The organism is Streptomyces sp. NPDC104371 (assembly GCF_055583785.1).
The window spans coordinates 460,607-518,277 of sequence record NZ_JBVJNF010000005.1; the positions used below are offsets into that span (position 1 = coordinate 460,607).

Annotated in this window: 41 protein-coding genes (2 of these 41 running past the window's edge); 25 read left to right on the forward strand and 16 right to left on the reverse strand. The window is 70.7% G+C overall.

What is annotated here, in order from left to right; all coding sequences use genetic code 11:
• Positions 1–12, reverse strand: the 5' portion of a protein-coding gene (locus tag ACZ60T_RS19060) for a hypothetical protein (protein ID WP_365623197.1). The gene continues 597 nt to the left of window position 1, outside the view; 12 of the gene's 609 nt are visible here — the first part of the coding sequence; it begins with the start codon at positions 10–12; the stop codon falls past the left edge of the window.
• Between the two features lie 782 nt (positions 13–794).
• Between ACZ60T_RS19060 and pcaDC the strand changes: the two genes are divergently transcribed.
• From pcaDC to ACZ60T_RS19080, 4 genes are all read left to right on the forward strand, one after another.
• Complete coding sequence (gene pcaDC, locus ACZ60T_RS19065) at positions 795–2,093, forward strand: bifunctional 3-oxoadipate enol-lactonase/4-carboxymuconolactone decarboxylase PcaDC (protein ID WP_469666931.1); 1,299 nt, start codon at positions 795–797, stop codon at positions 2,091–2,093.
• Positions 2,094–2,164: 71 nt separating this feature from the next.
• Positions 2,165–2,800, forward strand: a complete 636-nt coding sequence (locus ACZ60T_RS19070; RefSeq protein WP_365623193.1) for an MBL fold metallo-hydrolase — start codon at positions 2,165–2,167, stop codon at positions 2,798–2,800.
• Positions 2,801–2,868: 68 nt separating this feature from the next.
• Entirely contained in the window at positions 2,869–3,648 is a 780-nt protein-coding gene (locus ACZ60T_RS19075) for an exodeoxyribonuclease III (RefSeq protein ID WP_469666932.1), read from the forward strand.
• Positions 3,649–3,708: 60 nt separating this feature from the next.
• Positions 3,709–4,149: a DUF6278 family protein gene (locus ACZ60T_RS19080; protein WP_469666933.1), complete on the forward strand. Its 441-nt coding sequence runs from the start codon at positions 3,709–3,711 to the stop codon at positions 4,147–4,149.
• A gap of 425 nt (positions 4,150–4,574) precedes the next feature.
• Here ACZ60T_RS19080 and ACZ60T_RS19085 read toward each other — a convergent pair whose 3' ends face one another.
• On the reverse strand, positions 4,575–5,330 hold the full coding sequence (locus ACZ60T_RS19085; protein ID WP_469666934.1) for a hypothetical protein: 756 nt from the start codon (positions 5,328–5,330) through the stop codon (positions 4,575–4,577).
• 106 nt (positions 5,331–5,436) lie between these two features.
• Between ACZ60T_RS19085 and ggt the strand changes: the two genes are divergently transcribed.
• Positions 5,437–7,245, forward strand: coding sequence for a gamma-glutamyltransferase (gene ggt, locus ACZ60T_RS19090; protein WP_469666935.1), 1,809 nt, complete (start codon positions 5,437–5,439; stop codon positions 7,243–7,245).
• Between the two features lie 379 nt (positions 7,246–7,624).
• Here ggt and galE read toward each other — a convergent pair whose 3' ends face one another.
• Both galE and ACZ60T_RS19100 read right to left on the reverse strand, forming a co-directional pair.
• On the reverse strand, positions 7,625–8,620 hold the full coding sequence (galE, locus tag ACZ60T_RS19095; protein ID WP_469666936.1) for a UDP-glucose 4-epimerase GalE: 996 nt from the start codon (positions 8,618–8,620) through the stop codon (positions 7,625–7,627).
• 64 nt (positions 8,621–8,684) lie between these two features.
• Positions 8,685–9,734, reverse strand: coding sequence for a hypothetical protein (locus ACZ60T_RS19100; protein WP_469666938.1), 1,050 nt, complete (start codon positions 9,732–9,734; stop codon positions 8,685–8,687).
• A 155-nt stretch (positions 9,735–9,889) separates the two neighbouring features.
• Here ACZ60T_RS19100 and ACZ60T_RS19105 point away from each other — a divergent pair, with 155 nt between their 5' ends.
• Entirely contained in the window at positions 9,890–10,486 is a 597-nt protein-coding gene (locus ACZ60T_RS19105; RefSeq protein WP_365623179.1) for a TetR/AcrR family transcriptional regulator, read from the forward strand.
• A gap of 198 nt (positions 10,487–10,684) precedes the next feature.
• Positions 10,685–11,101 (forward strand): cupin domain-containing protein, encoded by a 417-nt coding sequence (locus tag ACZ60T_RS19110; RefSeq protein WP_365623177.1) that lies wholly within the window; start codon positions 10,685–10,687, stop codon positions 11,099–11,101.
• Here the strand turns inward: ACZ60T_RS19110 and ACZ60T_RS19115 are convergent.
• Positions 11,032–13,629 (reverse strand): ATP-dependent Clp protease ATP-binding subunit, encoded by a 2,598-nt coding sequence (locus tag ACZ60T_RS19115; RefSeq protein ID WP_469666939.1) that lies wholly within the window; start codon positions 13,627–13,629, stop codon positions 11,032–11,034. The two genes, ACZ60T_RS19110 and ACZ60T_RS19115, sit on opposite strands and share 70 nt — an antisense overlap.
• Positions 13,630–13,902: 273 nt before the next feature.
• Here ACZ60T_RS19115 and ACZ60T_RS19120 point away from each other — a divergent pair, with 273 nt between their 5' ends.
• Positions 13,903–14,418 (forward strand): hypothetical protein, encoded by a 516-nt coding sequence (locus tag ACZ60T_RS19120; protein WP_469666941.1) that lies wholly within the window; start codon positions 13,903–13,905, stop codon positions 14,416–14,418.
• 63 nt (positions 14,419–14,481) lie between these two features.
• Here the strand turns inward: ACZ60T_RS19120 and map are convergent, their stop codons facing one another.
• Positions 14,482–15,252, reverse strand: coding sequence for a type I methionyl aminopeptidase (gene map / locus ACZ60T_RS19125; RefSeq protein WP_469666942.1), 771 nt, complete (start codon positions 15,250–15,252; stop codon positions 14,482–14,484).
• 74 nt (positions 15,253–15,326) lie between these two features.
• Here map and ACZ60T_RS19130 point away from each other — a divergent pair, with 74 nt between their 5' ends.
• The 8 genes from ACZ60T_RS19130 to ACZ60T_RS19165 all read left to right on the forward strand — a co-directional run bounded on the left by ACZ60T_RS19130 (position 15,327) and on the right by ACZ60T_RS19165 (position 24,765).
• On the forward strand, positions 15,327–15,587 hold the full coding sequence (locus ACZ60T_RS19130; RefSeq protein ID WP_365623169.1) for a helix-turn-helix domain-containing protein: 261 nt from the start codon (positions 15,327–15,329) through the stop codon (positions 15,585–15,587).
• Between the two features lie 236 nt (positions 15,588–15,823).
• Complete coding sequence (locus tag ACZ60T_RS19135) at positions 15,824–16,666, forward strand: nitrilase-related carbon-nitrogen hydrolase (protein WP_365623167.1); 843 nt, start codon at positions 15,824–15,826, stop codon at positions 16,664–16,666.
• Positions 16,663–17,946: an aspartate aminotransferase family protein gene (locus tag ACZ60T_RS19140; protein ID WP_469666943.1), complete on the forward strand. Its 1,284-nt coding sequence runs from the start codon at positions 16,663–16,665 to the stop codon at positions 17,944–17,946. The genes ACZ60T_RS19135 and ACZ60T_RS19140 overlap by 4 nt, the downstream gene beginning before the upstream one ends.
• A gap of 81 nt (positions 17,947–18,027) precedes the next feature.
• Entirely contained in the window at positions 18,028–19,587 is a 1,560-nt protein-coding gene (locus ACZ60T_RS19145; RefSeq protein WP_469666944.1) for a PucR family transcriptional regulator, read from the forward strand.
• A gap of 101 nt (positions 19,588–19,688) precedes the next feature.
• On the forward strand, positions 19,689–20,531 hold the full coding sequence (locus ACZ60T_RS19150; protein ID WP_365623161.1) for a nitrilase-related carbon-nitrogen hydrolase: 843 nt from the start codon (positions 19,689–19,691) through the stop codon (positions 20,529–20,531).
• A 103-nt stretch (positions 20,532–20,634) separates the two neighbouring features.
• On the forward strand, positions 20,635–22,038 hold the full coding sequence (gene hydA / locus ACZ60T_RS19155; RefSeq protein WP_365623159.1) for a dihydropyrimidinase: 1,404 nt from the start codon (positions 20,635–20,637) through the stop codon (positions 22,036–22,038).
• An 11-nt stretch (positions 22,039–22,049) separates the two neighbouring features.
• The gene (locus ACZ60T_RS19160) at positions 22,050–23,069 is read left to right on the forward strand and encodes a TIGR03842 family LLM class F420-dependent oxidoreductase (protein WP_469666946.1); all 1,020 of its coding nucleotides are present in this window, start codon (positions 22,050–22,052) and stop codon (positions 23,067–23,069) included.
• A gap of 169 nt (positions 23,070–23,238) precedes the next feature.
• Positions 23,239–24,765 (forward strand): NCS1 family nucleobase:cation symporter-1, encoded by a 1,527-nt coding sequence (locus ACZ60T_RS19165; RefSeq protein WP_469666947.1) that lies wholly within the window; start codon positions 23,239–23,241, stop codon positions 24,763–24,765.
• 16 nt (positions 24,766–24,781) lie between these two features.
• On the opposite strand, the gene ACZ60T_RS19170 is transcribed toward ACZ60T_RS19165, so the two are convergent.
• The 4 genes from ACZ60T_RS19170 to ACZ60T_RS19185 form a co-directional block, all read right to left on the reverse strand.
• Positions 24,782–25,465, reverse strand: a complete 684-nt coding sequence (locus ACZ60T_RS19170; protein ID WP_469666948.1) for a hypothetical protein — start codon at positions 25,463–25,465, stop codon at positions 24,782–24,784.
• A gap of 154 nt (positions 25,466–25,619) precedes the next feature.
• Positions 25,620–26,684: a lipoate--protein ligase family protein gene (locus ACZ60T_RS19175; RefSeq protein WP_469666949.1), complete on the reverse strand. Its 1,065-nt coding sequence runs from the start codon at positions 26,682–26,684 to the stop codon at positions 25,620–25,622.
• A 112-nt stretch (positions 26,685–26,796) separates the two neighbouring features.
• Positions 26,797–27,498 carry a response regulator transcription factor gene (locus ACZ60T_RS19180; protein ID WP_365623150.1) on the reverse strand — a complete coding sequence of 234 codons (702 nt, stop codon included), beginning with the start codon at positions 27,496–27,498 and terminating at the stop codon, positions 26,797–26,799.
• A gap of 13 nt (positions 27,499–27,511) precedes the next feature.
• Entirely contained in the window at positions 27,512–28,684 is a 1,173-nt protein-coding gene (locus ACZ60T_RS19185; protein WP_469666950.1) for a sensor histidine kinase, read from the reverse strand.
• A gap of 273 nt (positions 28,685–28,957) precedes the next feature.
• Between ACZ60T_RS19185 and ACZ60T_RS19190 the strand changes: the two genes are divergently transcribed.
• Entirely contained in the window at positions 28,958–31,216 is a 2,259-nt protein-coding gene (locus ACZ60T_RS19190) for an MMPL family transporter (RefSeq protein WP_469666952.1), read from the forward strand.
• A gap of 15 nt (positions 31,217–31,231) precedes the next feature.
• On the opposite strand, the gene ACZ60T_RS19195 is transcribed toward ACZ60T_RS19190, so the two are convergent.
• Positions 31,232–32,119 (reverse strand): LysR family transcriptional regulator, encoded by an 888-nt coding sequence (locus tag ACZ60T_RS19195; RefSeq protein WP_469666954.1) that lies wholly within the window; start codon positions 32,117–32,119, stop codon positions 31,232–31,234.
• A 92-nt stretch (positions 32,120–32,211) separates the two neighbouring features.
• Here ACZ60T_RS19195 and ACZ60T_RS19200 point away from each other — a divergent pair, with 92 nt between their 5' ends.
• Together ACZ60T_RS19200 and ACZ60T_RS19205 are read left to right on the forward strand one after the other, a co-directional pair.
• Positions 32,212–33,645 (forward strand): MFS transporter, encoded by a 1,434-nt coding sequence (locus tag ACZ60T_RS19200; protein ID WP_469666955.1) that lies wholly within the window; start codon positions 32,212–32,214, stop codon positions 33,643–33,645.
• A gap of 158 nt (positions 33,646–33,803) precedes the next feature.
• Positions 33,804–34,721, forward strand: a complete 918-nt coding sequence (locus ACZ60T_RS19205; RefSeq protein ID WP_469666957.1) for an alpha/beta hydrolase — start codon at positions 33,804–33,806, stop codon at positions 34,719–34,721.
• Positions 34,722–34,880: 159 nt separating this feature from the next.
• Here the strand turns inward: ACZ60T_RS19205 and ACZ60T_RS19210 are convergent, their stop codons facing one another.
• The gene (locus ACZ60T_RS19210) at positions 34,881–35,096 is read right to left on the reverse strand and encodes a DUF5988 family protein (protein WP_365623137.1); all 216 of its coding nucleotides are present in this window, start codon (positions 35,094–35,096) and stop codon (positions 34,881–34,883) included.
• Between the two features lie 421 nt (positions 35,097–35,517).
• Here ACZ60T_RS19210 and ACZ60T_RS19215 point away from each other — a divergent pair, with 421 nt between their 5' ends.
• Positions 35,518–36,999 carry an FAD-dependent monooxygenase gene (locus tag ACZ60T_RS19215; protein ID WP_469666958.1) on the forward strand — a complete coding sequence of 494 codons (1,482 nt, stop codon included), beginning with the start codon at positions 35,518–35,520 and terminating at the stop codon, positions 36,997–36,999.
• Between the two features lie 203 nt (positions 37,000–37,202).
• Positions 37,203–49,064 carry an SDR family NAD(P)-dependent oxidoreductase gene (locus ACZ60T_RS19220; RefSeq protein ID WP_469666959.1) on the forward strand — a complete coding sequence of 3,954 codons (11,862 nt, stop codon included), beginning with the start codon at positions 37,203–37,205 and terminating at the stop codon, positions 49,062–49,064.
• Positions 49,065–49,153: 89 nt separating this feature from the next.
• Here ACZ60T_RS19220 and ACZ60T_RS19225 read toward each other — a convergent pair whose 3' ends face one another.
• Both ACZ60T_RS19225 and ACZ60T_RS19230 read right to left on the reverse strand, forming a co-directional pair.
• Positions 49,154–51,871, reverse strand: a complete 2,718-nt coding sequence (locus ACZ60T_RS19225) for an AAA family ATPase (RefSeq protein WP_469666960.1) — start codon at positions 51,869–51,871, stop codon at positions 49,154–49,156.
• A gap of 358 nt (positions 51,872–52,229) precedes the next feature.
• Complete coding sequence (locus ACZ60T_RS19230; protein ID WP_469666961.1) at positions 52,230–52,439, reverse strand: hypothetical protein; 210 nt, start codon at positions 52,437–52,439, stop codon at positions 52,230–52,232.
• A 295-nt stretch (positions 52,440–52,734) separates the two neighbouring features.
• Here ACZ60T_RS19230 and ACZ60T_RS19235 point away from each other — a divergent pair, with 295 nt between their 5' ends.
• From ACZ60T_RS19235 to ACZ60T_RS19250, 4 genes are all read left to right on the forward strand, one after another.
• Complete coding sequence (locus ACZ60T_RS19235; RefSeq protein WP_365623127.1) at positions 52,735–53,502, forward strand: AfsR/SARP family transcriptional regulator; 768 nt, start codon at positions 52,735–52,737, stop codon at positions 53,500–53,502.
• Positions 53,503–53,539: 37 nt separating this feature from the next.
• Positions 53,540–54,325 carry a thioesterase II family protein gene (locus ACZ60T_RS19240; RefSeq protein WP_469666962.1) on the forward strand — a complete coding sequence of 262 codons (786 nt, stop codon included), beginning with the start codon at positions 53,540–53,542 and terminating at the stop codon, positions 54,323–54,325.
• 186 nt (positions 54,326–54,511) lie between these two features.
• The gene (locus ACZ60T_RS19245; RefSeq protein WP_469666963.1) at positions 54,512–55,537 is read left to right on the forward strand and encodes a ketoacyl-ACP synthase III family protein; all 1,026 of its coding nucleotides are present in this window, start codon (positions 54,512–54,514) and stop codon (positions 55,535–55,537) included.
• A complete protein-coding gene (locus ACZ60T_RS19250; RefSeq protein ID WP_365623121.1) occupies positions 55,534–55,785 on the forward strand; it encodes a phosphopantetheine-binding protein in 252 nt (83 codons plus the stop codon). The genes ACZ60T_RS19245 and ACZ60T_RS19250 overlap by 4 nt, the downstream gene beginning before the upstream one ends.
• A gap of 108 nt (positions 55,786–55,893) precedes the next feature.
• Here ACZ60T_RS19250 and ACZ60T_RS19255 read toward each other — a convergent pair whose 3' ends face one another.
• Together ACZ60T_RS19255 and ACZ60T_RS19260 are read right to left on the reverse strand one after the other, a co-directional pair.
• A complete protein-coding gene (locus ACZ60T_RS19255; protein WP_365623119.1) occupies positions 55,894–56,478 on the reverse strand; it encodes a TetR/AcrR family transcriptional regulator in 585 nt (194 codons plus the stop codon).
• 117 nt (positions 56,479–56,595) lie between these two features.
• A protein-coding gene (locus ACZ60T_RS19260) for a DHA2 family efflux MFS transporter permease subunit (protein WP_469666964.1) crosses the window boundary here: on the reverse strand, positions 56,596–57,671 show its 3' portion. Its footprint extends 538 nt past the window's final position; 1,076 of the gene's 1,614 nt are visible here — the last part of the coding sequence; its start codon lies beyond the right edge, outside the window; its stop codon occupies positions 56,596–56,598.

Genomic DNA, 57,671 nt, shown 5'->3' on the forward strand with positions numbered 1-57,671 from the left:
CTCCGTGTTCACGATTTCCCTTTCAGGTTGCACTGTCCCTCTGAACAAGGACGCTATCACGAAACCATGAGGTCAACTGCCCAGTAATCTTTGGGTAGATGGCCTCCGATGACCTGCGTGGGAGCATGTCGAAGCGAGTGTCACTCGGTCGGGAACGCGCATCCGCCGGGTAGTGTCCCTCGCCATGCTGTTGGGGATCAACTGGCGGTTGCATTTCGGTGCGTTGGGTGGCACGGAGGAACTAACAGTTGGTTTGCGGTAGATACCGCCCATATCCCCTTCGGAGAGGCGGCGGCGAGGTAAGGCGGTCCATTCGTCGTGTATCTCGAAGAGCGCGGCGGAAACAAGCCGGATGGTCCGACAACGCAACAACGGAGCCCCCACCGGCACCATCTTGATGGAGCGCGAACCGGAAGTCGCGTACGCGATGCACATCCAGCGGGCTCATCCGGCTACGGCAGGTCTTCCACCGAGGGCGGGCAGCTCTTGTCCAACGTGTGGTGTCCGAGCGGCTGTTGGGCGAGATTCCGGAAGGTTTCCAGTGAGCCACGCCGAGTCTCGTCCATGCCACCATACTCGGTGCTGCAACCCCGACCGCCTGGAAGCAGTGCCCAAGGAGGGAAGCCTTGCTCGTAGAGACCGGGGGAGGGCGCGCGCCTGGAGGATCCCCGTCGACGCGGCCACGCGTACACGTCGGAGGAACACCTGCCGGGCCTGCCGTCGAGAGTGGGACGTGTCTCGCAAGGTTCACCCCAGCGATGTGACATCTCGTGACAGATGAAAGGCTCAGGCGAGTGAGCGAGACACAGACGAACACCCTGCAATACCGCTTTGACGGACCAGAAGACGCCCCGGTCCTGATCCTGGCTCCCTCACTGGGTACCACATGGCACATGTGGGACCGCCAGGTTCCGGAACTCGCCAAGCAGTGGCGCATCTTCCGGTTCGACCTGCCCGGTCACGGCGGCGCCCCCGCGCACCCCGCGCCCTCCGTCGGTGACATCACCGCCCGGCTGCTCGCGACCCTCGACGCCCTGGGCGTGCAGCACTTCGGCTACGCGGGCTGTGCGCTGGGCGGCGCCATCGGGATCGAGCTGGCGCTGCGTCACCCCGAGCGGCTGGCCTCGCTCGCGCTGATCGCGGCCTCGCCCCGCTTCGGCACGGCCGACGAGTTCCGCCAGCGCGGCGTGGTCGTCCGGACCAACGGACTCGACCCGATCGCCCGTACGTCCCCGGAGCGCTGGTTCACCGGAGGGTTCGCCGCCGCCCAGCCCGCGATCACCGAGTGGGCCGTGCAGATGGTCCGCACCACCGACCCCGGCTGCTACATCGCCGCCTGCGAGGCGCTCGCCACCTTCGACGTACGGACCGAACTCGGCCGTATCGGCGTGCCGACCCTCGTCCTCGTGGGGTCGGAGGACCAGGTCACCGGTCCCGCCGAGGCGCGCACCCTGGTCGCCGGGATCCCGGACGCCCGCCTCGCCGTCGTCCCCGGCGCCTCCCATCTGGTCCCCGTCGAGCAGCCCGCCGCCGTCACCGATCTGCTCGTACGCCACTTCTCGACCGCCTGGCAGCCCGCGTTCGACTCGACGACGGGCCAGCTCACGGCGATCGCGGCGGCCTCGGCGAAGCCGGTGCCGACGGCCGCGCCGCTGGTCACGCCCGTGGCCGAGATCGCCCCCGTCGCCCTGCCCCCCGAGCCCGTGGGCAGCCCCGACACCTACGACGCCGGGATCAAGATCCGCCGCGAGGTGCTCGGCGACGCCTGCGTCGACCGGACACTGGCCGCCACGGACGACTTCTCCGCGGACTTCGAGCAGTTCACCACCCGCTACGCCTGGGGCGAGGTCTGGGCACGGCCCGGCCTCGACCGCCGCACCCGTAGCTGCGTCACGCTCACCGCGCTGGTCGCGGGCGGCCACCTGGACGACCTCGCCGCCCACACCCGAGCGGCCCTGCGCAACGGACTCACCCCGAGCGAGATCAGGGAAGTACTGCTCCAGACGGCGGTCTATTGCGGCGTACCGGCCGCGACCAGCGCGTTCAAGGTGGCGCAGCAGATCATCCGGGAGGAGACCACCCCCCAGGGGTGAACGCGCGCCCGATACCACGGGTATCAGGCTGAGCGGGCCCCGGCCGCCCCGGCCGGGGCAGGATGGGAGCCATGAAGCTCACGAAGAAGTTGCATGCCTGCATCCGGCTGGAGAAGGACGGACGCACGCTCGTCATCGACCCCGGCACGTTCAGCGAGGAGGACGCCGCCGTCGGCGTGGACGCCATCCTGGTCACGCACGAGCACATGGACCACTTCAGCGAGGAGCGGCTGCGGACCGGGATGGAGGCCAACCCGGGCGCCGAGATCTGGACCCTCGCCTCCGTCGCGGAGAAGATCTCGGCGGCGTTCCCGGGCCGTGTGCACACCGTCGGCCACGGCGACACCTTCACCGCGGCCGGGTTCGACGTCCAGGTGCACGGCGAACTGCACGCCGTGATCCACCCCGACATCCCGCGCATCACGAACGTCGGCTATCTGATCGACGGCGGCAAGCTCTTCCACCCCGGTGACGCGCTCACCGTCCCCGACCAGCCGGTCGAGACGCTGATGCTCCCCGTCATGGCGCCCTGGAACAAGATCGCGGAAGTGATCGACTACGTCCGCGAGGTCAAGCCGCGGCGCGCGTACGACATCCACGACGCCCTCCTCACGGACCTCGCCCGCCCGATCTACGACCACCAGATCGGCGCGCTGGGCGGAGCCGAGCATCTGAGGCTGACGCCGGGGGCGTCCGCGCAGGTCTGAGGGCCGAGCGCCCCCAGGGCCCGCGCACCGGGGGCGCGCTGTCACACCCGCCCGGTAGGTTGTGGGACATGCGCATCGCGACCTGGAACGTGAACTCGATCACCGCTCGCCTCCCCAGGCTGCTGGCCTGGCTGGAGAGCAGCGGTACGGACGTGCTGTGCCTCCAGGAGGCCAAGATCTCCGAGGAGCAGTTCCCCTACGACGAGCTGCGCGCGCTGGGCTACGAGGCGGCGGTCCACGCCACCGGCCGGTGGAACGGCGTCGCGGTGCTCTCCCGCGCAGGCCTGGCCGACGTGGTCAAGGGCCTGCCCGGCGATCCCGGCTACGAGGGCGTCCAGGAGCCCCGCGCCGTCTCCGCCACCTGCGGCCCGGTCCGCGTCTGGTCGGTGTACGTGCCGAACGGCCGCGAGGTGAACCACCCGCACTACGCGTACAAGCTCCAGTGGTTCGAGGCCCTGAAGGCGGCCGTGGCGGGCGACGCGGGCGGCAGCCGCCCCTTCGCGGTGATGGGTGACTACAACGTGGCGCCGACGGACGACGACGTCTACGACGTAGCGGCGTTCGAGGGCGCCACGCATGTCACCCCGGCCGAGCGCGCCGCCCTGACCTCGCTGCGGGAGACGGGCCTGACGGACGTCGTCCCGCGCCCCCTCAAGTACGACCAGCCGTTCACGTACTGGGACTACCGCCAGCTCGGCTTCCCCAAGAACCGCGGTATGCGCATCGACCTCGTGTACGGCAACCAGCCGTTCGCGAAGGCGGTCAAGGACGCGTACGTGGACCGCGAGGAGCGCAAGGGCAAGGGCGCGTCGGACCATGCGCCCGTGGTGGTGGACCTCGACATATAGGCGGCGCTCCGGGCGGTGTCACGACGGTGCGCGCGAACACACCGATGACACGCTGGAGGCATGAACATCCCTTTCCTGGGCAACCGGCGCAAGAAGCGCGGCGCCGCCTCCGGTATCGCGGTGCTCTCCGACAGTGCTGCCGACGCGGCCGGTGTCACCGGACTCCTCGCCGAATGCGGGCTGTTGCGCTCCCAGGCCGAGCAGTCCGGTGTCGAACTCGACGACACGGCCGCGTCCTTGGCGGCGCTCGACCAACTCCTGCCGCGCTGGCGCGACGACGAGGAGATCCTGCCCTGGCTCGGGAACGACGCGGGCCTCTACCTCGGCACGGTCATCGTGCGCACGGTCCGCGGAGCCGTCTGGCAGATCGTCCCGAGCGGCCACCCCATGGTACGGCTGGCCTCCGGCCGCGAGATCGACGTGGTGGCCGACGGCCACACCTGGGCGGCCACCGGAGCCCCCGAACTGTCGCAGGTCTACGCTGAGGTGGCCGAGGTCTGACGAGGGGCTCCGCCCACTCCGGGAAGCCCATCGTGTCGAACCTCGACTACGATGTGGCGTTCATCCCGGTGATGATGGTGTCTCACCGATCCGCACCGGGATGGGCGTGCTGTTCTCCTGGCTCACCCCTCGGGTGTCCCGGTGAGAGCGGCGCGGTCCCAGGACCGGGGCCGTGGCGACCACCGCGGCCGGACCAGGGACAACTGCTGCCGGTCATGGCCCCAAAGCCGTTGGGGGAGGGAAGCGGCAGCCACAGGGCCAGGCCCGGCCGGCGGCAGCCGGAGATCACTGCTCGCGCAGCGGTACGGACACGTAGGACGCATCGCCCGCCGCCGAGGAGAAGGTCAGCTGCGCGCCGGACGGGTTGTGCTCGACGGGGATCGGCGCGGCCCGTGAGAGGCCGATGCCGTGCGGGGGACGGGACTTCAGGGCGCGCGGTGCGACGTACGGGGAGACGGCGTCGGCAGCGGTGCCTGTGCCGCCCGTGTCACATCCGAGACCAGCTCGACCACATCGGGCCCGTACGCCTGCGAGTTGACGACCTTCAGCAGCAGCACGAAGGAGTTGGCGCCGTACTTGCGGGCCAGCCGCTCGTGGTTGCGGGCGAGATAGCGCGTCGCCGCCTGGTTGGTGATCGCCCGCTGCCCGCAGAAGAGGAACACCGGCCGCGCCTCGCGCCGCTCGCCTGCGGTGAGCCGGGCCAGCATCACGTACTCCGCGACACCGGGCTCCATGCGATAGCGCTCACCGCCGATCTGGAAGGCGTTGCGGTCGGGACCCGGATCCGGGGCGACGTTGACCCGCACACCGGGCAGCATCGCCGCCATATGGGCCAGCATGCGCCGGTTCGAACCGGGCCCGCCCACACAGAACTCGGTGCGCTCCCCGAAGCTCTGCTGGACGTTGTCCTGGGTCACCATCTGCATATGGGCCCCGCAGTCCTTGATCAGCGCGGCCAGTTCCAGCAGGGCGAACACATCGAAGCGGTGCACGGCCGGTTCGTGGGTGGCCGGGTCGCGGTTGACGACGAGCAGGGACTCCGCGTTGTCCGGCAGCCCGAGGAACGCCTGCTGACGGCGGAGCTTGCGGTTCCACAGGTAGGTCCGGGATATCCAGCCCAGCCCGGCGCTGATGCCCGTGGCCACCAGACCCAGGATGATGTTGAGTACGTCGTCGTTCATGGGCGCGCATGGTAGTGCACCGCCGCGCGCCCGCTGCTCGACACAGACTGTCGTGACCCCGGCAATGCGGTTACGCTGCGTGGACGGACGTCGACTGGAGGTACGAATGCGTCACCCTGTCGCACGGAGTCTCGCGGTGCTCGCGGTCACGACCGCCGTGGTGTCGGTGGGAGCGGCGCCGCCGTCGTCCGCCCGGACCCCGGCGAAGGTGCCGGTGGCCGTCGGGTACGGCGGTGCCGTGGCGAGCGTCGACGCGGACGCCACCGCCGCCGGTATCGAGGTCCTGAAGAAGGGCGGCAACGCCGTGGACGCGGCCGTCGCCACGGCCGCCGCGCTCGGCGTGACCGAGCCCTACTCCTCCGGCATCGGCGGGGGCGGCTACTTCGTCTACTACGACGCCAAGTCCCGTACGGTGCGCACCATCGACGGCCGCGAGACCGCGCCGCTGACCGCGGACTCCGGGCTGTTCCTGGAGAACGGCAAGCCCCTCGCCTTCGACGACGCCGTCACCAGCGGACTGAGCGTCGGCACCCCGGGCACGCCCGCCACCTGGCAGAAGGCACTGGACGCGTGGGGCAGCAAGCGGCTGGGCACGGTCCTGAAACCGGCCGAGCGGCTCGCACGCGACGGGTTCACCGTCGACGACACCTTCCGCTCGCAGACCGCCTCCAACGAGACCCGCTTCCGCTCCTTCCCGGACACCGCCAAGCTCTTCCTGCCCCACGGCGCGCTCCCGGTCGTCGGCTCGACCTTCAAGAACCCCGATCTCGCCCGCAGTTACGAGGAGCTGGGCAAGAAGGGCATCGGCGCGATCTACCACGGCGACCTCGGCAAGGACATCGTCGCCACGGTGAACAAGCCGCCGGTGGACCCGCGTTCGGGCTGGAACGCCCGGCCGGGCAAGCTGTCCGCCCGCGACCTCGCGGCCTACCGGGCCAAGCTCCAGGCACCCACGAAGACCTCCTACCGCGGCCTCGACGTCTACTCCATAGCCCCCTCCTCGTCCGGCGGTACGACCGTCGGTGAGGCGCTCAACATCCTGGAGAAGACCGACCTCTCGAAGGCGAGCGAGGCGCAGTACCTGCACCACTTCATCGAGGCCAGCCGTATCGCGTTCGCGGACCGCGGGCGCTGGGTGGGCGACCCGGCCTTCGAGGACGTACCGGCCAAGGAACTGCTGTCCCAGAAGTTCGCCGACTCACGCGCCTGTCTGATCAAGAACGACGCGGTACTGACCAGCCCGCTCGCGCCCGGCGACCCACGCCATCCGACGCGCTGCGGCACCGGGGGCACGGCGGCCCCGACGACGTACGAGGGTGAGAACACCACACACCTCACGGTCGCCGACAAGTGGGGCAACATCGTCTCCTACACGCTCACCATCGAGCAGACCGGTGGCAGCGGCATCACCGTCCCGGGCCGTGGCTTCCTGCTCAACAACGAGCTGACGGACTTCTCCTTCGCCCCCGCGAACCCGGCCGTCCACGACCCGAACCTGCCCGGTCCGGGCAAGCGCCCGCGCTCCTCGATCTCCCCGACGATCGTCCTCGACCGACAGGGCCGCCCGGTCGTCGCGCTCGGTTCGCCCGGCGGCGCGACCATCATCACCACGGTGCTCCAGACCCTGACCGGCTTCCTCGACCGGCACCTGCCCCTGGTCGACGCGATCGCCGCGCCCCGCGCCAGCCAGCGCAACGCGGCCAAGACAGAACTCGAACCCGCCCTCTACGACAGCGCGCTACGCGGCCGACTGGAGGCGATCGGCCACTCCTTCACCCCGAACCCCGAGATCGGCGCGACCACCGGCGTCCAACGCCTCCCGAACGGCAAGTGGCTGGCGGCGGCGGAGACGGCACGCCGCGGGGGAGGCTCGGCGATGGTCGTGAACCCGACGGGCTCGACGGGAGGTCGATGAGGCGGAGCACCGTGGCTCCGCTGGTCGCGCTGGACCGGATCTTCTGAGCAGGGCACGCACGACCGGGCGGTCGGCAGCGTGGTGATCATGCGGCGCCGAAGCCTCGGTTGAAGGTTCGGCCGGAAGGGGTGGGTGTGGAGGCGGTGCCGGAGGTGCGGAAGGAGTCCGGGCTGTGGGGGGTGGGATTTCGGGCGGGGGCACTGCTGGGGATCCCGACAGCCCTGGTCGCGGTCTTCGTCGTCAGCCGGGTATGGGCGTCGTGCGATGTCGGTGTGAACGCCTCGGCCGACCCCCTTATCCCGCACCCATGTGTCCGGGGAATGTCCCGGCCTGGTGGCCGGGGTTCATTCCTACGTGAGCGGGTCCGCGTCGAGGGGCGTCAGTCCTTCAGCATCTCGTCGCGTACCCGGATCCAGTCCAGGGAGGCCCGGATGCCCTCCTCCAGGGAGAACTTCGGGGTCCAGCCGAGGAGTTGGCGGGCCCGGTCGCTCCTCGTGCAGGCGCCGGCGACGTCGCCGGGGCGCGGCTCCGCGTCCACGGTGGTGAGCGGGGTGTCGGCGACCCGGTCGAAGGCCGCGCACAACTCCCGTACGGTGGTGCCCGAGCCCGTGCCCAGGTTGATCGCCAGCGACGGCCGCGCCTCTGTGAGAAGGGCGTCGAAGCGGTCGATCGCCGCGAGATGGGCCGCGGCCAGATCCCAGACGTGCACATAGTCCCGGATGCCCGTGCCGTCGCGCGTCGGGTACTGGGTCCCGGTGACGGGGAAGGCCGTGCCCTCCTGGTACGCCTGGATCATCTTGCCCAACGCGTGGCTCGGCCGCTTGAGTTGCAGCCCCGTACGCATCTTCGGGTCCGCCCCGACGGGGTTGAAGTAGCGCAGCGACAGTACGCGCATCTGCCCGGCCGCGGCGATGTCCGCGAACATCTCCTCGCACATGGCCTTGGTCCGCGCGTACGGGCTCTGCGGTCCCAGGGGTGAGTCCTCGTCCACCGAGGAGCCGTCGTCGGCCCGGTAGATGGAGGCCGAGGAGCTGAAGACGAGGCGATCGCAGCCGTTCCTGCGGAGATGACGGATGAAGTCCAGGCTCTTGCTGACGTTCGCCTCGTAGTAGCCGATCGGGTCCGCGACGGACTCAGGGACCACGATCAGCGCCGCGCAGTGCACCACGGCCGAGATGTCCGGGTGTTCGGAGAAGATCCGGTCGATCAGGGCGCCGTCGCGGATGTCACCCTCGTAGAAGGCCCGTCCCTCGGTGAACTCTCTACGGCCGCTGACGAGGCTGTCGAGGATCACCGGGGTGATCCCCTCGTCCATACAGGCCGAGGCCACGGTACTTCCGATGTAACCGGCTCCACCGGCGATCAGAACAGTCACGATGTATCTCTTCCCGGTATCTCTTCCCGGCCGTTCCGGAACGAGTCGGCATGTGGCGGCAAGGCTAGCGGAGTGCCTGTGGGGCGGGTGTGGTGGACGCCACCGCGCGTACGCGGTGTCGCGCCCATGCGAGCAGGGCCAGAACCATCAGCATCAGGACCGTGTTGGCGCCGTACTTGGCGGTGTAGGACACCTGACCGAGGGGGTCGACCACGAAGGACAGCCCGGCGTTGACCACCAGGGCGGCGCCGCCCACGGCCAGGGTGTGCAGGCGGCTCCACTGCTTCCGGGCCGACCACCACCACAGCAGGCCGCCGAGCGAGATGAGCACGAGTACGTCCATGGCGCTGCCCAGCCAGGTGGACGGCACCAGTTGATGGGCCGCCAGGAGGATGACAGCCGCGACTGCCAGCAGCCAGGGGGAGGGGGCCCGCTTGGTGAGGGGCGAGTGGTGACGCGGTAGCGCGAAGGCGCTCACGGCCAGAGCGAGCACGATCGTCGCCGTGATGCCCAACTGAGTGGGGGACGCCGTGAAGTCGCGGGTCAGTTCGTGGTGGAACACCAGGACCGCCAGCAGATACAGCACGACGACCACGCTCGTACCGACCTTGCCCAGCCATGGCTCGTCCGCCCGGTCCGGAACACACGCCTCGACCACCGCGATCGGCGCGGCGAAGCTCCAGATCACATGGCCCGCGAGGAAGTTCAGTACATGGCCCACACTGATGCCCAGGGACGGGATGAGGGTGGGGGTGCGCTCCTGGGCCCAGGACGGGTCGTCGAAGAAGTCCGGGTTGAACAGGCTCTGATCGACAAGTCCCGCCAGGATCAGGCCGAATGTCGCGCTCAGCAGCAGAAGTGTCGGCCAGCCGCGCCCGGTTCGGCGGGTGATCTCGCGGATCAGCAGCGCGGGTGCGCCGTAGAGCGGGGCGAGTAAGAGCAGACCGGTCAGCAGCTCCCGGGGGTGGCCGATGATCTGGTCGTAGCCGATGAGGTACTCGGCGCAGATCGGGGACAGCACGAACAGGCCCACCACCGGGGCGAGTCTGCGCGGCAGTGAGCGCCTTCGGGTGGGGGTGGGCGCGGGGGCGGCAGCGCTCAGGGCAGAGGGCATGGCGGTTCCTTCCCTACGGGGTGTGGGTGATGACTACGAGCCTAATCATAAACCGAGTGCTCGGTCTAATTATGGTGGTGGTTGGGTAAGGTGATGTCCTCAGGGGCTCGGTCAGACAGGGCCCGGTCCGGCAGGAATCGGTCAGGAAGGACGCCATGAGGACGGTCGACCCGGCCAAGCATCAGGCACGTCGACGGCACATCCTCGGCGTCGCGGCATCCCTGTTCGCCGAGAAGGGCTTCGAGCGCACCACGACCGCCGAGATCTGCAAGGTCGCGGGCATCAGCGCGGGCAACCTCTTCCACTACTTCCCCAACAAGCGGGCCATCTTCTTCGCCGTGTTCGACGACGACGGAGAGGACAAGGCCGAACGTCTGGCGCAGGCGCTGGCCGCCGACGACCCCTGGGACGCGCTGATGGAGCTCGTGGACTTCCTCGCCGCCCCGGCGGCGGAGCCCCTGGCCCCACCGCTGGTGATGGAGGCGATGGTTCAGGCGTACCGCGACGCCGAACTCGACGCACTGCTCAGCCGAGGCAACGCCGACGAGCACGCGGCCATCGCGGCCCTCCTGGCGAAGGCCGCCGACGCCGGTCGGATCGACCCCGGCCTGGACCCGAACGACACCGCGACCTGGGTCCTGGCCCTGATCGCCACGCTCTACACGAGCGCGGCCACGACCCCGGGATTCGACCCGACCGCGCAGTTGGCCACCCTCCACCTCATCCTGCGCCGGTTCCTCCAGGCCACCTAGGGCCTCTCGTTTGGATCATGCCGGGCTCGCGGGGTCTGGCACCGCGCCTCGCCGCGTTGTCGTCGGTTGGCAGGACTCCGCCCTGCCGCCCTCCTCCGCCTTGCGATACACGGCACCAGACCCCGCTCCCTGATCCGGCCTGATCCAAACGAAAGGCCCTAGTCGGCGTCCACCGGGCGGCTGCTAGCGTGCCAGGATGTGAACGACACTGTGTATGTAGGCAACGCGGGCAAGGACGCCGCACTGGACCGGGGCTGGCTGCTCGGTCACTTCAAGGACACCGGCGATCCGCGCCACAGCGAAGCCGTGGAGATCAAGTGGGGTGTCCACCCCGTCGGTGACGAGCGCGCCCAGTGGGTGAGGGGCGAGGAGCGCACCGCCCTCCTGGTCCTCATCAGCGGCCGGTTCCGCGTCGAACTCCCGGGCCGCAGCGTCCTCTTGGAGCAGCAGGGCGACTACGTCGTGTGGGGCAAGGGCGTCGACCACTCCTGGATCGCGGAGGAGGAGTCGGTGGTCCTGACCGTGCGCTGGCCGTCCGTACCCGGCTACGCGGTACCGCCAGGATCGGCCGACGCGGCGGTCTCGTCACCCGCCTCCGCGGCCGCCGACGGCTGAGTACGGAAGGCCAGTTGACCGCCCTTGGCGTCCACCACGATCCGGCTGTGCCGCTCGATCCGGCCGTCCAGCAGCAGCCGGGAGAGCTGGTTGTCGACCTCCCGCTGAATGGTGCGGCGCAGCGGCCGGGCGCCGTACTCCGGCTGGAAGCCGCGCTGCGCCAGCCAGTCGACGGCCTCATCGGTGAACGTGACGTCGATGTTCTGCGCGTGCAGCCGCCGCCGCGTCCGGTCGAGCAACAGATCGGTGATACGCCGTAGTTGGTCGGCGGTCAGTTGCCTGAACACCACGATCTCGTCGATGCGGTTGAGGAACTCGGGCCGGAAGTGCTCGCGCAGCGGACGCAGGATCTGCTCGCGCCGCGCCTCCTCGCCCGCCTCCGCGCCGCCCGGCCCGAACCCGATACCCGCCCCGCGCCGGGCGATCGCCTCGGAGCCGAGGTTGCTCGTCATCACCACGACCGTGCTGGTGAAGTCCACCGTCCGGCCCTGCGAGTCGGTGAGCCGACCGTCGTCGAGGACCTGGAGCAGGATGTTGAAGACATCGGGGTGCGCCTTCTCGACCTCGTCGAGCAGCAGCAGCGAGTACGGATGCCGCCGTACGACCTCGGTGAGCTGACCGGCCTCCTCATGGCCGACGTATCCGGGCGGCGCGCCCACCAGACGGCTGACGGTGTGCCGCTCCTGGTACTCGCTCATGTCGAGCCGGACCATGCGCTCCTCGCTGCCGAACAGCACCTCCGCGAGCGCGCGCGCCAGTTCCGTCTTGCCGACGCCGGTCGGACCGAGGAAGAGGAAGCTGCCGATCGGCCGGTCCGGACTGCCGAGCCCGGCACGCGAGCGCAGTACCGCGTCGGCGACCGCGCTGACCGCCTCCTCCTGTCCGACGACCCGCTGACGCAGATGCTCCTCGAGGGCGAGCAGCCGCTTCTTCTCCTCCTCGGTGAGGCGGCTGACCGGGATGCCGGTGAGCCGGGACACCACCTCGGCGACGGCCTCGGCGGTGACCATCAGATGCTGTCCCTCGTCGGCCTCGGTGTCCCCGGAGGCCTGCTCGATCCGCGTCTTCAGCTCGGTGATGCGGTCCCGCAACTGGGTGGCCTGCTCGTACTGCTCGTCGGTGACCGCCTGGTCCTTGTCCCGGGTGAGCTGCTCGACCTCGCGCTCCATGGCCCGTACGTCCGTGCCCTTCGTCCGCGCCCGCAGCCGTACCCGCGCCCCGGCCTGGTCGATCAGGTCGATCGCCTTGTCCGGCAGATGCCGGTCGGTGAGATAGCGGTCGGACAGCTCCACGGCGGCCACCAGCGCCTCGTCGGTGTAGCGGACCTGGTGGTGGGCCTCGTAGCGGTCGCGCAGTCCGTGCAGGATCTCGACGGCGTCCGGGACCGTCGGTTCGGGCACCAGGATCGGCTGGAAGCGGCGGGCCAGCGCCGCGTCCTTCTCGATACGGCGGTACTCCACCAGCGTGGTCGCGCCCACGATGTGCAGTTCGCCGCGGGCCAGGGCGGGCTTGAGGATGTTGCCCGCGTCCATGGACCCGCCCTCGGTGCCGCCGCCGCCCGCGCCGACGACGGTGTGCAGCTCGTCGATGAAGACGATCAGCTCGTCCGAGTGGGCGCGGATCTCGCCGACGATGTTGTTCATCCGCTCCTCGAAGTCCCCGCGGTACCGGGTCCCGGCGACCACGCCCGTGAGGTCCAGCGCGACGACCCGGCGGTCCAGCAGGATGTCGGGCACGTCGCCGTCGGCGATGCGCTGCGCGAGCCCCTCCACGATGGCGGTCTTGCCGACGCCCGCGTCACCGATCAGGACCGGGTTGTTCTTGCCCCGGCGGGAGAGCACCTCGATGGTCTGCTCGATCTCGTCGTCCCGCCCGATCACCGGGTCGATCCGGCCCTGGCGCGCGAGGTCGGTCAGATCACGGCCGTACTTGTCCAGGGTCGGGGTCGTCGGCGGACGCGCCCGCTCCGGACGCGCCTCCGGGTGAGCCCCCGCCTCGGGCGGCCTCGCGGGCGGCGCGAAGTGGGCCGAGTGCAGGATGTGCCCGGCGGCGGAGTCGGGGTTCGCGGCCAGGGCGGTGAGCACATGCTCGGGGCCGATGTAACCGGTGCCGCTCGCGCGGGCCAGTTCGTGCGCGTCCAGCAGCGCGCGCTTGACCGCGGGTGTCAGCGAGAGCGAGGACGGCTGCGGTGCCTCGCTCGGGTGGTGCGGGGCCTGGGGCGGCCCGGACCGCTCGTCGATCTCCGTCGCCATCGAGTCGGGGTCCGCCCCGGCGCGGCTGAGCAGGCTCCGGGTCGGTTCGGCGGAGAGCGCGGCGCGCAGCAGGTGCTGGGTGTCGAGATCGCGGCTGCCGTGCTCCATGGCGTACCGCGCGGCTCCGGCGACGAGCTGCCGGGCCGGCTCGCTGAGCAGCCGTCCGAGATCGATCTGGCGGGGACCGGGACGGGGCCCGGTGCCGAAGATACGGGAGAAGAACTCTGCGAAGGGGTCCGAGCCGTAGCCCTGCGGACCGTTGAACCCGCTGGTCATGGCAATCCGTTCCGCTGATCGACGTACCGGCGCGACGCGGGCGCAGCCCGGACGGGCCCGGGTACACCTCTCCGCCGGGCAGCTCCGGACAGGCGGCCCTGCGAGCGCGGCGCCCGTAGACCACGATGGCACGATCCCCTGCCCGGGGCACCTCCAGGAGGGACCCGCGGGCGGGCGGTGATCCCGGCTGTGGGTCGCAGGCCGCGCCGGTGAGCGGAGGACGACCGGTCGCCGTCGCGCCGCTCCACCTCCACGCTGTTACCCTGCGTGCCTGTGAGGGGATCCAACGGCCCGGACGCCGCCGAGGAGTTGTCCGCCCGCGTCGAGGCCGCCGCCGCGGGCACGCCGTATCGGACGCGCCGTACGGAGTGGGGACTCGAGCTGACCGTGGACGTCGATGTCCCGCAGTGGCAGGAGCTGTTGACGCGCAGCCGGATCACCCAGGTGCACACCTACCGCGTCGAACTGCGCCCGGAGCAGCGGGTGTTCACGCTGACGGACGTCGTCCGCGCCGTCGAGTACGGGGCGGGCCTCGGCGGGGTGCGGCTGGGCAGGACACTGTCCATGGGCCGGAGCGTGTACACCACGTCGTACCGGACCCTGGGCGGCGGCGAGCAGTACACCTTCTCGTCCGCCGAGGGGCACCGGCTGATCCGGGGCGCGGCCCGGGAGACGGGCTGGCGGGAGGAGCGGCCCACCAGTGTGAAGATCGCCGCGGGCGCCGGCATCTTCGGCGGGCTCGTCGCCCTCGGGGTGCTGGTCGCCCTCGCGGTCGTCTTCTGGCCCTGAGCCGCCTTCTGGCTTTGAAGAAGCCAGGTCAAGGACCTCAGCCCGTGCTCCGGACCAAGTTCCTCAGTGTCGTTCCGTCAGGATGCGCGGCCCCGAGTCCGTGATCGCCACGGTGTGTTCCGTGTGGGCCGCGCGGGAGCCGTCGTTCGTACGGAGGGTCCAGCCGTCGGCGTCCGCGTGGTACTCGTCGGTGCCGCCGCCGATGAGCATGGGCTCGATCGCCAGGACCATGCCGTGGCGCAGCCGGAGGCCGCGTCCGGGGCGGCCCTCGTTCGGGACGGGCGGGTCCTCGTGCATATGGCGGCCCACGCCGTGCCCGCCGAAGTCCTCCATGATGCCGTACCCCGCGGTCCGGCACACCGAGCCGATCGCGTGCGCGATGTCCCCGATGCGGTTGCCGACGACGGCCGCCTCGATGCCCGCCGCGAGCGCCCGCTCCGCGGTCTCGACCAGCCGCAGATCGGCCGCGTCCGGCCGGCCCACGACGAAGCTGATCGCCGAGTCGCCCGCCCAGCCGCCGAGTTGGGCGCCGCAGTCGATGGAGACCAGGTCGCCCTCGCGCAGTCGGTAGCCGTCCGGGATGCCGTGCACGATCGCGTCGTTGACCGAGGCGCAGATGACCGCGGGGAAGGGCGTCGGGGCGAAGCCGGGGCGGTAGCCGAGGAACGGCGACGACGCGCCCGCGTCGCGCAGCACCTGGTGCGCCACCTCGTCCAGTTCACGCAGCGAGACGCCTACGTCCGCACTCTTCCGTACCGCTGTGAGGGCCTGGGCGACCACCTGCCCGGCCGTGTACATCGCATCGATCGACGTGTCCGTCTTGAGTTCCACCATGCCAATTACTATACCGCTCATTCGCCAATTACTATACCGGCTCCCGGTCGGGCGCCCGGTATTAGAATGGGCGCATGGTGCGCACCCCGCTGACCCCCGAAGAGCACGAACGCGGCGAGCGTCTCGGGCGCTTCCTGCGCGAGGCGCGCGGCGCCCGCAGCATGGCCGACGTCGCCGCGAGTGCCGGTATCTCCGCCGAGACGCTCCGCAAGATCGAGACCGGACGCGCGCCCACCCCGGCGTTCTTCACGGTCGCCGCGCTGGCGCGGGCGCTCGGCCTGTCCATGGACGAACTCGCCGGACGGTGCGCCCCGGTCGCGCCGATCGCCGCGTGAGGGCGTGAGCCGAGCCCGTTCCGTCGGGGCCGCTCCCCCCGCGGAGGCGCGGCCCGCCGACAATCGGACCACTCCTCCAGCGGGGTACGAAACATGATCGACTCCGCCGGTTGCCGACGATGGTCTTGGCAAGGCCGCCCCGGGGGCTTACGTTCGTGCCTTCTCTGGCCCGTTTCCATGGGTGCAGAGGCTCTCTGACGTCCCTTGCCAGGGACAGCAGGCAAAGGAGCGGCACCATGGCCCATGTCGTACGCGCCGCGCTGGTCCAGGCGACCTGGACCGGCGACAGTGAATCCATGATCGCCAAGCATGTGGAGCACGCCCGCGAGGCGGCCCGGCAGGGCGCGAGGATCATCGGCTTCCAGGAAGTCTTCAACGCCCCCTACTTCTGTCAGGTCCAGGAGCCCGAGCACTACCGCTGGGCCGAGCCCGTGCCCGACGGCCCCACGGTCACCCGCATGCGGGAACTGGCGCGCGAGACCGGCATGGTGATCGTCGTCCCGGTCTTCGAGGTCGAGCAGTCCGGCTTCTACTACAACACCGCCGCCGTGATCGACGCCGACGGCAGCTACCTCGGCAAGTACCGCAAGCACCACATCCCCCAACTCGAGGGGTTCTGGGAGAAGTACTACTTCAGACCGGGCAACCTCGGCTGGCCGGTCTTCGACACCGCGGTCGGCAAGGTCGGCGTCTACATCTGCTACGACCGCCACTTCCCGGAAGGCTGGCGGCAACTGGGCCTGAACGGCGCGCAGTTGGTCTACAACCCGTCGGCCACCTCACGCGGTCTGTCCGCCCACCTCTGGCAACTGGAGCAGCCCGCGGCGGCCGTCGCCAACGAGTACTTCATCGCCGCGATCAACCGCGTGGGCCGGGAGGAGTACGGCGACGACGACTTCTACGGCACGAGCTACTTCGTCGACCCCCGCGGGCAGTTCGTGGGGGAGCCGGCGGCCGACGAGAAGGAGCAACTCCTCGTCCGCGACCTCGACTTCGACCTCATCGAAGAAGTGCGGCAGCAGTGGGCGTTCTACCGCGACCGCCGCCCCGACGCGTACGAAGGACTGGTGAAGCCGTGAGCGATCTGTACGCCCGCCACCGGGCCGTCCTGCCCGACTGGCTCGCCCTGTACTACGAGAACCCCATCGAGATCACCCATGGCGAGGGCCGCCATGTCTGGGACGCCGACGGCAACAAGTACCTGGACTTCTTCGGCGGCATCCTCACCACGATGACCGCGCACGCCCTGCCCGAGGTCACCAAGGCCGTGTCCGAGCAGGCCGGACGGATCCTGCACACCTCGACCCTCTATCTCAACCGGACCATGGTCGAACTCGCCGAGCGCATCGCCCGGTTGAGCAACATCCCGGACGCCCGTGTCTTCTTCACGACCTCCGGCACCGAGGCCAACGACACCGCGCTGCTGCTGGCGACGACGTACCGGCGCAGCAACCAGATCCTGGCGATGCGCAACAGCTACCACGGCCGCTCCTTCAGCGCCGTCGGTATCACCGGCAACCGCAGTTGGTCCCCGACCTCCCTGTCCCCGCTACAGACCCTGTACGTCCACGGCGGCGTCCGCACCCGGGGCCCGTTCGCGCACCTCGACGACGCCGAGTTCATCTCGTCCTGCGTCGAGGACCTGACCGACCTGCTCGGGCACGTCCGCCCGCCCGCCGCGCTGATCGCCGAGCCCATCCAGGGCGTCGGCGGCTTCACCTCACCGCCCGACGGGCTGTACGCGGCCTTCCACGACGTCCTCCAGGACCGCGGCATCCTGTGGATCTCGGACGAGGTGCAGACCGGCTGGGGCCGCACCGGCGACCACTTCTGGGGCTGGCAGGCACACGGCGCCTCGGGCCCGCCCGACATCCTCACCTTCGCCAAGGGCATCGGCAACGGCATGTCCATCGGCGGTGTCGTCGCCCGCGCCGACATCATGAACTGCCTGGACGCCAACAGCATCTCGACCTTCGGCGGCACCCAGATCACGATGGCGGCGGGCCTCGCCAACCTCACCTACCTCCTCGAACACGACCTTCAGGGCAACGCCCGCCGCGTCGGCGGACTGCTCATCGAACGGCTGCGCGCCGTCGCCGCCCAACTCCCGGTCGTACGCGAGGTACGCGGGCGCGGCCTGATGATCGGCATCGAACTGGTGCGTCCCGGCACCGACCAGGCCCATCCGCAGGCGGCGTCCGCCGTGATCGAGGCCGCCCGCGCGGGCGGGCTGCTGATCGGCAAGGGCGGCGGGCACGACACCAGCGCGCTGCGCATCGCCCCGCCGCTCACACTCACCGTCGCGGAGGCCGAGGAGGGCGCCGCGATCCTCGAACGCGCCCTCAGAAGCGTCCAGTAGCCGTACGAGCGTCCAAGCAGCGAACAGTTCCGACCCGAGGTGTCCTAGGGCCTGTCTGACCCGAGCAGAGGGAACGTAGCCATGACCACCGCCTGGGAACCCGCCCTGTCGATACGCCAGGTCCTCACCCTGGAGCGGGTGCTCGCCGGAGAGCCCGAGGTGGTGGCCGGGGCGGGGCACCTCGACCGGCCCGTGCGCTGGGTGCATGTCGCCGAGGCCGCCGATGTCGGTGTGATGCTCAGCGGTGGTGAGATGGTCCTCACCACCGGGGTGCTGCTCGCGGGCGACGAGGACAAGCAGGCCGAGTACATCCGCTCCCTGCACCGCGCGGAGGCCGCGGCCGTCGTCCTCGGGCTCGGCCGCGCCTTCCCCGCGCCCCCCGACGTGATGCGCCGGGCCGCCGAGCGCTGCGGGCTGCCGATGGTGGTCCTGCACCGGCCCTTCCCCTTCGCCGAGCTGACCGAGGAGGTCCAGTCCCGGCTCGTACGGCGGAAGTTCGCGACCGTGAGCCTGTCGGAGTCCGTACGCACCGCGCTGACCGGGATCATCACCGCGGGCGCCCCGCTCCAGCGGCTGCTCGACGAGATCGCCGTGCACGCCGGCTGTCCCGTGATCCTCACCAACCTGGCCCACCGCGTGCTCGCCACGGCGGGGGAGCGGCCCGCGGTCGACGACGTGCTGCGCGACTGGGAGCGCATCGCCCGGCAGGCGGGCGGCGGCGAGGGCGACGGCTGGGTCCGTGCCGAACTGGGCGGACGCGGCGAGCACTGGGGCCGGATCGTGCTGTGCGGCTACCGCGGCGACAGCCCCGTCGGACGGCTGCTGGCCGAACGCGCCGCCGAGGCCCTCGTGTTGCACCGGATGCTCGGCGGCGCGGTGCACTCCTGGGAGGAGCAGTCCGCGCAGAGCCTGCTGACCGATCTCGTCACCGGGGTCGTCCCGGCCCGTCAACTGCTGCCGCGGGTCCGCGCGGCCGGGCTTCCCGTGAACCGCCGTACCTTCGTCCCCCTCGTCGTACGCGACGGCGACCCGGTCGTCCTCGACCGTGTCCTGCGCCTGCTCGGACTGCCCGGACTGGTGGCCCAACTGGCCGACAGGGCTACGGCGTTGCTGCTCAGCCTCGCCCGTGATCAGGACGCCGAGGCGCTCGCCGCGCACTTCGCCACCCGGCTGCGGAAGGAGTCGGCGACCGGCACGCCGGTGGTCGCCGCCGCCGACGCGCGCACCGTCTGGGAGGACGTCCCCGCCGGGCTGCGCGAGGCGCGCCATGTGGCCGACGCCGTCGCCGAGCACGGCGCCACCCCGGACCTGCCCGTCGTCGTACGCCTCAGGGACGTCCATCTGCGCGGTCTGATCCGGCTGTTGCGCGACGACCCGCATGTCCAGGCCTTCGCCGAAAGGGAGTTGGACGGACTGCTGTGCGGATCCGACGCGGAGCCGGACCTGCTGGCCGTGCTGCGGACCTACCTGGCCACCGGCCGCAACAAGTCCCGTACCGCGCAGCTCCATCACGTCAGCAGACCTGCCCTCTACCGCCGTCTGGAGGCCATCCGGACCCGTCTCGGCGTCGACCTCGACGACTTCGAGCAGGCCGCCTCCGTCCATATCGCACTCCTCGCCCACGACGCCCAGCAAGGGTGACACCGTGGAACGCCGGGGCCCCGCAGACGTGACACGGTGCACCTCAAAGCGGGCAGGCGGACTTCCTAAGCTCACGGCACACCGAGCTACCGGAGGTCCCGATGAGCAGAGTGGTTCGTGCCGCCGTCTTCCAGACTGCCTGGACCGGCGACAAGGAATCGATGATCCAGGTCCACGAGCAGGCGGTCCGCGACGCGGCGGCCCAAGGCGCTCATGTCCTGTGCTTCCAGGAGCTGTTCTACGGGCCGTACTTCTGCCAGGTCCAGGACCCGGCGTTCTACGAGTACGCCGAGCAGATCCCGGACGGCCCCGTCGTCAAGCGCTTCCAGGCGCTGGCGAAGGAGCACGGCATCGTGCTCGTGCTGCCCATGTACGAGGAGGAGCAGCCCGGCGTCCTCTACAACACCGCCGCGGTGATCGACGCGGACGGCTCCTACCTCGGCAAGTACCGCAAGACCCACATCCCCCAAGTCAAGGGATTCTGGGAGAAGTTCTACTTCCGGCCCGGCAACAGCGGCTGGCCCGTCTTCGACACCAAGGCCGGGCGGATCGGCGTCTACATCTGCTACGACCGCCACTTCCCCGAGGGCTGGCGTGCCCTCGGTCTCGCGGGCGCGGAGATCGTCTTCAACCCGTCGGCCACCTCGCGCGGACTGTCCGGCTATCTCTGGCAGTTGGAGCAGCCGGCCGCGGCCGTGGCCAACGAGTACTTCGTCGGCGCGATCAACCGCGTGGGCGTCGAGGAACTCGGCGACAACGACTTCTACGGCACCTCGTACTTCGTGGACCCGGAAGCGCAGTTCGTCGGCGAGGTGGCCAGCGACAAGGAGAGCGAACTCCTCGTCCGCGACCTGGACTTGGCGAAGCTGCGCGAGGTGCGCGACCGGTGGCAGTTCTACCGCGACCGCGCGCCGGGCGCGTACACGCCCCTGACCGCGCCGTAACGGACCGGCTGCCGCGTCCCCGCCACGGGCGCGGCAGCCGCCCCCGCACCGTCCGACCGCACCCCAGCGGAGCGTCCACGCAGGCAAGGGAGCACAAGGGAGCATGAGCAGCCGTACCCTCATCCGCGGTGGCCTCGTCATCACCGCGTCCGACGAGATCCACGCCGACGTCCTGATCGAGGACGGCCGCATCGCCGCCCTCGCCGCCTCCGGCACACCGGCCGCCGAGGCCTTCACGGCCGAGCGGACCATCGACGCCACGGGCAAGTATGTGATCCCGGGCGGTGTCGACGCCCACACCCATATGGAGATGCCGTTCGGCGGCACCTTCGCCGCCGACACCTTCGAGACCGGCACCCGGGCCGCCGCCTGGGGCGGGACGACCACGATCGTCGACTTCGCCGTGCAGAGCGTGGGCCGCACCCTGCGTGAGGGCCTGGACACCTGGCACGACAAGGCGGAGGGCAACTGCGCGATCGACTACGCCTTCCACATGATCGTCTCCGATGTGAACCCGGAGACCCTCAAGGAGATGGACCTGCTGATCGAGGAGGGCGTCACCTCCTTCAAGCAGTTCATGGCCTACCCCGGGGTCTTCTACAGCGACGACGGCCAGATCCTGCGCGCCATGCAGCGCTCCGCCGAGAACGGCGGCCTGATCATGATGCACGCCGAGAACGGCATCGCGATCGACGTCCTCGTCGAGCAGGCGCTGGCACGCGGCGAGCGGGACCCGCGCTACCACGGCGAGGTCCGCAACGCCCTGCTGGAGGCCGAGGCCACCCACCGCGCCATCAAGCTCGCCCAGGTCGCCGGGGCCCCGCTGTACGTGGTGCACGTCTCGGCGCAGGAGGCGCTCGCGGAGCTGGCCAGGGCCCGCGACGAGGGGCTCAGCGTCTTCGGCGAGACCTGCCCCCAGTACCTCTTCCTGTCCACCGACAACCTCGCCGAGCCGGACTTCGAGGGCGCCAAGTACGTGTGCTCGACCCCGCTGCGGCCCAAGGAGCACCAGGCCGCGCTGTGGAAGGGGCTGCGCACCAACGACCTCCAGGTGGTCTCCACCGACCACTGCCCCTTCTGCTTCTCGGGCCAGAAGGAGCTGGGCCGGGGCGACTTCTCGAAGATCCCCAACGGGATGCCGGGCGTGGAGAACCGGATGGACCTGCTCCACCAGGCCGTGGTCGACGGACACATCTCGCGCCGCCGCTGGATCGAGATCGCCTGCGCCACCCCGGCCCGGATGTTCGGCATGTACCCGAAGAAGGGCACCATCGCCCCCGGCGCGGACGCCGACGTCGTCATCTACGACCCGCACGCCGAGCAGGTCATGTCCGCCGACACCCACCACATGAACGTCGACTACTCGGCGTACGAGGGCAAGCGCACGACGGGCCGGGTCGAGACGGTCCTCTCGCGCGGCGAGCCCGTCATCACCGAGCGGGAGTACACCGGACGCGCGGGCCACGGTGTCTACACCCCCCGTTCCACCTGCCAGTACCTCAACTAGGAGCGGTGCCCATGGACTTCGGACTCGTCCTCCAGACCGACCCGCCCGCCTCGCGGGTCATCGACCTGATGCAGCGCGCCGAGCGCAACGGCTTCCGCTACGGCTGGACCTTCGACTCCAGTGTGCTGTGGCAGGAACCCTTCGTGATCTACAGTCAGATCCTCGCCCACACCGAGCGGTTGACGATCGGCCCGATGGTGACGAACCCGGGCACCCGTACCTGGGAGGTCACGGCCTCCACGTTCGCCACGCTCAACGACATGTTCGGCAACCGCACGGTGTGCGGCATCGGCCGCGGCGACTCGGCGATGCGTGTGGCCGGACGCAAGCCCAACACCCTGGCCCGGATCAGTGAGGCCATGAAGGTCATCCGGGCGCTCGGCAGCGGCCAGGAGGCCGACCTCGGCGGTACGGTCGTCAGGTTCCCCTGGGTCAAGCCGGGCGCCGAACTCCCCGTCTGGATGGCCGCGTACGGCCCCAAGGCCCTGAAGATGACCGGTGAGGAGGCCGACGGCTTCATCCTCCAACTCGCCGACCTGTATCTGACCGAGTACATGGTCAAGGCCGTCAAGGAGGCGGCCGTGGCCGCCGGGCGCGACCCGGACGAGGTGAGGATCTGCGTCGCCGCCCCGGCCTATGTCACCGAGGACGACTCGCCCGAGGCGCTCGCCCACGCGCGCGAGCAGTGCCGCTGGTTCGGCGGTATGGTCGGCAACCACGTCGCCGACCTGGTCTCCAAGTACGGGGCGCACTCCGCGGCCGTCCCCGAGGAACTCACCGACTACATCAAGGCCCGTGAGGGCTACGACTACGCCCATCACGGGCGCAGCGGCAACCCCGACACCGCGTTCGTGCCCGACGAGATCGTCGACCGGTTCTGCCTCATCGGCCCCGTCGAGCGGCACATCGAGAAGCTGACCGCACTGCGTGCGCTGGGCGTGGACCAGTTCGCCCTCTACGACATGCACGACGCGCAGGAAGCCGTCATCGACGCCTACGGGACGCAGGTCATCCCCGCAGTCAACGGCTAGTACGCACAGGGGACTTCAGGCCCCGTCGCTCACTCATTCGTCCCCTTCCCGCTCCCCCGGGAAGGGGACCGGGGGCCCTTGCGAGAGTCCCCAGGGCGCTTCCCGCGCACCCGGCCATCGGCCCCACCCGCACGGCCATTCCCGACCCCGCCTTCTGATTGGCCTGCCCATGACCGACACCGCTCCCACGGCTCCATCGCCGTCCGCACAGGTCACCCTCCCCGACGGTCGCGTGGAGATCGCCCCGGACTCCGCCGCGCCGACCGGCCCGTACGCCAACGAGGACCTGCTCCCCGTCCCCGCGCAAAAGCGCACCTGGACCACCTACAACTTCTCCGCGCTGTGGGTCGGCATGGCCCACAACACGGCTTCCTGGACCCTGGCCTCCGGTCTCATCGCCGTCGGCATGGACTGGAAGCAGGCGGTGCTCGTCATCGCCCTGGCCAATCTGATCGTGCTGGTGCCGATGCTGCTCACCGGGCACGCGGGACCCAAGTACGGCATCCCCTTCCCCGTCTTCGTCCGCGCCTCCTTCGGCGTGCGCGGCGCCAACCTCCCCGCTGTCGTACGGGCGTTGGTGGCCTGCGGCTGGTTCGGCATCCAGACCTGGATCGGCGGTGAGGCGATCTACTTCCTCGCCGGGAAGCTCATCGGCGACGACTGGGCGAACGCCTCGAAGGTCGGCGGCCACGCCTGGACCATGTGGCTGTCCTTCGCGATCTTCTGGGCGATCCAGGTCGCCATCATCTACCGGGGCATGGAGACCATCCGCCGCTTCGAGAACTGGGCGGCGCCCTTCGTGCTCGTCGGCGCCTTCGTGATGCTGTGGTGGATGAGCGACAAGGCCGGTGGCCTCGGCCCGCTCTTCGACCAGCCCTCCAGGCTGGGCTGGGGTGCCGACTTCTGGAAGCTGTTCGCGCCCTCCCTCATGGGCATGATCGGCTTCTGGTCCACCCTGGCGCTGAACATCCCGGACTTCACCCGCTACGGCAGAAGCCAGCGCGCCCAGACCTGGGGCCAGGCCCTCGGCCTGCCGACCACCATGACCTTGTTCGCGTTCCTGTCGGTGCTGGTCACCTCCGGCTCCCAGGCCGTGTACGGCGAGCCGGTGTGGGATCCGGTGCAACTCGCCGCCAAGACGGACAACACGGTCGGCCTGCTCTACGCCCTGGTCACCGTCCTGGTGGCGACCCTGTCCGTCAACATCGCGGCCAACCTCGTCTCGCCCGCCTTCGACTTCTCCAACGTCGCGCCCAGGAAGGTCAGTTTCCGCACCGGAGCCCTGATCACCTCCGTCCTGGCCGTGCTCATCTGCCCGTGGAAGCTCTACTCCGACCCGCAGGGCTACATCTTCACCTGGCTCGGCCTGGTGGGCGGCCTGCTCGGCACGGTCGCGGGCATCCTCATCGCCGACTACTGGGTCCTGCGCCGCACCCGCCTCGACCTCGCCGACCTGTACCGCGCGGGCGGCCGTTACTGGTACGACGGCGGCTGGAACTGGCGCGCCGTCGCGGCGTTCGTGGTGGGCGGCGTGCTCGCCGTCGGGGGAGCGGACTTCCATCCGCTGGTCGACGGCCGCCCCGTCCCCGCCCTCAAGTCCCTTGCGGACTACGGCTGGGCAGTGGGGCTGGGCACGTCGATGGTGCTCTATCTGGTGCTGATGCTGCCGCGCGGCCGGGAGCGGATCACGGTCTGACGGGGCGCGGGGGCGGTCAGCTCTTCTCGCCGCCCCCGAGCGCGGCCACCGCGTCCTTCGCGGCCTTGATGGCCCCCTTGTTGATCTCGTCCGTACCGGGCGCCTTCTTCGTCTCGAAGTCGCTGCCGTTGTAGGTGACGACCACGAGCGCGTTGGAGGCGCGCGCCACCACCGTCCCCTCGCGGGTCTCCTGCTTGTCCTCCGAGGTGAGATCCACGACGGAGTAGGCCGTGTCGCCGAGACCGGGCACGGCCCCTCCGCCGCTCTTCCTGGCGGTGCGCTCCGCGTAGGACCGCTGCGCCTGTGCGTCCGAGTCCATGACCTCGAAGGAGACGTCGAGCCAGCGGTAGTCGTAGCCCTTGAGCGCGTGCCAGGAGCAGGTGCGGCGCACCGACTTGTCCGTCGAAGGGATCTCCTTCCCGGCCGACTTGGCGCCGGGGACCAGGGAGGAGATCGTCTTCGCGGACAGCCCGGAGCACGGGGCCGGGGCGACGCTGTACGTCTTGGCGCCGGCCGAGGCCGATGCCGTCGGATCGGGGGCGGCCGGGGCGTTCTGGGGCTGCTGCCCGGACGCGCCCGCGGTGGGAGGTGCCGGGGCCGGGTCGGACGACTCCGAGGACAGGGCCCAGCCCGAGACAGCGAGGACGACAACCGGCAGGACACGCACGGTCACGGCGAGTGGCAGAGGAAGAGAACGCACGGCGCACTTCTCGATGGGGGATGGCGCGGTGGAAGCCCGCACTGCGCATCGTACGCCAGTTCCTCTGCCCAACTCCCCGACACTCGGCCCGACTTCCCGGCATCCGGCCCTGTTTCACCACGCGCCGCCGGGCGTCACCCGGCGGCGGCCGTGATCAGGGCACGCGGGCCGTCCACTCGGCCGAACCGAACTTCGTCCGCGCCAACTCCTGTGCGCGGGCCAGCTCCACGTCCGTCACCTTGCCGTGTGCGAGGCCGTACCGGCCGCGGAACGACTCGATCATCCGGCCGATGACGGCCTCGCGCGCCAACCCGGTCTGCCGACGCAGCGGATCCACCCGCTTCTTCGCGCTCTTGGTGCCCTTGTCGGACAGCTTCTCCCGCCCGATGCGCAGGACTTCGAGCATCTTGTCCGCGTCGATGTCGTACGACATGGTCACGTGGTGCAGCACCGCGCCGGGCCCGCCGCCCGGCCCCACGACGCGCTTCTGGGCCGCGCCCGCGATCTTGCCCTGGTCCGTGGCGATGTCGTTCAGCGGCTGGTACCAGGCCTTGATCCCCATGTCGCCCAGCGCGCCCAGCACCCAGTCGTCGAGATAGGCGTAACTGTCCTGGAAGGACAGGCCGTGCACGAGCGCCTCGGGCACGGACAGCGAGTACGTGATCGTGTTGCCCGGCTCCACGAACATGGCGCCGCCCCCGGAGATCCGGCGCACGACCTCGATGCCGTGGCGCGCCGCGCCCTGCGGATCCACCTCGTTGCGCAGCGACTGGAAGCTGCCGATGATCACCGCCGGGGCGCCCCACTCCCACACGCGCAGCGTCGGCGGGCGCCGCCCGGCCGCGACCTCGGCCGTCAGCACCTCGTCCAGCGCCATGTGCAACGCCGGTGACTGGGGGCCCTCGTGGATCAACTGCCAGTCGTAGTCCGTCCAGTCGGTGGCGTGCGCCAGGGCCCGGCGCACCGCGATGCCGATGCCCTCCGAGGTCAGCCCGTACATCACCGTGCCCTCGGGCAGCGCCGCGTCGATCCGGGCGGCGAGACCTGCCGCGTCGGTGTCCGCCGGGGCGCCCTCCAGCGCGCGGTTCACGGCGTCGAGCGCCTCGTCCGGCTCCAGGAAGAAGTCGCCCGCCACGCGTACGTGGCGCAGCGCGCCGTCCTCGACCTCCGCGTCCACGACGACGAGCTTGCCGCCCGGGACCTTGTACTCACCGTGCACTGATACGGCCTCCGTTCTACCGACGAGATCAACGCCGGGGGCCGTCGGGGTGTTCCCGGGGCCGAGGTGATTCCCCCCGACGTGTGCGGACCGCCGACCGTACCGACGGCGGTCAGCTCTCGCGCCGTCCCGCCTCGACCAGCCCCGTCTCGTACGCGGCGATCACCGCCTGCGCCCGGTCGCGGACCCCCAGCTTCCCGAAGACGGCGGTGATGTGGTTCTTCACCGTCGAGACGCTGATGTCCAGCGCGTCCGCGATCTCCGCGTTGTCCAGCCCCGTGGCCATCAGCCGCCACACCTCGACCTCGCGCGGCGTGAGCTGGTCGGGGGTCGCGGAGGGCGGTGCGGGGCGCTGCGGGGCCCTGACGTACGTGGAGATCAGCCGGGTCAGCAGCCGGGGCGCGACGGCGGCCTCCCCGGTGTGCACCACCCGCACGGCCGCGACCAACTCCTCCGGGGAGATGTCCTTGGGCAGGAACCCGCAGGCGCCCGCGCGCAGCGCCGCCACCACGTACTCGTCCATGTCGAACGTGCTCAACGCCAGGACCCGGCAGCCCGGCAGCTCACGCGTGAGACGGTCGGTCGCGGCGACCCCGTCCAGTACGGGCATACGGATGTCCATCACGACCACGTCGGGCCGCAGCCGGTGCGCCGACTCGACAGCCTCTGCGCCGTTCTCCGCCTCGCCGACCACCTCGAAGGCGGGGTCGGGCGTGAGGATCAGCGCCAGTCCGCGGCGTACCAGCGGCTGGTCGTCCGCGATCAGGACCCGGATCGGTCCCGCACTCGCCGTACCCGTCGTCGTGTCCGTCATCGCAGTGCCCCCGTCATCGCAGCGCCCCCTCGCTCACCGGCAACGGCAGTCGGGCCCGCACCCGGAACCCGCCCTCGTCCGACGGACCCGCCTCCACCGTTCCCCCGTGCAGGACGACCCGTTCCCGCATCCCGACCAGACCGTATCCCGAGCCACCGGTGAAGCCCTCGCCCGGCCCCTCGTCCGCCACCTCCACCGTCACGTCGACGGGGCCGTACGTCAGCCGTACGACCGCCCGCGCCCCGGCCGCGTACTTGCGCGCGTTCGTCAGCGCTTCCTGCACCACCCGGAACACGGTCAGTCCGATGCTCGACGGCACCGTACGCGGCTCGCCCCGCACTTCGAACTCCGTGGGTACGCCGGAGCGGCAGGACTCGCCGACGAGGCGTTCCAGGTCCGCGATGCCCGGCTGCGGGGCGGTCGGCTCCTCCTCCGCCTCGTCCCCGGCCCGTAGGACGTCCAGCAGTTGACGCATCTCGCGCAGGGCCATGCGGCCGGACCCCTCCAGCGTCACCAGCGCGTCCCTGGCCTGGTCGGGGGCCGCCGTCAGGTTGGCCCGCGCGCCTCCGGCCATGAGCTGCATGGTGGTGATGTGGTGCGCCACGATGTCGTGCAACTCCCGTGCGATACGCCGCCGTTCGGCGGCCACCGCCCGGTCGGCGAGCAACTGCCGTTTGGCGTCGTTGTCCCGCTGCCAGCGGTTCACCAGCAGCGCGGTCCCCGTCACCAGCGCGACCGCGGACACATTGCCCACGACGTCGATCGGCGAGGGCACGGGCCATGAGTCCAGCGCCACCAGCGGCACCACGAGCGCGGCGACCGATGCCCCCACCGTCACGCGAGGGCCCCGCGACCGTACGACCGTGTAGAGCGCCACCGTGAGCGTGGCGTTGAAGTGCTGCGGCATGGGCACGCACAGGTTCTGCACCAGCCCGAGCAGCAGGACGACCCCGAGCACCGGCACCGGGGCCCGGCGCCGGAAGAGCAGGGGCAGAGCGGCCAGGAGCGGGGGGACGCACCCGATGGCGGGGACATGCCCGAGGACGGCGTTGGCGCCGAGGCCGAAGCCGATCAGGTCCACGGCCGCCGCCCCGACCGCGACCAGCGCGTCGTTGCGCGTCCACGGCAGCGCGTCACCGCCGGGTCGGCCCTCGGGCGCCCCGGGGCCAGGGCCCTGTGTCGGCATGACGGTCCTCCTCGAACGGTGCCGGTGACGGCACCGGAATGCTGTGATGGTCAATGCCGTGGTCAATGCCATGACGGGTAATGCCATGACGGGTGAACGTCGCCTTTCGGACACCAGTCTTCCATCGGGTTCACCCGCCTCCGCCCCCAGGACCAGGAGCCGACCCCATCTGGGACCAGGGTCCTGGACGGCGCCGCGGCCCGGACCCCGCTCCCACGCCGTTTCTCGTCCGTCGCTCGGACGATTCCCGCGCGACCCGCTGATGAGCTGGACATGGCCGCAATCGCGGCACTCCACTCACTGCCGGAGGACAACGTGATCCGCGCCCTGACCGGGTTCTCCACCCGGAACCCCTGGAAGGTCATCGCCCTGTGGGCGGTGGTGGGCATCTTCCTCAGCGGCCTCGGCCAGGCGCTGCTGTTCCGCGTCACCCAGAGCCAGGCCGGGGACTTCCTGCCCTCGACCTACGACTCCGCCGCCGCGCTGAAGATCGCCGAGGAACGCTTCGGGGTCGATCCCGACGCCAACGCGGTGACCGTCCTCGTCGCCCGCACCGACGGCAAGCCCCTCACCGGAGCCGACGAGCGCACGATCGGCGCCGTCGCCGAGAAGCTGGGCCGGCGGCACGTGACGATGCCGAAGTCCGACGAGGGCGGGCCCGCCTTCCTGGCCAAGGACTACTCCCAGACGCCGCGGTTCAGCCCCGCCATGGTCGCGCCCGACCGCGGCTTCGAGCTGCTGTCCGTCCAGTTGACCGGCAACGTCACGGACCCCGGCCTCCAGAACCTCTACCGAACCGTCCGCGACGACACGCGACAGGCGTTCGCCGAGGAGGACCTGCGTACCGGGTTCACCGGCGGCCTGGCCGACATGGTTGACACGGTTGACGCCGAGAAGACGACCACGATCGTCGTCGGGATCCTCATGGTCGGGTTGATCGTATTGATCAACGTCCTGGTGTTCCGCAGTGTGCTCGCGGCCTTCGTGCCGCTCCTCGCGGTCGCCCTGGTCGGCGGCGCGGCGTCGGGAGCCGTCGTCGGGGTCGCGATGCTCACCGGAATCAAGCTCGACCCCGGCACACCGAGCATCATCAACGTCGTATTGATCGGTATCGGTGTCGACTACTTCCTCTTCCTTCTCTTCCGCTTCCGTGAACAGTTGAGGGCACGCCCCGACCTGTCGGCCCGTACGGTGTCCGGCGAGGTCAGCGCTCGGGTCGGCATCGCGATCACCTCGGCCGCCCTGACGATCGTCGCCGCCTTCGCCACCCTCGGCATCGCGACCTTCGGCCAGTTCCGGGTGCTCGGCCCCGCCGTCGCCGTGTCGGTCCTCGTGATGCTGGTGGCCAACCTGACCCTGACGCCCGCGCTCCTCGCCGTCACCGGACGCAAGATGTTCTGGCCCTCCCGCGCCCTCGCGCATGAGCCGCGCCCCGGCATGTCCGCACGCGTGGGCGACCTCGTCGCCCGCCGCCCGCTGGCCGTCATCGTGGCGAGCCTCGCCCTGCTCGGCGCGCTGACCGCCGGACTGACCGGCATCCGGATGGACTTCGGCCAGGGCGGCGGGGCCCACAAGACGGCCGCCGCCACCACCGCCGCCGAGATCACCCGCGCCCTGCCCGCCGGGGTGTCCGACCCGGCCACCGTCTACGTCCAGGCCACCGACCACCGCCCCCTCACCACCGGGCGACTGGCCGCCCTGCCCACGGCGCTCGCCGAGGTCAAGGGCGTCGGGAAGGTCGGCACGACCGTGCTCGACGACGACCGCACCGCCGCCCGCATCGACCTCTACCTCACCGCGGACTCCCAGAGCGCGCAGGCCCGCCACCTGGTGGCCGGACCCCTCCGTGACGCCGTCGCCCGCCACACCCCCACGGGCACCGAAGCCCATGTCGGCGGCACGGCGGCGATCTTCGCGGACGTCTCCACCGCCGTCGACCACGACCTGGCCATCGTGTTCCCCGTCGCGGCCGTGCTGATCGCGCTCATCCTGCTCGCGCTGCTGCGCAGCCTCCTCGCCCCGGCCGTCCTGATGATCGCCGTCAGCCTCGGCTTCGCCGCCACCCTCGGCGCCTCCACGCTCTTCTTCCAGCACCTCCTCGACAAGCCCGGCGTCAACTTCGTTCTGCCCCTGGTGCTGTTCCTCTTCGTCGTCGCCCTCGGCACGGACTACAACATCCTGATCAGCGACCGCATCCGCGAGGAGATGGCACACCCCGGCCCGGCCCGCGCCGCCGTCGCCCGCGCCGTACGCCACACCGCCCCGGCCATCATGACGGCGGGCATCGTCCTCGCCGCCTCCTTCGGCAGCCTCGGCGTCAACGCGGACCCCTCGACCCAGCAGATCGGCTTCGCGACCGCGCTCGGCATCCTGCTCTCCGCGTTCGTCCTCTCCCTGCTGCTGGTACCGGCCCTCGCCGCACTCCTCGGCCGAGGCATCTGGTGGCCGCTGCGCCCGCGCCGCGAACAGGGGCACCACGCCACCGAACCCCCGGCCGAACAGCCGTACCGCGACGGTGACTTGGTGCACTGAGAAGTTGATGATGCGTCAGATCCCGTCCTCGGCGGTGTGGTCCAGGAAGCGGTGCAGTGCGGGATTGGGGTTGTCCCGGGACCAGGCCAAGGTGATCGGCACCGTCGGGACGGGATCGGCGAAGCGTCTGATCGCGATGCCGGGGACGTGGAGCGCGGCGGCCTTGCCCTCGGTGACGAAGGTGATGCCGTGCCCCTGCGCGACCGCGTGGAGCATGTGCTCCTCCTCCGGCTCCCAGTGGGCGACGGGCGGCCGGACACCTTCCCCGAACACCTCGTCGAGCATGCGGTCCCACATGCGCGGACCATGCTCGCGTGGCCACCACACCAGGGGGCGGTCGGTCACATCGGCCCGGCGCACGCGGCGCTTGCGTGCCAGCGGGTCGGCGCTGGGGACGGCCGCCACGATCGCCTCCTCGCCGACCGTACGATCGGCCAGGTCATCGCGCGGGTCGTCCAGCATCCGCACCAGCGCCGCGTCGATCGAACGCTCCCGCAGCCGCTGCTCGTCATGTGCGGTGAAGCCACTGGTCACCCGCACCTCTATGGCCGGGTGGGCGGCGCGGAAGGGGTCCAGGAGTTCGGTGACGATGCTGCGCGGCGCGGAACGGGTCAGGCTGATCGCCAACTGCCCTGCCTCCCCCGCGCCGTAGCGTCGGGTCATCTCCACGGCGGCCTCGGCGCGGGCGAGGATGTCCCGGGCGGCGGGCAGCAGCGCCGCCCCGGCATCGGTCAGCGTCACGCCACGTCGGTTGCGCGTGAACAGCGCGGTGCCCAACTCCTTCTCGAACGCCATGATCTGCTGACTGAGCCCCGGTTGGGCCACGTAGAGCCGCTGCGCCGCACGTCCGTAGTGCAACTCCTCGGCGACCGCGACGAAGTAGCGGAGATGGCGCAGTTCCATGTCGTCCTCCAGCGTCCGTGATCACTGTGGATTATCACAGGCGAAGATCCCGGACTTGGACGCGTCCCCGGCATCGATGGCCGAATAGACACATGACCGCAGTGACCACACAACCTTCCCGCCCGGTCGGCGCCTTCTCGACCACGGCCGACGCCTCCTCGACGCGACGCTGGGTCGCCCTCGCCGCGGTGCTTCTCGCCACGTTCATGGGCCTGTTGGACGCCAGCGTCGTCACCGTCTCGGTGCCGTCGATCCAGCAGGATCTCCACGCCTCGTTCGGCGAAGTGCAGTTCGTGTCCGCCGGGTACACCCTCGCGTACGCGATCGGGCTGGTGACCGGCGGACGCCTCGGTGACCGCTACGGCCGCCGCCGGATGTTCCTGATGGGTGTCGTCCTGTTCGTACTCGCCTCGGTGGCGTGCGCGGCGGCGCCGTCCGCGAGCGTACTGATCGCCACGCGGGTGGCGCAGGGGCTGGCCGCGGCGGTCATGCTGCCGCAGGTGCTGTCGATCGTCCAGCACGCCTTCACCGGCCCGGCGCGCGCGACCGCGCTCGGACTCTACGGCGCGACCATCGGGGTGGCCTCCATCGCCGGGCAGATCGTCGGCGGCGCGCTGCTGTCCTGGAACCCCCTTGATCTGGGCTGGCGTTCGGCCTTCGTGGTGAACGTCCCGATCGGGGCGGTGGCACTGGTGGTCGCCTCGCGTACGGTCCCGGAGAGCCGGGGTGCGCGAGCCCGGCTCGACCTTCCCGGCGCCGGGCTGCTGGCACTTGCCCTCGTCGCCCTGCTCCTTCCGCCGGTACTGGACCAGGGCTGGCCGACCGTCGTTGCCGGTCTCGCCGCCGCAGTGGTCCTGCTGACGGTGTTCGTACGGGTCGAGCGACGCCAGGGCAATCCGCTGATCCCGATGCGGCTTCTCACTCAACGGCCCCTCACTCGCGGCCTGTTGACCGTACTCGCCTTCTACGCGGGCAACGCGGGCTTCTTCCTGCTGCTCGCCTACCACCTGCAATCCGGGCTCGGCCAGAGCCCGTTGAGCAGCGGCCTGATCTTCGCCCCGCTGGGCATCGCCTTCGCGGTGACCAGCCTCGCGGGCCGGAGGTTCGGCGCGCTGGGCCTCGGAACGATCCTGATGGCCATCGGCCTCGCCGGGGTGCTGGCGGTCGTACTGACCGTTCCCGAGGGCAGCCAAGTGGGGTGGCTGCTGCCGGTGTTGACCCTGGTGGGAGCCGGGCAGGGGCTGGTCGCCGCGCCACTGATCGGCACGGTGCTGGCCGGCGTGGACCCGGCCGACGCCGGAGCCGCCAGCGGTGTGCTGCTCACCGCCACCCAGACCGCCAACGCCGCGGGAGTCGCCCTGATCGGCGGACTGTTCGCCCGCGCACTGGGCAACGCCCCTGGTTCCCCCGGCGTCTCGTTCGCCACGTACACCCACGCCACCGCCGTCACGACCGCGGCGGCCCTGGTCCTGACACTCGCCACCGGCCTGCTCGTGCGCAACCGGAGCGGTGCGGCGACCGCCTGACCCACCACTGGCCTGACCCACCACTGGCCTGACCCACCACTGGCCTGACCCACCACTGGCCTGACCCACCACTGGCCTGACCCACCACTGGCCTGACCCACCGGCCACCTGATCTGCCGCTACTGACCGTCGAACTGACCGATACCTGGAGGCACACCATGAAGCTCGACCCCGAACTCGTCGAGATCGCCGACCACTTGCCGCGTACGGACTTCACCGACCCGATCGCCGTCCGTGAGACCGCACTCGCCGCGGCCCGAGCCGTCGTCGCGGCGCTCCCGGCCGATGACACCGTCCAGATCACCGACTTGGCGACCAGCGGCCCGCTCGTCCGCCTGTACCGCCCGGCGACCGCCCCCACGCCCGCGCCCGTTCTGCTGGACATGCACGGCGGCGGATTCGTCATGGGCAGCGTCGACAGCGAACACCGGCGCGCCCTGGACCTCGCCCGGCGGACCGGCTTCGTCGTGATCTCCGTCGACTACCGGCTGGCCCCCGAACACCCCTTCCCCGCCGGGCTGGAGGACTGCTACGAGGTCCTGCGCTGGACGGTGAAGAACGCCACCGAGCTGGGTGTCGACCCCGACCGCCTCGCCGTGGTCGGCGGCAGCGCGGGCGGTGGGCTCGCCGCCGCCCTGAGCCTGCTGGCCCGCGACCGAGGTGGCCCGGCCATCGCGTTCCAACTCCTCATCTGCCCCGCCCTGGACGACCGTATGCGGACCCGCTCGGCGGCCACCTTCACCGACGTACCCGCCTTCGACGCGGCTGCCGTCGCCCAGATGTGGCCCCTCTACATCCCGGCGGGCACCGAGTCGACCGCCGAGTCGGTCTACGCGGCACCCGCTCGCGCCGAGGACCTCTCCGGCCTGCCGCCCGCCTACATCGTCACCGCCGAGCACGACCCCCTGCGCGACGAGGGCAACCAGTACGCCCTGCGGCTGCTGGACGCGGGCGTACCCGTCGAACTGCACCACTTCCCGGGCACGTTCCACGTCTTCGACCACGTGGCCCCCGACGCGGAGATCTCCCGCCGCGCCCGCACCGAGATGGCCGCCGCCCTCACCCGAGCGCTGTGACCGTACGGCCCTGACCCCGGCAAGGCCTCCCCGTACGGGGCAGGTCGAAGCCGAGGGTGTCGTACTGATGGCGGACATGTCGCCGGAACTGCCGTCGCCCCGGCGCCCATCAGGGCGCCGGGGGAGCCGGTCCTGGCGTACAACCCGGGTGGTCTGTCGCTACTCGGCGACGTACGTGCTGCGCACCCACTCGAAGACGCGAAGGTCTCGGCCGCAGTCGTGCGCGTGGCGGGAGTCGGTCGACCGGTAGTGCTCGTACCGGTTGCCGAGGAAGAGTTTGAAGGTGTCCGTGGTGTCGGGCAGGTAGCGGACTCTCTCCTCGTCCGGGATGGACGGTCCGCTGCCCTGCAGAATGACGTTCGGAGTCTGTTTCATGGTGTGCCGCGCTCCCTCTCGTATCGGATGCACACTTCTGTCAACGCATCGCTTCCGGATCGCCGTGCCGGAGGTACGAACTGGGCCTGTGCGCCTAGGGCGGTGCCTCGTCGGACGAGGATCGACGGCGGGCCTTATCGTGTCCTATCTCACAGCTAAAGCATGAGGTAGAGAGCGCGCTTCTCGGTGATCGCCAATCGATGGGTATGAGTGGCTACTTGGCCATGGCGGGCCGTTTAGAACAGATTTAGCCGACGTACCTAGCCTGCGCCGAGTGGTGTTCGGTGCCCTGCGCTGCCGCGGGCGCCATGTCCCTCTCGTTTCGAATCCCTCTCGTTTCAACGCTTCCCAGTGACCTGACGCAAGGGCCGGGGCCGCGCGGACGGCCGGTGCCAGGGCGTGGGCAGGAAGGACTCCAGGCATGTCCGGTCCCCTCATCATCGCGGGCTGTGGGCCCGCCGGGCTCATGCTCGCGCACGAACTGGCCCTGTGGAACGTAGAGACCGTCCTGCTCGACCCGCTCCCCGAGCTGAGCGCACACTCACCCGGGCAAGCGCTGAACCTCTCGGCGGTCGAACTCCTGGACCAGCGCGGCCTGTTGAACGACCTGCTGCCGCACAGCACGCCCGTACAGGGCACACACTTCTCGCTCATCTGGCTGGACGAAGCCGCGCTCCACGACCGCGAGCACAGGGCCATGCGAGTCGGACAGCAATACGTGGAACGGCAGTTGGAGCGTCAGGCGGTACGGCGCGGCGCCGAGCTTCGGCGCGGTCATGAGCTGATCGGGTACACCCAGGACGCGGACGGGGTGGACGTCCGGGTGCGTGGACCCGAGGGTGAGTATCTGCTGCGCGGCAGCTATCTGGTGGGCGCGGACGGGGAATCGAGCCTGGTGCGCGAGCTGGCCGGCATCCCCTTCCCGGGCACCGGGGCGTCCAACTGCGGCCTGGTGGCGGACGTGGAGGTGGAGCACGACTCGCTGCCCGAGGCCCACCGCGGCTCGAAGGTCTCTCCGGGCGGCGGGATCTACTCGGCCGTGCCGACGGGCCCGAACGTCAGCCGGATCATCACCGCCGAGTTCGACACCGAGGCGCCGGGCGAGGATGTCCCCCCGGACGCCGCGGAGTTGCGGGCGGCGATCGAACGGATCAACGGCGCGGCGTTCCCCGACGTGCCGGTGCGCTGGCTGCGCCGGTACGGCGGACCGACCAGGGTCGCGGACCGCTACCGGGAAGGCCGGGTCTTCCTTGTCGGAGACGCCGCCCACACCTTCTACCCACTGGCCGGGCTCCGACTGAACCTGTGCTTGGAGGACGCCGCCAACCTGGGCTGGAAGTTGGCCGCACAACTACAGGGGTGGGCGACCGACGGCCTGCTGGACACCTACCACAGCGAACGGCATCCGCAGGGCCTGCGCGCCGCCGAGGCGACCGATGCCCAACTGGCGCTCATCTACCCGGCGCACCGGGTCCGGCCCCTGCGCGCCCTCGTGACCGAGATGCTCCGGTACCCCGACTTCAATCGCCATCTGCTGGAACTGTCCGCGGGCTTGGACGTCGACTACGTACCCACGGAGACGGAACCGCTGGTGGGCCGCAGACTGCCGCACGTGCGGCTGGTGAGCCCGGCGGGCGCGGTGCGCGTACCGGAGTTGCTGCACGAGGGGCGGGGACTGCTGCTGAACCTGAGCGGGAGCGGCGACGCCGAGCGGGTGGCGATCGGCCGGGAGAACAGGCTGCACACGGTCTCGGTGAAGCCTGTCCCGGAGATCCCCGCGGACGCCGTACTAGTACGCCCCGACGGCCATGTGGCCTGGGCGGGCGACCCGTTGGCAGACGAGGCGGGGCTGCGCCGGGCCGCTGACACCTGGTTCGGGGTGGCGGAAACAGATCAGGAATAGAGGGAGAAACACGCTCGGCGCTCCGAAGACGTCACATGCACGTCCCCGGGGCGCCGTTGTGTGTATTACCTCGCTCTGACCCCGACGCTCTGACCCCGGCTCGCGCGAGTGCCTTTTAGAGATCGATAAGGCCTCGGTTAGTGCGATGTCGGAGGGTTTCGCTTCTGGACACGTCCCGACGGCAGTTCATTGGATGGCCTGAGATGCCCAACGAAGACAAGCTCCGCGACTATCTCAAGCGTGTGACCGCCGACCTTCAGGAGACGCGACGGCGCTTGCAGGACACCGAGGCTCAGAGCCACGAACCGGTTGCGATCGTGGGGTTGGGGTGTCGTTTCCCCGGTGGGGTCGGGTCGCCGGAGGAGTTGTGGCGGCTCGTCGCGGACGGTGTCGACGCGATCGGGGACTTCCCGTCGGACCGTGGGTGGGATCTGGAGGGGCTGTTCGATCCGGATCCGGAGGCGGTGGGAACGTCGTACACGCGGCAGGGTGGCTTCCTGCCGGACGCGACGGGCTTCGACGCGGAGTTCTTCGGGATCTCGCCACGTGAGGCGTTGGCGATGGATCCGCAGCAGCGGTTGCTGCTGGAGACGGCCTGGGAGGCGCTGGAGCGGGCCGGACTGGACCCGGCCTCGCTGCGCGGCAGCCGGACCGGCGTCTACACCGGCGTCTACGCCAGTGACTACGCGCCTCCGGTGGCCGATGTGCCCGCGGACGTCGAGGGCTATCTGGGGTCGGGTGTTCTCGCGAGTGTGGCCTCGGGCCGTATCGCCTATGCGCTGGGCCTCGAGGGTCCGGCGGTGTCGGTGGACACGGCCTGTTCGTCCTCCCTGGTCGCGTTGCATCTCGCGGTGCAGGCGCTGCGCCAGGGCGAATGCGACATGGCCCTGGCCGGCGGCGTCACCGTCATGGCGGCACCGCGTATCTTCATCGAGTTCAGCCGCCAGCGCGGGCTGTCAACAGACGGCCGATGCAGGGCGTTCTCCGCCGACGCCGATGGGACGGGATTCTCCGAGGGCGTAGGACTGCTCGTCGTGGAGCGGCTGTCGGACGCGCAGCGGCTCGGGCATCGGGTGCTGGCCGTGGTGCGGGGTAGTGCGATCAATCAGGACGGGGCCAGCAATGGTCTGACGGCACCGAACGGGCCTGCTCAGGAGCGGGTGATCCGGCAGGCGCTGGCCAATGCGCGGCTGGGTCCTGCCGATGTGGATGCGGTTGAAGCTCACGGGACCGGTACGCGGCTGGGTGATCCCATCGAGGCCGGGGCTCTGCTGGCCACGTACGGGCAGGAGCGTGACGCTGAACATCCCTTGTGGTTGGGGTCGTTGAAGTCGAACATCGGGCACACTCAGGCCGCCGCGGGTGTTGCCGGGATCATCAAGATGGTCATGGCACTGCGGGAACACACCCTGCCCGTGACCCTCCACGCCGACACTCCCAGTCCTCATGTCGACTGGGAGTCGGGGCAGGTACGGCTGCTCACCGAGTCCCAGCCATGGCCGGAGAGCGAGACGCCGCGGCGGGCCGCTGTCTCCTCGTTCGGGATCAGCGGCACCAACGCCCACGTCATCATCGAACAGGCCCCCGACCAGCCGGACTTCAGCCCTGAGAGCGGGGAGGGTACTGGTCTGCCGGTGGCGTGGGCTCTGTCGGCGAAGACGCCCGAGGCGCTGCGGGAGCAGGCCGTACGTCTGCACGAGCATCTCACCGCCCGGCCTGACATCGAGCCGGTGGCCGTCGCCGCTGCTCTGGAGCGTCGTACTCGCTTCGAGCACCGTGCCGCTGTCACCGGTTCCACCCGAGAGGAACTGATCACAGCTCTCCAGCAGTTGGCCACGGTGGGCGAGGGTTCGGGTGTCATCACCGCGACCGCGAGCGGTGCTCCGGCGCGTACGGCCGTTCTGTTCACCGGGCAGGGCAGCCAGCGCCCCGGCATGGGACGTGAACTCCACACCACCTCACCCGTGTTCGCCGCAGCGTTCGACGAGGCCTGCCAAGCCCTGGACAAGCACCTCACCCGGCCCCTGGCCCCGATCGTCTTCGCCGAGCCCGGCAGCCCGGAAGCCGAACTGCTCGACCAGACCGAGTACACGCAGCCCGCACTCTTCGCCGTACAGGTCGCCCTGTTCCGTCTCGCCGAGGCCCACGGGCTCACTCCGCACGCGCTGGCCGGGCACTCCGTCGGTATGCTCGCCGCCGCTCACTGCGCGGGCGTACTCAGCCTGCCCGACGCCGCCCACCTGGTCGCCGCACGCGGACGATTGATGCAGCAGGCACCCGCAGGCGGTGCCATGATCTCTGTCCAGGCCACCGAGGACGACATACGCCCCCTGCTCGACGGCCGGGAGGAGCACGTAAGCCTGGCGGCCCTCAACAGCCCGAACGCGCTGGTGATCTCCGGTGACCACGACACCGCTCACGACATCGCCCGGCAGCTCGAAGAACACGGCCACAAGACCCGCGCCCTCACGGTCAGCCACGCCTTCCACTCCCCCCACATGGACCCGGTCCTGGCCGAGTTCGAACAAGCCGCGGCACAGCTCACCTTCCACGCGCCGACCATCCCCCTCGTCTCCGACGTCACCGGCACCTGGACCACCCCCGAACAACTCACCGACCCCGCCTACTGGGCCCGCCACATCCGCTCCACCGTCCGCTACCTCGACGTCACCCACACCCTCCAGCACACCCACATCACCCACTACCTCGAAGCAGGCCCCGACCCCGTCCTCACCACCCTCACCCAACAGACACCGGACACCGAAGACACCCCCTGGTACGGCGCCCTCCTCGACCGAGGCCACCCCGAACCCGAACACACCACCACCGCCCTCACCCAGTACGCCCTCACCACCGACCCCCAACCCACCACCCACCAACTGCCCAGCCTCCCCGACCTCCCCACCTACCCCTTCCAACACCACCCCTACTGGCTCAACCCCACCCCTCGCAGCGCCCAGCCCCACGGCAATGCGAACCTCACCCACCCGTTCATCACCGGCGTCCTGCAACTCGCCGACACGGACACGCACATCCTCACGGGCGGCTGCTCTCTCACCACTGACCCCTGGCTCGCCGACCACACCATCGCGGGCACCCCCGTGCTGCCCGCGACCGCCTTCGTCGACCTCGCGCTCACCGCCTGTCGGCAGGTCGACGCGGGAGGCATCGAGGACCTCACCCTGCACGCCCCCCTGCGTCTCTCCACGGCGTACCGCCAGATGCAGATCACCATCGCCGCCCCCGAGGCAGACGGCACGCGCCCCCTGACCATCCACTCCCAAGAGGCGTCGCACGACGACGAGTTGTCGGGGAGTTGGACCCTGCATGCGTCGGGCAGACTCAGCGCCCCCGTGCCTCCTTCAGCCGAGGCCGAGACCGAGGCCGACACGCAGGGTGCCACTTGGCCGCCCGCAGGAGCGACTGAGCGAACCCGCTCCGGTCTGTACGAGACCCTGGCCGAGCACGAGTACGCCTACGGTCCGGCGTTCCAGAACCTCGGCCGGACCTGGCGTCACGACGGTGACACGTACGCGACGGTCGCCCTCGCGGACGACGTGGCGGTGGCCGATCACGCGATCCACCCGGCGCTGCTCGACGCGGCACTGCACCCGCTCCTGGTCGAAGCACTGGACGCCGACGGCGACTTCACGCCTCAACTGCCGTACAACTTCGCGGGGATCACCCTGCGCGCCACCGAGGCGACGGCTCTGCGCACGCGTCTCTTCCGTACGGACGACGGCACCATCGGTCTGCGAGCGGTCGATCCGGCGGGGAACGCCGTCATCACGGTGGAGAGTCTGACGCTCCGGGAGTTCTCCGCCGACCAGTTGAAGGAGCCGGTCGGGTCCGGGAACGACGTGCTGTTCCATGTGGACTGGTCGGCGATCGCCCTCGAAGACCGGGACGAGGCCGGAGAGTCGACGGTCGACCGACAGTGGGCCGTGCTCGACATCGCTGGTGGCGGTGTCCCCGCTGATCTGGCGCATCTGCCCGTCCACCGCTCGGTGGCCGCGCTCGCCGAGGCGGCGGAGATCCCGGACACGGTCTTCGTGGTGTCCCGGCCCGAGCGCGGCGACGAGCCGGTCACGGGCCTGCACGACCATCTGCTCAAGACGCTGGACTTCCTTCAGCAGTGGTTCACCGAACCCAGGCTGCACGACGTGCGGTTGGTCATCCGTACCGAAGGTGCCGTCGGTGTCGGCGCGGGCGAGGACGTGCGAGACCTGACGAGTGCGGCGGTCTGGGGCCTGGTCCGCACCGCACAGTCGGAGCACCCAGGGTGTGTCGTCCTCCTGGACACCGACGGACAGCAGATCTCATCAGACCTTCTGGCAGCCGTACTTGCTACCGACGAGCCCCAACTCGCCGTCCGGCAAGGCACGGTGTACGGCAACCGGCTCGCCCCCGCCGACTCCGCTACGGCGCTGGCGCTCCCCGAAGACGCGCCGTCCTGGAAGCTCGGCAGCAGTGGCCAGGGAACCCTGGAGGGCCTGACCCTGGCCCCCGCGCCCACCGCGCTCCGTGAACTGTCCGGGACCGAAGTACGGGTGTCCGTACGGGCCGTCGGCCTCAACTTCCGGGATGTGCTGATCGCTCTCGGCAGTTACCCCGGCGAGGCACCGCTCGGCAGCGAAGGCGCGGGCGTGGTGCTGGAGTGCGGGCCCGAGGTTACCGGGCTGGCCCCGGGGGACCGGGTCATGGGCCTGTTCACCGAGGGAGCGGGACCTGTCGCGGTCACCGACCGACGGCTGCTCACCACCGTGCCGAGCGGATGGACGTACGCCCAGGCGGCCACCACGCCCGTGGTGTTCCTCACCGCCTACTACGCGCTCGCCGACCTCGGCGGTCTGCGCGCCGGAGAGACCGCACTAGTCCATGCCGCCGCGGGTGGCGTCGGGATGGCGGCCGTCCAACTCGGCCGCCACTTCGGCGCCGAGATCTACGGTACGGCCAGCATGGGCAAGTGGGAGACACTGCGCGGGCTCGGCTTCGACGACGACCATCTCGCTGATTCGCGCACCCTGGAGTTCGAGGAGCGGGTGCTGCGCGCCACCGACGGCCGCGGTGTGGACCTCGTACTGGACTCGCTCGCCGGGGAGTTCGTGGACGCCTCGCTGCGGCTGCTGCCGCGCGGCGGCCGGTTCCTGGAGATGGGCAAGGCGGACATCCGGGACCCCCACGAGGTGGCCGAGGCCCAACCGGGCGTCCGTTACCAGGCGTTCGACATGATGGAGGCGGGACCCGACCGCATCCAAGAGATGCTCGCCGAACTGCGACACCTCTTCGAGGACGGTGTGCTGCGACCGCTGCCCGTGCGCGCCTGGGACGTACGCCAGGCGCCGGAGGCGTTCCGGTCGCTCGGGCAGGGGCGGCTCATCGGCAAGGCCGCGCTGACGCTGCCGACCCGACTCGACCCGGACGGTACGGTGTTGATCACCGGGGGCAGCGGGGCCCTGGCGCGGCGCGTGGCTCGTCATCTCGCCGAGGTCCACGGCGCCCGGCACATCCGGCTGATCAGCCGCCGGGGGCCCGAGGCGCCGGGGGCCGACGTCCTGGTGCGCGAACTCGCGCAGCTCGGTGCCGAGGTCACCGTAACCGCCTGTGATGTCGCGGACCGCCCGGCTGTCGCCGCCGTGCTCGCGGAGATCCCCGACGCACACCCACTCACCGCCGTCATCCACACCGCAGGCACGCTCGAGGACGCCGCGCTCGACTCCCTGACGGCAAGTCAGCTAGAGGCTGTGCTGCGACCCAAGGCGGACGCGGCCTGGCATCTGCACGAACTCACCCAGCACCTGGACCTGTCCGCCTTCGTCCTGTTCTCGTCCGTCGCGGGCGTGCTGGGTAACCCGGGGCAGGCCAACTACGGTGCCGCGAACGCCTACTTGGACGCGCTCGCTCGGCGTCGGCGCGCAGGCGGTCTCGCCGGTACGTCCCTGGCCTGGGGCCCGTGGGAAGCGCAGGACGGCATGGCGGGCGGCCTCACCGCGCGCGAACGGGAGCGCATCGCGGCCACCGGGGTGGTCCCGCTCTCCGACGACGAGGGGCTGGCCGCGTTCGACGCCGGACTGGACGGGCCGCACACGTCACTCGTGCCGGTCCGTATCGACCGTAAACGCCTGACGGCACACTGGACCACCAACGGTCGGCCACCGCTGTTCCAGCGGCTCCTCCGGCAGATCGCGCCGCGGCGCGCGGTCGCTCGTAGTGAGGCGAAGGGCGGGCTCGCTCAGGAACTCGCGGCGCTCGGCCGGGAGGAACGGATACGGCACCTGACCGAGCTGGTGTGCGGCGAGGCGGCTGCGGTGCTCGGCCACGCGGACCGGTCGGCCGTGGATCCCGAACGCGCCTTCAGAGAGATTGGATTCGACTCCCTCAGCGGTGTGGAACTGCGCAACCGCCTGAACACCAGGTCCGGACAGCGGCTGCCCGCCACGCTGGTCTTCGACCACCCCACGCCCGCCGTGCTCGCCGCCTATCTGCACACCACGTTGGTGGGCGAGGACGAAGCCACTGCCGAACACCCGGCGACCTCGACCTCAGCGATGGCTTCGACCACGACCACGTCTGCGACCTCCCTGGCCGACGAGCCGATCGCCATCGTGGGGATGGGATGTCGCTTCCCCGCCGGGGTCGGGTCGCCGGAGGAGCTGTGGCGACTGGTCGTCGACGGTGTCGACGCGGTCGGTGAGTTCCCGTCGGATCGTGGGTGGGACCTGGAGGGGTTGTTCGATCCGGATCCGGAGGCGGTGGGAACGTCGTACACGCGGCAGGGTGGGTTCCTGTCGGACGCGGCAGGTTTCGACGCGGAGTTCTTCGGGATCTCGCCGCGTGAGGCGTTGGCGATGGATCCGCAGCAGCGGTTGCTGCTGGAGACGGCGTGGGAGGCGCTGGAGCGGGCCGGACTGGACCCGGCGTCGCTGCGCGGCAGCCGGACCGGTGTCTACACGGGCGTCATCACCAGCGACTATGTGACGCGCCTGGGTCAACTGCCGCCAGATGTCGAGGGATACGTGTCCACAGGTACGACCACGAGCGTCGCCTCGGGTCGGGTGGCCTACGCGCTGGGCCTCGAGGGTCCGGCGGTGTCCGTGGACACGGCCTGTTCGTCCTCCCTGGTCGCGCTGCACTTCGCGGTGCAGGCGCTGCGCCAGGGTGAGTGCGACATGGCCCTGGCCGGCGGTGTCACCGTCATGGCCGGGCCGACGAACTTCGTGGAGTTCAGCCGACAGCGCGCGCTCTCGCCGGACGGGCGCTGCAAGGCGTTCTCCGCCGACGCCGACGGTACCGGCTGGGGCGAGGGTGTGGGACTTCTGGTCGTGGAGCGGTTGTCGGACGCACAGCGGCTCGGGCACCGGGTCCTGGCCGTGGTCCGGGGCAGTGCGATCAACCAGGACGGGGCCAGCAACGGTCTGACGGCGCCCAACGGGCCCGCACAGGAGCGGGTCATCCGGCAGGCGCTGGCCAACGCGCGGCTCAGCCCCGCCGATGTGGACGTGGTGGAGGCACACGGAACCGGTACCCGTCTCGGTGATCCCATCGAGGCCGGGGCGTTGCTCGCCACCTACGGGCAGCGGCGCGACAGCGAACGCCCGTTGTGGCTGGGCTCGTTGAAGTCCAACATCGGCCACACGCTTGCCGCGGCCGGAGTGGCCGGGATCATCAAGATGGTGATGGCGCTACAGGAGCGCACCCTGCCCGTGACCCTCCACGCCGACACACCCAGCCCTCACGTCGACTGGGAGTCGGGGCAGGTACGGCTGCTCACCGAGTCCCGTCCGTGGCCGGAGGGCGAGACGCCCCGACGAGCCGCTGTGTCCTCCTTCGGGATCAGTGGCACCAACGCCCACGTCATCATCGAACAGGCCCCCGTCCAGCCCGAGATGGCTCCCATGAGTGGGGACGACAGTGGGCTGCCGATGGCGTGGACCCTCTCCGCGAAGACTCCCGAAGCTCTGCGGGAGCAAGCCGCACGTCTGCACCACCACCTCACGGACCGGCCCGACACCGAGCCGGTGGCTGTCGCCGCTGCCCTGGAGCGCCGGACTCGCTTCGAGCACCGCGCCGCCGTCATCGGCACGACCCGTGAGGAGCTGACCAGCGCCCTGCACCAGTTGGCCACCCTGGGCGAAGGGCCCGGCGTCATCACCGCCACCGCAGGGAGCAGTCCGGCACGTACCGCCGTCCTGTTCACCGGCCAGGGCGGGCAACGAATCGGCATGGGCCGCGAACTCCGCGCTGCCTCACCGGTGTTCGCCGCCGCGTTCGACGAAGCCTGCGAGGCCCTTGAGGAACACCTCACCCGGCCCCTGACCTCTGTGGTCTTCGCCGAGCCGGGCACCCCTGAGGCCGCCCTGCTCGACCAGACCGAGTACACGCAGCCCGCGCTGTTCGCCGTGCAGGTCGCCCTGTTCCGCCTCGCCGAGGCCCACGGAGTCACTCCGCACGCGCTGGCCGGGCACTCCGTCGGTATGCTCGCCGCCGCTCACTGCGCGGGCGTGCTCAGCCTCCCCGACGCCGCCCACCTGGTCGCCGCGCGCGGCCGGCTCATGCAGCAGGCCCCCACGGGCGGCGCCATGATCGCCTTGCAGGCGGGGGAGGAGGAGGTTCTCACCGTTCTGGAACAGGTCGGCGGTGACCTGACGATCGCGGCGCTGAACCACCCCACATCCACCGTCGTCTCCGGTGACGCGGAGGCCGCCGAGGAAGCAGCCCGCGTCTTCCGGGCCCAGGGCCGTAAGACCCGTCGGCTGGTCATCAGCCACGCGTCCCACTCGCCCCACATGGACCCGATCCTGGCCGACTTCGAGCAGGCGGCGGCGCAGGTCACCTTCCACGACCCCGCCATCCCCCTCGTCTCCGACGTCACCGGCACCTGGGCCACACGCGAACTCCTCGCCGATCCGGCCTACTGGAGCCGCCACCTGCGCTCCACTGTCCGCTATGTGGATGTCGTCCGCACGCTGCACAAGGCGGAGACCACTCACTTCCTCGAAGCGGGCCCCGACCCGGTCCTGACCACCCTCACCCAGCACATCCCGCCCGCCGAGGACACCACGGACACCGGCACCGGAACCACCCTCTGGTACGGCGCCCTCCTCGACCGCCGCCACCCCGAACCCGAGCACGCCCTCACCACCCTCACCCACCTCGACCTCACCACCGCCACACCACCACCGACCACCCACCCCGAAGCCCCCACCCACCAGCTCCCCGACCTCCCCACCTACCCCTTCCAGCACCACCCCTACTGGCTCCACGGCGCCCCCGGCGGTCCGACGGACGCCACCTCGCTGGGGCAGCGCGCGCTTCCGCACGAGCTGCTCGCGTCGAGCATTCACCTCGCGGGCGGTCGCGGTGCCGTCCTCACCGGACGCGTCTCCCTGCGCACCCACCCCTGGCTGGCCGACCACAGCATCACCGGCACGGTGCTGCTCCCCGGCACCGCGTTCCTCGAACTCGCTCTGCACGCAGGGAACTTGCACGACACCCCGCACCTGGAAGACCTCACCCTCGAAGCCCCGCTCGTCCTCCCACCGGACACACCCGTCCAGATCCAGGTGACCCTCACCCCGGCGGACAGCTCGGCCCACACCGTCGAGATCCACTCCCGACGGGAGGAGGGCGATGCCGAGGCCCCGTGGATCCGGCATGCGACGGGTACGCTCACCGACGCTCCCGCGACTCCCGCCGGGTTCCCGTCGGCCTGGCCGCCCGCGGGCGGCCGACCGGTCGGCGTGGACGAGTTCTATCCCGCCCTCGCCGACGCGGGCTATGAGTACGGCCCCTTCTTCCAGGGGCTGGAGCGCGTCTGGCGGCAGGGTGACGACCTCTACGCGGAGGTCGGCCTGTCCGACGCCGCGGACCCGGCGGCGTATCTGCTCCACCCGGCGCTCCTGGACGCGGCGCTGCATCCCCTCCTGACGGAGCGCGACGGCGAGGGTCGGCCCCCGAGCATCCCCTTCTCCTTCGGCGGTGTCACGGTGCACGCCGTGCAGGCCACCGCCTTGCGTATCCGGCTCACCCGTGACGCCCACGGCGTGATCACTCTGCGGGCCATGGACTCGTCCGGCCAACCGGTCGTCACCGTCGAGCAGTTGGAGACGCGAGAGGCGGATCCGTCGCTGCTCGCGGCGGCGGCGCGCGGTGGGACCACGCTCCGTCGGGTCTCCTGGACGGAAGCCCCGCTGCCGACGACAGGTGACTTCGGCGCCTCGGCCGTACTGGTCGGCGGGGCGGACCGGCCGACCGGCTGGGGCGACGGTCTCGCGCGGTACACCGGCCTCGCGGACCTCGTAGTGGCTCTGGACGGCGGCGCGGACGTACCGGAACTGGTGCTGATGGACTGTGCGTCGGCTCCTGGTGCGGAGGAGGGACCGGCGGCGGTGACGGCCACGGCCCGGCGGTTGCTGCGGGAGGTCCAACTGTGGCTGGGCGAGCCACGGTTGGCCGAGTCGACGCTGGCCGTCGTCACGTCCGGGGCGATCGAGGTGGACGGTCGGGCCCCGTCGGATCTGACGCACGCCCCCGTCTGGGGGCTGATGCGCGGTGCCCGGACCGAGAGCGGAGGCCGGGTGGTCCTGGCCGACGTGGACGACGACGAGCGGTCGCTGCGCGCGCTGCCGACGGCGCTGCACGCGAACGAGAGTGAACTCGCCCTGTGCGACGGCAAGTTGCTCCTGCCTCGGGTGGTGACCGTGGACCCGGGCGGAGCGGAACCCTTCGCGTTCCCGGCGGAGGGGACGGTCCTGATCACCGGCGGCACCGGAGCCCTGGGTGCCCTCACCGCCCGCCATCTGGTCACCGAGCACGGCGTACGTCATCTGCTCCTGACCAGCCGACGCGGACCGAACGCCGAAGGCGCCGCAGAGTTGCACGCCGAACTCACCGACCTCGGCGCCACGGTCACCATCACCGCCTGCGACACCGCCGACCGAGACGCCGTAGCCACACTCCTCGACACCATCCCCGACACCCACCCCCTCACCGCCGTCATCCACACCGCGGGCGTCCTGCGTGACACCACGCTCACGGCGATGACGGACGACGAGCTGACGGCCGTCCTCGCGCCCAAGACGGACGCCGCCTGGCATCTGCACGAGCTGACGAAGGACCTCGATCTCAGCGCCTTCGTCCTGTTCTCGTCCGTGGCCGGTCTGGTCGGCAACCCGGGGCAGGCCAACTACGCCGCCGCCAACACCTTCCTGGACGCGCTGGCCGCCCACCGTCGCGGTCTGGGGCTGCCCGCGACCTCGCTCATCTGGGGTCTGTGGGACCAGGGCGGCGCCATGACGGGCAAGCTGGGCGCGGCCGAACTCCAGCGGCTACGGCGCAGCGGCATCGTCCCGCTCACCGCCGAGCGGGGGCTCGCGCTGTTCGACCAGGGGCTGGCCGACGGGGCCGCCGCCGTGGTGGCCGCGGTCTTCGACACGGCCGCCCTCACCACACAGGCCCGCGGCGGGAGCCTTGCGCCGCCGCTGCGCTCGCTGGTGCGGACCGGGCCCGCGCGGGCGGCGGTCGCGCAGGCGGCGCCCGCCTCCTTCGCCCAGCGGCTGACCGGTCTCGACGACCAGGAGCGGTACGGGGCCGTACTGGAACTGGTCTGCTCCACCGCGGCCGAGGCGCTCGGGCATCAGGGCGCCGCGGCGTTCGAGCCCACGCGGTCGTTCACGGAGGCGGGCTTCGACTCGCTCACGGCGGTGGAGTTCCGCAACCGGCTCAACCGGGTCACGGGCCTGAAGCTCCCCACCACCCTGGTCTTCGACCAGCCCGACCCCGAACGGCTCGCCCGGCATCTGCTCGCCGAGCTGGGCGAACCGGAGGCGCGGCAGGAAGCGCCCGGGGCCGGGGTGCTGGCCGACCTGGACCGCTTGGATGAGGAACTCGCCGTGCTGGGCGCGGACAGCGAGGTGAGGGGAGCGGTCGAGGCCCGGCTGCGACGGCTGCTGCTGTCCTTGGAGAGCGCGGCGGACGCCACCTCAGGAGCGGCGCGCATCAGCGACGCCTCGGCGGAGGAACTGCTGAGCTTCATCGACAACGAACTGGGCCGGGTGTCCGAGTGAGGTGAGTGCCGCGAGCGGCCGTGGCGGGGCGCGGAGCCCCGTCACAGCCCGGCGTGCTCGGTCACGACAGCCCAGGAGAAGAGGAGGGTTCAGGCGCTCTCGGGAAGATTCAGTGCGAGGTCCTCGCGTCGGGAGATGCCGAGCTTCCGGTACACGCGGGTCAGATGCTGTTCCACCGTGCTGACCGTGATGAACAGGGTGGCGGAGATCTCACGGTTGGTCAGGCCGCGCGATGCCAGGACGGCGACGCGCAGTTCGGAGGTGCTCAGTTCGGACGGGGTGGTCGACGGCGGCCCCGGCCAGGCGGGTCCGGGGGTGCGTTGCTGAGGGATGGCGCCCTGGGAGCGCAACTCCTGCTTCAGCGGCAGCGCATGGCATTCGTCGGCCAGCGCGGAGGCCGCCTGCCGCATGGCCACGGCGCGCTGGCGCAGGTTGAGTTGCTCGAAGGTCTGGGTGAAGCAGACGTAGGCGCGGGCCAGTTCGTACCGGTCGCCGGAGAGCTGGAGCAACTCGATGGCGCGGTAGAGCAGGGGCGGGCGGGCACCGGGGTGGGCCATCTCGGCGCGCAGCCGCAGAATGGCTCCGGACGTACGGGAGTTGGCGGTCGACCCCGCCTTCGCCTGTTCGGTGAGGAGGTGCTCGGCGTGCTCGCGCTCGCCCACCCGTAGCGCGGCCTCGGCGGCGACCAGCCGCCAGGGCAGCAGGGCGGGGTTGTCGATGCCCCAACTGGCCGCCAGGCGGCCGATGGAGCGGAAGTCGTCCAGGGCTTCGTGCAGACTGCCTGTGGCGAGATAGAACCGGCCACGCGCGGAGAGGTATCCCAAGCCGTTGACGGTGCCGAAGAGATGGGAGGGCATGGGCTGGTCGAGGAGATGTGAGGCGGCCACGTACTGCCCCATGCCGGTGTGCGCGAGGATCTGCAGCGAGCGCGCGCCCACGCCGATCATGCTGGTGGGTGACTCCTGCGCGACGCGGGCCGCCAGGGACTGCGCCACCGGCAGATTGCCCTGGAACAGCGCGATCTCCGCTTGCAGGACGAGGAAGATGAGTTCCCAGCCGACCACGTTGCGGTACTCCGCCTCCTGGAGCAGCCGGTGGGCCCACTCCCGCGCTTCGGCGACCCGGTCGGTGAAGGTGAGCACCTTGATCGCGTTGGCGAGGGCGGGGATCAGGGCGTCGGTGAGCGGGCTGGTCTCCAGGAGCCGTGCGGCGGCTTCGGCCTGCGGCAGACCACCGGGCGACCACAGCGGTGTGGCGACGAGCAACGCCGGTTCGCCGAGCGGCAGCGCACCCGAGTCGTCCTCCTCCGTGGTCTTGGTGTGCGGCAGGCCGACCAGGGCCGACCACATGGTGGCCGCGTGCGTCTTGATCCTGCTGACGGCCGGCCGCTCGTCCTTGAGGCCCAGAACGTTCAGCGCGTCCTCGGCCCGGCCGTTCAACAGCAGGGAGTTGACGAGGAGTTCGCTGTCCGCGGTGAAGGAGGAGCCGGCGAGCGCGGCGGACACGGCCACGGTCAGATGCTCCTCGGCGGCGGCCGGGTCGACGCGCGAGGCGACGACGGCGAGGCGCGCGGCGAGCCGGGACCGCGCGCGCTCGTCGGTCCACGCGCGTAACGCGAAGTCGAGTAACTCCAGTGCGGTGTGGGCGTCGTCGCGTTCGAGGGCCCGCTGGGCGGCGGCCTCCAGTACGGGCAACTGCCAGTCGGCGTCGAGGGCGCCGGACCGGACCAGGTGCCCGGCCGCCGCGGCGTCCGCGCCCTTGTTGTGCAGCAACTGAGCGGTCCGGCCGTGGAGTTGGGCGCACAGCTCCGGATCGGCGTCGTCCAGGATCAGGGTGGCCGCCGCGCTGTGCGAGAAGTGGAGGCCGCGGACGAGACCGCCGTCCTCCAGGGTCTGCAGGCTCTTGGCGACGGCCGCCTTGGGGGCCGACAGCAGGAGCGCGAGCAGTGGCAGCGAGGCGTCGGCGCCGAGTACGGCCAGGGCGACGGCGACGCTCTGCGCGAAGCTCCCCGCGCGCCGTACACAGGCCAGGAAGGCCTGGTCGAACGCGCCCCCGACCTGGGGGCGCAAGGGGCCCGCACCGGTCGGCTCGCCGCCTGACAGGTCGCGGTGGTCCTCGACGGCGGCCTGTACGAGTACGGGGTTGCCGTTGGTGATCGCGAGGAACTTGTCGACCAGCGATCGCGGGGCGGACCGGCCCGTGCAGTGGGCCAGCGCCATGGCCACCTCACCGCGTCCCCAGCGGCGCAGCCGGATGTGGTCGGCCCAGGGCAGGCGCAGCAGGCTGTTCCGGGAGTACCGGGCGTGCGGGAGGTCGAAGGTGCAGGCGGACAGCAGGAAGACGACGGCGTCGTCGCGCAGTTGGTGCACCACGTGGAGCAGCACGTCCAGGGACGCCCGGTCCATGTCGTCGATGTCGTCGAGCGCGATGACCGCCGGACCACCGCTTACCAGTTCGACGAAGCAAGCGAGGGCGGCACGTCGGACGGCGGCCGAAGCCTGCGGGGAAGCGTTCTTGTCGAGGGCGCGCCCGAGGCGGTCCCGGGCCTCGGCCGACAGGTCCGGGAGCTCGGCGAGTTCGCGCAGCGCGTCCAGGGACTGACCGGAAGTGCGGGCAAGCGTGTAGAGACGGTGGGCGGTTGCTCCTCGGGCCCGCGCCCGTTCCACGGCGGAGTCCAGCAGCGTGCTCTTGCCGCAGCCGGGCGGTCCCTGGACCAGGAACAGACTTCCGACGCCTCGTGTGACGCGGGCGAACGCGGAGTCCAGCCGCTCCATGTCCGCTTCCTTGCCGATCAGCTTCGCGATCATACTTCCCCCCCCGGGTCGTGAAACTTACGGTGTGGCCAAGCTCTTTCCGTATCGGTTGTTCTCGTGGACCACAGGCCGACTGCGACCGTACTCGGACCGGGATGTGGTCGAACGGTCGGCGTCAAGGCGCAACGTGGCGATCAGGGATGCCGTGATCGTCCGCGGCAGGGGCGTCCGTGCCGCGGCCACGGCCGGTGTCTCCTCGGGCGGCCGTCCTGCCGACACCACGGGTTGGCCGATTCCTTGTCACCGTGGCCGGGAACGCGGGCGGTGACGGCATGGGCCGACGGCGTCAGGAGCGGTGCGGTGACAGTGACGGCGGGCGGCGTCTTCTCCACCTTCGTGGCGCGATAGTGCACTAGCGAGCCGATCGGTCCTCCTTGTTGGGGAAACGGTTGTCGAACTTCCGGGGAGAGACGCCGACTTGGGTCGCGATGCCGCTGACGGCGATGTTCTCGAGGTCCCGCTCGGCGGTGAGGTGGAGGGCCGCCCTGCCGAGGGCGGAGTGACGGGCGAGTGCCAGGCGTTGACGTAGGCCTGACTCCCCAAACGTACTGATGCCTGCCATGGCGCGATCGTAGCAATCGGCTACGTCCCCCGCACTGTTTGCGAGATGCGTTGATGCCGAATCCGGAAGCAGACGTTACGTTCTGCGGTTGGCTGGATGCCTACAGTCCTCGATTTCCCGTAAGCGCCAGCGATTTGACCATGTCTTGGGTCAGCCTTGCGAAGAACTTGGTTCACCTTTGCAGGAATTAGGGGTGATAGGGGTAACGGTAGGGGGCGCTCGCAGCCCATCTCGCGCCTCTGCCCTGCATAGGCTGCCAGCACAGGACGCAGAGCTGACATGGGGGAAATTAGTGATGCGGTACGAGATGCTGGGCTCCCTGCATGTGGTCGACGACGCCATGGGCGAATCGGTGGCCATGGGCCGCAAGGCGGAGACACTTCTGGCTGTTCTCCTGGTCAGGGCGGGCCAGGTCGTCTCCACCGATGAACTGATCAGCGAGCTGTGGAACGGCGCGGCCCCGCGCCGGGCCACCGCCGCCTTACACGTCTATGTCTCCCAGATCCGCAAGGGCCTGCCCCGCAAGGAGAACGGGGACAGCCCCGTCGTGACGCGCCAGGGCGGGTATCTGCTGCGCACCGAGCGCGGCGAGGTCGACGCGGACGAGTTCCTCGCGCTGGTCGACCGCGCCCGGACGAGCTACCGCGAAGGCCGTCATGAGGGGGTCGTCGACGCCTGCGCCAAGGCCCTGGAGCTGTGGCGCGGGCCCGCGCTCGGTGAACTCATCGAAGGGCCCGTGCTGTTCGCGCACGCCGCCTGGCTGGAGGAGACCCGGCTCGAGTGCCTCGAACTGATGATGGAGGCCAGCCTGGCGCTCGGCCGCCATCGGCAGGTGGTGGGCCACTTGCAGAGCCTGGTGGTCAAGTACCCCTTGCGCGAGACGTTCTACCAGTTGCTGATGACGGCTCTGTACCGCTGCGACCGCCAGGCCGAGGCGCTCCAGGTGTACCGGCTCGCCTCCCGGCATCTGAACGAGGAGATCGGTATCGAACCCTGCCGTGCGCTCAAGGAGTTGCACGAGGCGATCCTCGTCGGCGACCGGCTCGCGTTCAGCGCGGCCTGACCCCTGTTGCTAGGAAGACCCACACGAGGACGGTGCCGTGACCGACATCAACGAGACGAAGCAAGGCGGGTCCGCCGCCGACGCGCGGAGTTCCCTGTGGATCCGCCGGTTCCACCCGTCGCCCGAGCGCCGTATGAGGCTGCTCTGCCTGCCGCACGCGGGCGGCGCGGCACCCGCGTTCCACGCGCTGTCCAAGGCGCTGAACCCGGACATCGAGGTCCTCGCCGTCCAGTATCCGGGCCGCCAGGACCGCCGCGACGAACCGATGACCGACGACGTCGCCTCGCTCGCCGACGGGATCGTACGCGCCCTGACGCCCTGGACGTCCGAGCCCTTCGCCGTGTTCGGGCACAGCATGGGCGCCGTGGTCGGGTTCGAGGTGGTACGGCGTCTGGAGCGGCAGGGCGTGCGGCCCGTCGCGCTGTTCGCCTCGGGGCGCCGGGCCCCCGGCCGGTACCGGCCCGACCGGGTTCATCTGCTGGACGACGCGGGTCTGGTCGAGGAGATCCGCTCGCTCGACGGCACGGACACCCGGGTGTTCGACAACGAGGAGCTGCTGAGCCTCGTCCTGCCGGTGATCCGCGGCGACTACCGGGCCATCGAGACGTACACCTGCCCGCCCGACGCCGTGGTCGACTGCCCGACGGAGGTGCTGGTGGGCGAGACCGACAGCCATGTCACCCGCGCCGAGGCGCTGGCGTGGGGCGAACACACCACCGCCGGTGCCGAGGTGACGTACTTCCCCGGCGGCCACTTCTATCTGTCCGAGCAGTTCGAGGGCGTGGCCCGGGTGGTCCGCGAGCGGCTCGCCGTCCACGCCTGACGCACGGCCCGGACCGGCGTCTGAAGGATTCCGCAAGGTCCGCCTAAGACCTGGCTGACACGATGCCCGGCGGGCCGTGGACCACCCCCGACGCGGCCCGTCCGCGCCGCGTACGCGCAGTGTCCGTACGGTCTGTGCGCCGCGTCTGTACTTCGTCGAACCCCTTGATATCCAGGAAGGCTGCCAATGAGGGTGGAGGACATCTTCCTCGCCGGAATCGCGACACACCTGCCGGAGCGCGTCACCACCGAGGAGGCGGTGCGACAGGGCTGGTACGACGCCGACCAGCGGGAGACCAGCGGCATGCTCTCGGTGGCGGTGGGCGGGGACATGCCGGCCCCCGACATGGCGGTCGAGGCGGGCCGCCGGGCGCTCGAGCGCTCCGGTCACCGGCCCGACGAGATCGTGGGACTGCTGCACAGCCCGGTCCACCACCAGGGCCCGGAGGGCTGGTCGGCGGCCCACTACATCCTGCACCAGACCGTCGACCAGCCGGTCATGGCGCTGGAGATCAGGCAGGGCTGCCTGGGGATGCTGACATCGGTGCGCCTGGCGGCGAGTCTGCTGACCTCGCTGCCGGAGCCCGCCGCCGTCCTGCTGACCGCGGCGGACAACTTCAGCACGCCGAACGTCGACCGCTGGCGGGCCAGCACCCACTACCTGCTGGCCGACGGCGGCTCGGCCGTCGTGCTGTCCCGCAGGGCCGGTTTCGCCCGGCTGCTCGCGGTCGGGAACGTGTCGGCGCCCGAGGCGGAGATCCTGCACCGCGCCGGTGAGCCGATGTTCCCGCCCGGCCTCACCGTCGGCCGGAAGCTCGACATCGAGGCGCGCGCCCAGTACTGGCAGGAGCAGTGGGCCCAGGGGATCGCGCCGCCCACCTTCCACCTCGGCGATCTGGTGGTCGCCGCCGCCAAGAGCACCCTGGACGACGCGGGGCTGGACCTGTCCGACGTCTCCCGGGTCGTCGCCAGCGGAGTGGCGCACCCGCACGTCACCCAGGGCATCCTCGAACCGCTCGGCATCCCCGAGGCGCGCAGTACCTGGGAGTTCGCCCGGCGGCTGGGGCACGCCGGGGGCACGGACCAGATCGCCGGTCTGGAACACCTGCTGGAACGCGGCGAGTTGAGCCCCGGCGACCGGGTGCTCCTGGTGAGCGTCACGGTCGGCATGGAGGTCGGCTGCGCCGTCATCGAGATCGAGAGGATGCCATGAGCGATACCCCTACGACGACGCCGGTGACCCGTGAGTCGCTCCGCGAGACCGTCGCCGGGCTGCTGAACATCTCCGCCGCGGACATCGCCGACGACGCCAACCTCGCCCAACTCGGGCTGAAGTCGCTGCACTTGATGCAGCTCGTCAACGAGTGGCGCAGGGCCGGCCGCACCGTGGGCTTCCGGGACCTGTCCGCCGAGCCCACGATCGAGGCCTGGGCGAAGTACCTCGGCGAGGCCGGGGCCTGAACACGGGGGCACCCGCCGACCGCGCTGTCCGGGTCGGCGGGTGCCGCATGTCCGCTGTCGGGCTGCCGGGGGTTGATCGTCCCGTCGGCACCGGCTGTCGGCGTACGGCTACTCGATGGCCGGAGTGATCATCTCCAGGGCCTCGGCGACCAGGCCGATCAGATCGGGCTCGCCGTCCTGCTCGACCCAGTAGTAGAGGGCCTCGGCCACGGCGCCACCCACCAGGGCGGCCGCGACCCTGGTGCGCAGGGAGGGCCGGGCGTCCCGGGAGAAGAGCTGGGCCAACTGCTGGATGCTCTCCTGCGTACGCTGCTGGTGCAGAGCGCGCAACTCGGGGACGGAGGCGATCAGTTGGAAGCGGGCGAGCAGTCCCGCGCGCTCCTCGGGATCGGCGGTGCCACCGGCCCGCAATCCGGCGACGAGGGTGCGGACCGAGTCGGCCAGTGACTCGCCCGGCGGGGGAGGAGAGGCGAAGTCCAGGCCCTGATACCCGAGGGCGCCCGAGAGGACGAGGTCCTCCTTGGAGGAGTAGTAGCGGTAGAACGTCGTCGTGGAGATCTCCGACCGGGCCGCGATCTGCTCGACGGTGGTGGCTTCGTATCCCTGCTCCGCGAACAGCGCGAGCGCCTCGCGCTCCAGCGTCTGGCGCAGCCTGTGCTTCTTGAGCTCCCGTAGCCCCACGTTCTTCACCATGCAGTCTTCCGATCGCGCCGTTCCCCCGGGTTCCGCACCGGCCCGGACGGCGGAACGCGGCGACCACCTCCCGGCCGGGGGAATGTACCGGGAGGTGGAGCTATGGGCCGCGTTTGCTCAGTGGCTCGCGGGTTCCGGCCGCGGTGCGGCCGGGGCCGGAGTGGCGGAGTCGCGCCCGCGGACCGTCAGGCAGACTAGCGCGCCGACGATCAGCAGGCCGACGGGCAGCCAGAACACCGACCGCATCATCGACAGGAAGCTGTGCCCGAAGACCGACTCGGCCACCCGGGTCGCCTGCGCCAGCACCGCGGACGGCAGGTGCGCCACCACGACATGGACCGCGTCGGACCGGCCGCCGCCCGCCTGCACGCCGCCCTCCGCGGCCGACCGGAAGCCCTCGAGGAACGCCTTGCGGTGCTCGGCGGGCAGCGTGGCCGCCTGCCGCGCGACCTCGTCCGGGAGGTTCGCGGCGAGCCGGTTCTGCATCAGCGCGCCGACGGCCGCCGCGCCCACCACCGAACCGATCTGACGGACCGTGTTGTTGATGCCGGAGGCCGCACCGGCGAGCTGCGGCGGCACATGGCGCATGGCCTCGGTGGCCATCGGGGCCATCAGACAGCCGGCGCCCAGCCCGACGACGATCATCGGAAGCAGGAAGGTGTGCCACTGGCTGTCCGTCTCGGCGACCGCTCCGGTCAGATACAGGCCGATCGCGAAGGTCAGCAGACCGAACAGCAGGAGCCACTTGCCGCCGATCCGGTCCGACAGCTTGCCCGCCACCGGGCTGATGAGCAGGGTCGCCGCGGAGGAGGGCGCCATGACGAGTCCGGCGCGCAGCGCGGACATGCCGAGACCGGACTGGAGATAGAGGTTCAGCGGCACCATCAGGCCGATCAGGGCGAACGCGATGATCGACGCGATGACCGTCATGACGGCGAAGTTACGGGCGCGGAAGAGCGCGAACGGTACGAGTGGTTCTCCGCTCTGCCTGCTCTTCTGGTGCCACACGAAGACGCCGAGCAGGACGACTCCGCCGGCCAGCAGCGTCCAGATGCCGCCGTTCCAGTCGAAGCGCTCGCCCTCGTTGAGCGCGAAGGCGATACAGAACAGGGCGGCGGTCGCCAGGGCCACGCCGGTGAGGTCGAACTGGTGGGAACGGCCTGGCCGCATGTCGGGGATCGTGATGAAGCTGA

Excerpts from the sequence above, each read along its gene's own strand:
- ACZ60T_RS19070 (WP_365623193.1), top strand. The coding sequence starts at position 2,165 with ATGAAGCTCACGAAGAAGTTGCATGCCTGCATCCGGCTGGAGAAGGAC.
- ACZ60T_RS19075 (WP_469666932.1), top strand. The coding sequence starts at position 2,869 with ATGCGCATCGCGACCTGGAACGTGAACTCGATCACCGCTCGCCTCCCC.
- ACZ60T_RS19080 (WP_469666933.1), top strand. The coding sequence starts at position 3,709 with ATGAACATCCCTTTCCTGGGCAACCGGCGCAAGAAGCGCGGCGCCGCC.
- ACZ60T_RS19085 (WP_469666934.1), bottom strand. The coding sequence starts at position 5,330 with ATGAACGACGACGTACTCAACATCATCCTGGGTCTGGTGGCCACGGGC.
- ggt (WP_469666935.1), top strand. The coding sequence starts at position 5,437 with ATGCGTCACCCTGTCGCACGGAGTCTCGCGGTGCTCGCGGTCACGACC.
- ACZ60T_RS19100 (WP_469666938.1), bottom strand. The coding sequence starts at position 9,734 with ATGCCCTCTGCCCTGAGCGCTGCCGCCCCCGCGCCCACCCCCACCCGA.
- ACZ60T_RS19105 (WP_365623179.1), top strand. The coding sequence starts at position 9,890 with ATGAGGACGGTCGACCCGGCCAAGCATCAGGCACGTCGACGGCACATC.
- ACZ60T_RS19115 (WP_469666939.1), bottom strand. The coding sequence starts at position 13,629 with ATGACCAGCGGGTTCAACGGTCCGCAGGGCTACGGCTCGGACCCCTTC.
- map (WP_469666942.1), bottom strand. The coding sequence starts at position 15,252 with ATGGTGGAACTCAAGACGGACACGTCGATCGATGCGATGTACACGGCC.
- ACZ60T_RS19130 (WP_365623169.1), top strand. The coding sequence starts at position 15,327 with ATGGTGCGCACCCCGCTGACCCCCGAAGAGCACGAACGCGGCGAGCGT.
- ACZ60T_RS19135 (WP_365623167.1), top strand. The coding sequence starts at position 15,824 with ATGGCCCATGTCGTACGCGCCGCGCTGGTCCAGGCGACCTGGACCGGC.
- ACZ60T_RS19145 (WP_469666944.1), top strand. The coding sequence starts at position 18,028 with ATGACCACCGCCTGGGAACCCGCCCTGTCGATACGCCAGGTCCTCACC.
- ACZ60T_RS19150 (WP_365623161.1), top strand. The coding sequence starts at position 19,689 with ATGAGCAGAGTGGTTCGTGCCGCCGTCTTCCAGACTGCCTGGACCGGC.
- hydA (WP_365623159.1), top strand. The coding sequence starts at position 20,635 with ATGAGCAGCCGTACCCTCATCCGCGGTGGCCTCGTCATCACCGCGTCC.
- ACZ60T_RS19160 (WP_469666946.1), top strand. The coding sequence starts at position 22,050 with ATGGACTTCGGACTCGTCCTCCAGACCGACCCGCCCGCCTCGCGGGTC.
- ACZ60T_RS19165 (WP_469666947.1), top strand. The coding sequence starts at position 23,239 with ATGACCGACACCGCTCCCACGGCTCCATCGCCGTCCGCACAGGTCACC.
- ACZ60T_RS19180 (WP_365623150.1), bottom strand. The coding sequence starts at position 27,498 with ATGACGGACACGACGACGGGTACGGCGAGTGCGGGACCGATCCGGGTC.
- ACZ60T_RS19185 (WP_469666950.1), bottom strand. The coding sequence starts at position 28,684 with ATGCCGACACAGGGCCCTGGCCCCGGGGCGCCCGAGGGCCGACCCGGC.
- ACZ60T_RS19190 (WP_469666952.1), top strand. The coding sequence starts at position 28,958 with ATGGCCGCAATCGCGGCACTCCACTCACTGCCGGAGGACAACGTGATC.
- ACZ60T_RS19195 (WP_469666954.1), bottom strand. The coding sequence starts at position 32,119 with ATGGAACTGCGCCATCTCCGCTACTTCGTCGCGGTCGCCGAGGAGTTG.
- ACZ60T_RS19200 (WP_469666955.1), top strand. The coding sequence starts at position 32,212 with ATGACCGCAGTGACCACACAACCTTCCCGCCCGGTCGGCGCCTTCTCG.
- ACZ60T_RS19205 (WP_469666957.1), top strand. The coding sequence starts at position 33,804 with ATGAAGCTCGACCCCGAACTCGTCGAGATCGCCGACCACTTGCCGCGT.
- ACZ60T_RS19210 (WP_365623137.1), bottom strand. The coding sequence starts at position 35,096 with ATGAAACAGACTCCGAACGTCATTCTGCAGGGCAGCGGACCGTCCATC.
- ACZ60T_RS19215 (WP_469666958.1), top strand. The coding sequence starts at position 35,518 with ATGTCCGGTCCCCTCATCATCGCGGGCTGTGGGCCCGCCGGGCTCATG.
- ACZ60T_RS19220 (WP_469666959.1), top strand. The coding sequence starts at position 37,203 with ATGCCCAACGAAGACAAGCTCCGCGACTATCTCAAGCGTGTGACCGCC.
- ACZ60T_RS19225 (WP_469666960.1), bottom strand. The coding sequence starts at position 51,871 with ATGATCGCGAAGCTGATCGGCAAGGAAGCGGACATGGAGCGGCTGGAC.
- ACZ60T_RS19230 (WP_469666961.1), bottom strand. The coding sequence starts at position 52,439 with ATGGCAGGCATCAGTACGTTTGGGGAGTCAGGCCTACGTCAACGCCTG.
- ACZ60T_RS19235 (WP_365623127.1), top strand. The coding sequence starts at position 52,735 with ATGCGGTACGAGATGCTGGGCTCCCTGCATGTGGTCGACGACGCCATG.
- ACZ60T_RS19245 (WP_469666963.1), top strand. The coding sequence starts at position 54,512 with ATGAGGGTGGAGGACATCTTCCTCGCCGGAATCGCGACACACCTGCCG.
- ACZ60T_RS19250 (WP_365623121.1), top strand. The coding sequence starts at position 55,534 with ATGAGCGATACCCCTACGACGACGCCGGTGACCCGTGAGTCGCTCCGC.
- ACZ60T_RS19255 (WP_365623119.1), bottom strand. The coding sequence starts at position 56,478 with ATGGTGAAGAACGTGGGGCTACGGGAGCTCAAGAAGCACAGGCTGCGC.